The 41,987-nt window shown below is 56.2% G+C and carries 32 protein-coding genes (1 of these 32 only partly in view); 15 read left to right on the top strand and 17 right to left on the bottom strand.

Going from position 1 to position 41,987, the window contains the following annotated elements:
• Positions 1-888: 888 nt before the first annotated feature.
• The 8 genes from SFX18_07240 to SFX18_07205 form a co-directional block, all read right to left on the bottom strand.
• Entirely contained in the window at positions 889-2,355 is a 1,467-nt protein-coding gene (locus SFX18_07240; GenBank protein ID MDX1962929.1) for a DUF1501 domain-containing protein, read from the bottom strand.
• Between the two features lie 35 nt (positions 2,356-2,390).
• The gene (locus SFX18_07235) at positions 2,391-5,606 is read right to left on the bottom strand and encodes a PSD1 and planctomycete cytochrome C domain-containing protein (protein ID MDX1962928.1); all 3,216 of its coding nucleotides are present in this window, start codon (positions 5,604-5,606) and stop codon (positions 2,391-2,393) included.
• Positions 5,607-5,969: 363 nt separating this feature from the next.
• On the bottom strand, positions 5,970-7,247 hold the full coding sequence (locus SFX18_07230; protein MDX1962927.1) for a hypothetical protein: 1,278 nt from the start codon (positions 7,245-7,247) through the stop codon (positions 5,970-5,972).
• A 169-nt stretch (positions 7,248-7,416) separates the two neighbouring features.
• Complete coding sequence (locus SFX18_07225) at positions 7,417-8,910, bottom strand: DUF1501 domain-containing protein (protein ID MDX1962926.1); 1,494 nt, start codon at positions 8,908-8,910, stop codon at positions 7,417-7,419.
• A 267-nt stretch (positions 8,911-9,177) separates the two neighbouring features.
• Positions 9,178-10,635, bottom strand: coding sequence for a HEAT repeat domain-containing protein (locus SFX18_07220; protein MDX1962925.1), 1,458 nt, complete (start codon positions 10,633-10,635; stop codon positions 9,178-9,180).
• 97 nt (positions 10,636-10,732) lie between these two features.
• Positions 10,733-11,428 (bottom strand): HEAT repeat domain-containing protein, encoded by a 696-nt coding sequence (locus SFX18_07215; GenBank protein ID MDX1962924.1) that lies wholly within the window; start codon positions 11,426-11,428, stop codon positions 10,733-10,735.
• A 144-nt stretch (positions 11,429-11,572) separates the two neighbouring features.
• A complete protein-coding gene (locus SFX18_07210; protein ID MDX1962923.1) occupies positions 11,573-12,808 on the bottom strand; it encodes a Gfo/Idh/MocA family oxidoreductase in 1,236 nt (411 codons plus the stop codon).
• A gap of 1,884 nt (positions 12,809-14,692) precedes the next feature.
• Complete coding sequence (locus tag SFX18_07205; protein ID MDX1962922.1) at positions 14,693-15,688, bottom strand: GTPase; 996 nt, start codon at positions 15,686-15,688, stop codon at positions 14,693-14,695.
• A gap of 166 nt (positions 15,689-15,854) precedes the next feature.
• On the opposite strand from SFX18_07205, the gene SFX18_07200 reads away from it, so the two are divergent.
• From SFX18_07200 to SFX18_07175, 6 genes are all read left to right on the top strand, one after another.
• Positions 15,855-16,742, top strand: coding sequence for an ABC transporter ATP-binding protein (locus tag SFX18_07200; protein MDX1962921.1), 888 nt, complete (start codon positions 15,855-15,857; stop codon positions 16,740-16,742).
• 45 nt (positions 16,743-16,787) lie between these two features.
• Positions 16,788-17,780: an ABC transporter permease gene (locus SFX18_07195; protein MDX1962920.1), complete on the top strand. Its 993-nt coding sequence runs from the start codon at positions 16,788-16,790 to the stop codon at positions 17,778-17,780.
• Between the two features lie 242 nt (positions 17,781-18,022).
• Positions 18,023-18,388 (top strand): STAS domain-containing protein, encoded by a 366-nt coding sequence (locus SFX18_07190; protein ID MDX1962919.1) that lies wholly within the window; start codon positions 18,023-18,025, stop codon positions 18,386-18,388.
• 132 nt (positions 18,389-18,520) lie between these two features.
• Positions 18,521-18,964 (top strand): ATP-binding protein, encoded by a 444-nt coding sequence (locus tag SFX18_07185; protein MDX1962918.1) that lies wholly within the window; start codon positions 18,521-18,523, stop codon positions 18,962-18,964.
• 194 nt (positions 18,965-19,158) lie between these two features.
• Complete coding sequence (locus SFX18_07180) at positions 19,159-19,947, top strand: DUF4339 domain-containing protein (protein MDX1962917.1); 789 nt, start codon at positions 19,159-19,161, stop codon at positions 19,945-19,947.
• Between the two features lie 215 nt (positions 19,948-20,162).
• The gene (locus SFX18_07175; protein ID MDX1962916.1) at positions 20,163-20,375 is read left to right on the top strand and encodes a hypothetical protein; all 213 of its coding nucleotides are present in this window, start codon (positions 20,163-20,165) and stop codon (positions 20,373-20,375) included.
• A gap of 7 nt (positions 20,376-20,382) precedes the next feature.
• On the opposite strand, the gene SFX18_07170 is transcribed toward SFX18_07175, so the two are convergent.
• Positions 20,383-20,976 (bottom strand): gluconolactonase, encoded by a 594-nt coding sequence (locus SFX18_07170; protein ID MDX1962915.1) that lies wholly within the window; start codon positions 20,974-20,976, stop codon positions 20,383-20,385.
• A 204-nt stretch (positions 20,977-21,180) separates the two neighbouring features.
• Positions 21,181-23,103 carry a sigma 54-interacting transcriptional regulator gene (locus SFX18_07165; protein MDX1962914.1) on the bottom strand — a complete coding sequence of 641 codons (1,923 nt, stop codon included), beginning with the start codon at positions 23,101-23,103 and terminating at the stop codon, positions 21,181-21,183.
• A 166-nt stretch (positions 23,104-23,269) separates the two neighbouring features.
• Between SFX18_07165 and SFX18_07160 the strand changes: the two genes are divergently transcribed.
• Positions 23,270-24,097 (top strand): sirohydrochlorin chelatase, encoded by an 828-nt coding sequence (locus SFX18_07160; protein ID MDX1962913.1) that lies wholly within the window; start codon positions 23,270-23,272, stop codon positions 24,095-24,097.
• 117 nt (positions 24,098-24,214) lie between these two features.
• Here SFX18_07160 and SFX18_07155 read toward each other — a convergent pair whose 3' ends face one another.
• The 5 genes from SFX18_07155 to SFX18_07135 all read right to left on the bottom strand — a co-directional run bounded on the left by SFX18_07155 (position 24,215) and on the right by SFX18_07135 (position 31,083).
• Positions 24,215-24,754 (bottom strand): hypothetical protein, encoded by a 540-nt coding sequence (locus tag SFX18_07155; GenBank protein MDX1962912.1) that lies wholly within the window; start codon positions 24,752-24,754, stop codon positions 24,215-24,217.
• Positions 24,755-24,972: 218 nt separating this feature from the next.
• Positions 24,973-26,286, bottom strand: coding sequence for a citrate synthase (locus SFX18_07150; GenBank protein MDX1962911.1), 1,314 nt, complete (start codon positions 26,284-26,286; stop codon positions 24,973-24,975).
• 162 nt (positions 26,287-26,448) lie between these two features.
• The gene (locus SFX18_07145) at positions 26,449-26,913 is read right to left on the bottom strand and encodes a RidA family protein (protein MDX1962910.1); all 465 of its coding nucleotides are present in this window, start codon (positions 26,911-26,913) and stop codon (positions 26,449-26,451) included.
• A gap of 49 nt (positions 26,914-26,962) precedes the next feature.
• Positions 26,963-29,890, bottom strand: a complete 2,928-nt coding sequence (locus tag SFX18_07140; protein MDX1962909.1) for a hypothetical protein — start codon at positions 29,888-29,890, stop codon at positions 26,963-26,965.
• A 182-nt stretch (positions 29,891-30,072) separates the two neighbouring features.
• Positions 30,073-31,083 carry a CHAD domain-containing protein gene (locus SFX18_07135; GenBank protein MDX1962908.1) on the bottom strand — a complete coding sequence of 337 codons (1,011 nt, stop codon included), beginning with the start codon at positions 31,081-31,083 and terminating at the stop codon, positions 30,073-30,075.
• 398 nt (positions 31,084-31,481) lie between these two features.
• On the opposite strand from SFX18_07135, the gene SFX18_07130 reads away from it, so the two are divergent.
• The 3 genes from SFX18_07130 (at position 31,482) to SFX18_07120 (ending at position 33,929) form a co-directional block, all read left to right on the top strand.
• Complete coding sequence (locus tag SFX18_07130; GenBank protein MDX1962907.1) at positions 31,482-32,009, top strand: HIT domain-containing protein; 528 nt, start codon at positions 31,482-31,484, stop codon at positions 32,007-32,009.
• Positions 32,010-32,088: 79 nt separating this feature from the next.
• The gene (ald, locus tag SFX18_07125) at positions 32,089-33,219 is read left to right on the top strand and encodes an alanine dehydrogenase (GenBank protein MDX1962906.1); all 1,131 of its coding nucleotides are present in this window, start codon (positions 32,089-32,091) and stop codon (positions 33,217-33,219) included.
• A gap of 452 nt (positions 33,220-33,671) precedes the next feature.
• A complete protein-coding gene (locus SFX18_07120; GenBank protein MDX1962905.1) occupies positions 33,672-33,929 on the top strand; it encodes a hypothetical protein in 258 nt (85 codons plus the stop codon).
• A gap of 295 nt (positions 33,930-34,224) precedes the next feature.
• Here the strand turns inward: SFX18_07120 and nhaR are convergent, their stop codons facing one another.
• Positions 34,225-35,145: a transcriptional activator NhaR gene (nhaR, locus tag SFX18_07115; GenBank protein MDX1962904.1), complete on the bottom strand. Its 921-nt coding sequence runs from the start codon at positions 35,143-35,145 to the stop codon at positions 34,225-34,227.
• Positions 35,146-35,239: 94 nt separating this feature from the next.
• Between nhaR and SFX18_07110 the strand changes: the two genes are divergently transcribed.
• The 5 genes from SFX18_07110 to SFX18_07090 all read left to right on the top strand — a co-directional run bounded on the left by SFX18_07110 (position 35,240) and on the right by SFX18_07090 (position 41,405).
• On the top strand, positions 35,240-35,581 hold the full coding sequence (locus SFX18_07110) for a hypothetical protein (protein ID MDX1962903.1): 342 nt from the start codon (positions 35,240-35,242) through the stop codon (positions 35,579-35,581).
• Between the two features lie 36 nt (positions 35,582-35,617).
• Positions 35,618-37,741: an ATP-binding cassette domain-containing protein gene (locus tag SFX18_07105; protein MDX1962902.1), complete on the top strand. Its 2,124-nt coding sequence runs from the start codon at positions 35,618-35,620 to the stop codon at positions 37,739-37,741.
• Positions 37,742-37,757: 16 nt separating this feature from the next.
• The gene (locus tag SFX18_07100) at positions 37,758-39,254 is read left to right on the top strand and encodes an HlyD family efflux transporter periplasmic adaptor subunit (GenBank protein ID MDX1962901.1); all 1,497 of its coding nucleotides are present in this window, start codon (positions 37,758-37,760) and stop codon (positions 39,252-39,254) included.
• A gap of 129 nt (positions 39,255-39,383) precedes the next feature.
• Positions 39,384-41,240, top strand: a complete 1,857-nt coding sequence (locus SFX18_07095) for a TolC family protein (protein ID MDX1962900.1) — start codon at positions 39,384-39,386, stop codon at positions 41,238-41,240.
• A 24-nt stretch (positions 41,241-41,264) separates the two neighbouring features.
• Positions 41,265-41,405, top strand: coding sequence for a hypothetical protein (locus SFX18_07090; protein ID MDX1962899.1), 141 nt, complete (start codon positions 41,265-41,267; stop codon positions 41,403-41,405).
• On the opposite strand, the gene SFX18_07085 is transcribed toward SFX18_07090, so the two are convergent.
• On the bottom strand, positions 41,402-41,987 hold the 3' portion of the coding sequence (locus SFX18_07085) for a DUF1559 domain-containing protein (GenBank protein ID MDX1962898.1). It continues 371 nt past the right edge of the window; only the last 586 of its 957 coding nucleotides appear in the window; its start codon lies beyond the right edge, outside the window; it ends in the stop codon at positions 41,402-41,404. The two genes, SFX18_07090 and SFX18_07085, sit on opposite strands and share 4 nt — an antisense overlap.

Raw genomic sequence — 41,987 nt, 5'->3', positions numbered from 1 at the left:
CAATCCTGGACCACGTCCTGGGCTTCTTCGGCACAGCCAACCACATGCACCAGGGTGTTATACAACCGGTCCTGGTATTTGGTGACAAGCTGTCCAAACGAAGCCGAGTGGCCGGCCAGCGTTTCGTTAATCAGTTGCAGGTCTTCGTTCACAGGGATTCCATGAACTAGGGACGCCAGGGGCTGTGAAAAAGTTCCAGAAAGGGAAATTTGTAGCGGAATTCGCTAGAATTCTGCGTGTGGGGATGAATATGTAGCAGGATTCGCCAGAATTCCGATCTTGAAACGCTTACATCACCGAATTCACTATCGAGTAGTTCTTACGAATTTAGCATTTTCACCGATTTTCCGCAGTCTTATCCGTAAGTACGCAAACTTTTTTCATGATATAGGATGCCGTTGTGTTTCATAAGTCATTATGCTGTATATGCTTGCGCGGGGCTGTTGTGTCGTATCCGCACAATTGCAGCAAACGGGTTGTTTCCTTCCACTCCCCCCGCTTCCATTTCTTGATCTCGCCGCAGCAATTCCTCTTCCTACGTTGTCTTTAGCTCCGCGGATGTGAATTCCGCGCTTTCTTTACCCTAGCAATGCAATAACATGCCCGCTAACTTAGCCCGCTCATGAACTGCCAATTGTTGTGCTTGGTCAAACAGGGGGTGAACAGTGACATTCATAAAAACTCCGACTTAGGAATATTAACCTTGCTCCACTTGTATCAAATCTAACCCCCCCTGCACGGATATTTGCGGATCATAAAGAAATCCGATCAGTGAATATCTGTCAAATCCGCGTTATCTGTGTTCCAAAGTATTCATCTGCGTTCTAATGTAGTATCCGCGCTAATCCGTCCACCTCCGCGTTAATCAGCGTCCTATCGCATTCCCTGCTACGCCAAAATCTCCTTCACCACTCGCCCCGCGACGTCCGTCAGCCGAAAGTCACGCCCATTAAAGCGGTAAGTCAGTCGGGTGTGATCCAGGCCCAGCAGGTGCAAAATCGTGGCGTGCAGGTCGTTGATGCTGACGCGGTTGATGGCGGCCTTAAACCCAACATCGTCGGTCTCGCCGTAGTGGGTGCCCGGTTTTGTGCCCCCGCCGGCAAACCAGGCCGTAAACGCGTGCGGGTTGTGGTCGCGGCCTGGTTTGGCGTTCTTTTGGGCGACGGGGAGCCGGCCAAATTCGCCCGCGCAAATGACCAGCGTGCTGTCGAGCAGTCCCCGCTGCTTGAGGTCGGTCAAGAGCGCGGCGATCGGCTGGTCGGTCTCGCCCGCGAATTGGCGGTGGTTGCCGGCGATGTCCACATGGCCGTCCCAGCTACGCTCGTTCTCCATGCCGCCGCTATAAATTTGGACAAAGCGCACGCCATTTTCCACCAGCCGCCGGGCCAAGAGGCACTGTCGGGCAAAATGCTGGCATTCCTTTTTGTCCACGCCATACAGCTCGCGCGTCGCGGAGGATTCGCGCTCGATGTCAAAGACCTCGGGCGCGGTGGTTTGCATTCGGTAGGCCAGTTCAAAGCTTTCGATCCGCGCGGCCAGTTCGCTTTCGGCCGGGTGTTCCGCTTGATACTGTTGGTTGAGGTCCCGCAGCAAATCCAGTTGCGCCCGCTGCGCGGTGTCTGATTGTTGGGCGTCGCGCAGCAAATTGGCGATGGGCGCTCCCCGTGGATTCAAGGCCGTTCCCTGATACACGCTCGGCAAAAAGCCCGCCCCCCAGTTTTGGGCGTGCCCCTTGGGCAGGCCGCGCCCCAGCGTGTCATACATGACAATAAACGCCGGCAAGTTCGCGCTTTCCGACCCCAGTCCATACGTCACCCAGCTTCCCAGGCAGGGAAATCCCATTCGGCTCATGCCGGTATTGACCTGAAAGAGCGCGGGAGAGTGATTGTTGGTCTGGGTAAAACAGGAATGGATAAACGCCAGATCGTCCACATGTCGGGCCAGATGGGGAAAAATCTCGGAAGTCCAGGTGCCGCTTTGCCCTTGTTGGGTAAATTTGAACGGCGAGGGCATCAGCCCCCCCACCTGATCCGGAAAAAAACCGGTCTTATTATCAAAGCCCGGTAACGGCTGGCCGTCCCGTTTGGCTAGTTCGGGCTTGTAATCCCAGGTATCGACCTGCGATTGGCCTCCATTCATAAAGAGCCAGATCACGCTTTTGGCCTTGACCGGAAAATGCCCCGGTTTGGCCGCCAGGGGGTTTTGCGCGGTTGGCGGTTTGTCATTGATGACAGAACGTTCCTCGCCCCGCAATTGATTGGGAGCGATCAGTCCCTTTTGGCCCAGTAAGTCGCTCAGCGCCAAGAGTCCAAAGCCCCCTCCGGCGGATTGCAAAAATGTGCGGCGAGATTTCATGGATGCACGTTTTAGGAAAGTGATAACTATGGAAATTACTCAATCGTCACAAATTCGTTCAGGCTGAGCAGTACCTGACAAAAGTCGGTTGTAATTTTCTTATAATTTGTGTCGGTTGCGATTTGGTCCCCGCCGCCGGCAACTTTAACAAAAAAAGCGCGGCTGGCATTTAATTCGGTAGCACTAGGCACGCGCGCCACAATTCGGCTGTAGGCCGCGGTAATCCGCTCATCGACGTTCTCGGCGGTTGGTGGCGATTCGGTAAGAATTCCCTCTGCCACGGCGGCGGCGTATTCGCGAACAATTTCACTATTCATCAGCCAGAGCGCCTGGGGCGCGACGGTGGTCACGGGACGCTTGCCAATACCCTGGTTGGTGTCGGGCGCGTCAAAAAGCTGCAACAAGGGAATCAACTGGCTGCGCTTGAGCGTAAAGTAGATGCTGCGGCGGCGCATCTTTTGATCAAGCGTGCCGGGACCAAACTGCGTTTTATCAAGCAGGCCACTCACGGACAACAGTGAGTCGCGGATGATTTCCGCCTCGAGCCGGCGCGGCGTCCACCGCCAAAGCAGGGCGTTCTCGGGATCGGCGGCAAATGCTGGTTCGTTATATGTGTTCGCTTGCCGATAGGCTTGGCTGAGCAAAATTTGCCGCTGGATCGGCTTCAGCCGCCACCCCCCGGCAATGAGTTCGCTGGCCAGATAATCCAACAATTCGGGATGGCTGGGGGGGCTCCCCTGTTTGCCAAAGTCGCTGGGCGTGGCCACAATTCCCTGGCCAAAGTGATGCTGCCACAGCCGATTGATAATCACCCGCGCCAACAAGTGTCCCGCTCCCCGCTCGACATCGGTCAGCCAGTTGGCCAGCGCCGCGCGGCGATAGCTTAGCTTGGAATCGGCGGGAGGCGCGACGCGCCAGGTTTTCTCTAGTTCAGCCAATTCCTCGGGCGTATTCGCCCGGCACAGCACACGCAAAAATCCGGCATTGATTTCCTCAACTTTTTGGTTGGGGTCTCCCCGTCGCAGCAAGTGCGTTTTTTCCAAAAAGTCCCCTCCCTGCGTGTGAAAGCGAATCGCCGGGACCCCTTCGCTACAGATCATGCACTTTTCGGTTTTGGGTTTGGGAAGATTGCGCTCATGCTCAGCGATCCGCCGCGTAAACTCTTGCCACTGGGGGTCTTGGGAACAAAAGTGATCCCAGAGGGCAGCTCGCTCCTCGGCGGTTAGCAACTTTTCCACGGGCTGACCGGTGGATGCGGCTTGTCGTAGTTTTTCCTCGCCACTAACCACCAACGCCGCCGTGGGGACATCCGCTAGCGCTGGAATCCCCGGCCCACGGGCGATCGCCACGGCAAAACGGCCCAGCGCGTGGCGGTCGTTGTTTTGAAAGTCGAGCTCAACCTTTAAGACGCCATCCTGGGCAAATTCAGGCGAATCGAGAACAGTGAAACTGGCATAATGGTCCCGGCCAAATTGCGGATCGACGGCCCAGGCGGATTTGGGATCGGCGTCGATGGTGTGGCGGACATGCAGATTGTCCCCCTGGTTAAACGTGGCTTGAGGGTTAGCAAGCTTTAATAGTTGGGGAGTTGCTGCCCCGGCGCTGACGGCGGTGGGAACAGGCAGCCACTGGGCCGTGACATTGGTCAGGGCAAAGTTGCCATTATCCGCCCGGCCGGGGCCTTTGTTGACAAGTTTTTCATCGGCCAAGGCCGCCAAGCGAATCGCCGAAAGTTTACCCGCGGGGAGGGGCAATTCCACCGTGTATTTTACAAAACTAGGATTGCCGCCGTGTGCCGTAACAACTCCGCTCGCGGCAATGTCAAACCGCACACCGTCCGACGCGGTCACCGCGCGGGGATTGAGGGTTTGCCAAGCGGATGATATGGCGGGGCGCTGGGGATCGACCAACCACGTGGCAAATTTGCCTTGCAAGTGTTTTTCGCCATAAGCCGATTGTTCTTTCTTTAACTTTTCCAATACGGCGGCATGCTCGGCCAGTTGCGCGGCGTATTCCGCGGGATTTAGCACAATGTCCTGGTCCGACCGGACGGTCGTGGTAAATGTCGCGGCCAGTTGGTAATAATCGCGCACGGGGATGGGATCAAATTTGTGGTCATGGCAGCGGGCACACCCAATCGTCAGGCCCAGCATGCTGGTGCCCACCGTCGCCACCATGTCGTCCAGTTCGTCGTAGCGCTCCTTTTCGACCTGGTTGGCGGTGATTTGCGTGGCGTGGGTTCCCGCCCCCAAAAAGCCGGTTGCCTGCAGCGCCAGCGGATTGGTTGGTTCTAGCTCATCGCCGGCAATCTGCCAACGCACAAAATCCGTGTACGGCAAATCCAGGTTGAAAGCCTTAATCACAAAATCGCGATAAGGATACGCCGTGGGCCGGTCGTAATCTTGCTCGTAACCGTGGCTTTCGGCATAGCGGGCCAAATCCAGCCAGTGCCGCCCCCAGCGCTCCCCGTAATGCGGGCTGGCGAGCAGCCGATCAATCACTTTTTCATACGCGTCCGGCGAAGTATCCTGCTCAAACTCCGTGATCTCTGCCATTCTCGGCGGCAGGCCTATCACCGTCAGATACGCCCGACGTATGAGCGTGCGCCGGTCGGCGGGAAGGGCGGGAGAGATTCCTGCGGTTTGCAGCTTGTCCAGCCAAAAGCGGTCAATGGCGGTGGGGGCGCGCTGGGGATCAATCTTTGGCGGAGTTACTTGATTAAGTGGCTGATACGCCCAGTGCTGGGATTCCGCGGCCAAATCAATTACCCGCGGGGGGGTGGTGGTCGTGGGGGCCGCGGTCCGGGGATCGGGCGCGCCGCGGTGGACCCATTCGCGCAGTAGCTTAATCTCGGCCGCGGGAAGTTTACCCGTGGGGGGCATTTCCGGGCTGTCGGGTTGATGTTCGATCGCCGCGACTAAGAGGCTTTCTTCCGGTTTGCCAGGGATAATGGCCGCGCCGCTATCGCCCCCCTTTTGCCAGCCAGCGCGGCTATCCAGGTGCAGATTGCCATTTTCGTGTTTGGCGCTGGCGGCGTGGCATTCGAGACAGCGATTTTGGAGCAAGGGCCGTATCTCTTTTTCAAAGAATTCCCGGTCGGCGGCGGAAAGTTCTTTTTCGTCGCTTTTATTGGCGGTCGTCTCTGGCTCTTTGGCGGAGCAGATCTGACAGATGAAAATAATTGCTAGAAGAGCGGCTAAGCGATGAATAAAGCGCGCCCCAGACCACAATTGCGCAAGCATAGCGCGCATGCGCGGGTCAATCCAGGTCGGGCGACTTATTCCAGGTATAAAATTACACCGCATAGGGAATCATTACTCCGGCAGCAAATTAGTGAATGTTGATTGTACAAGCCATTTGGCCATGCGTGGTCATCCGAGCCTCTGTTGGCTAAAGGCACGCGATTATTTTGCGGGCCAAAGGCCCGACCGATCCCAGCCTAGGGCAAGCGCAGCGTCGCCCTAGGTTAAATGAGCAATACCAATAGCAGGGCCAACGGCCCGATTCATCCGCTTAAGCCACAGTAATTCACCATTAATCCCTGCGAATTGCAGCCGTCAAAGTCCGTTGCGTGGCGGATCATTACCACATGGCGGATCACGATCCGCCCTACGTCATATTTTAATGTAAATCTTTTGCCGGTGCAGCCAAAATAGTATCAGCCAAAAAATAAGTAAGACCGTCGCCCCCTGGAGCAATTGCTCGTACTCCGCCCCGGCAAACGTGAAAAAGCCTTTCCCTAAATGCGTATCCAGGTCGCGATGAATAAAATGGTCAAACAAATGGGCGATGCAGTACGCGGCGATGGAATTTTGTCCGATCACCCGCAGGGGAAACGCCCAGGCCCGCCAGCCAGCCCAGTCCAGCACCGCATAAAAAGCCGCTAGTAAAATGAAGCACCAGCCGCCGCTAAACAGCACCCAGGCGGGGGTCCAGATGCGCTTGACGATGGGGCAATAACCAAATTCCTGCGACAGCCAACCGGCCAAGAGTCCCGTCAACCCCAGAATGACCAGTGTCAGTACCTTGATACCGGCCGAGCCCCCACGGCGCAAGATGCCGCCGGCGATCAGGCCCAGGACCATCGTCGCCAACGTGGGAATAAAGCTAAGCGTGGCGTAGCCCCCGCCGTTGTGGGTAAAGGGTTGTTCGCGGGGAAACAGATTCATCCACCAGGTATCAAACGCCCAGGCCAAGTTGCTGTTTTTTTGCCAATGCTCCATAAATCCCGTATGCCCATGCTGGGCGAGCCATTCCGGGGAAACTCCGACCGCGGCGTAGTCAAAATTGGTCGGGACGGGATGCAGGGCAAAGGCCCCCCAATAGCCCACGACCAGCGCCACAAACGCCAACCACTGCCAAATGGGTGCCCGCCAACCAAGCAGATAGAGCCAAAAGTACCCCAGGCCAATCTGGGACAGGGTATCCTCAAACGTCCAGTACGTTTGGTCGCGGCCTATGGAACGGAGCCAGACCCCCAACAAGATCAGGATGACCGAGCGCAAGAGAGCGTGCAGTGTCATGGAGCGAAAGCTATCCCCCCGCGCCGCGCGGCTGGCCAAGCTATAGGGCAAGGCCACCCCCACCAAAAACGAAAACGATGGCTGGATCAAATCATGCAGGGAACAGCCGATCCATTCGACATGACTTTGGTGCCAGCACAAAAAGCTCCAAAACGCGCTTTCAGGAAAAGCCTGGGCGACCCCGCACAGATGCAGGACCTCGGCCATCATGAGAAACATGACCAACCCGCGATAAGCGTCCAAGGAGGCCAGGCGGGAAAGATCGGCGGTGGGTGTGCCGGGTGGAATCGAGCTAGCGGGTGCAGGTGCGCTAGCGGGAGCTGCGCGCTGCGGCGCGGGGGAAGGGCGTTGAGCGGGTGATGGAGGCATGGGGGGGGAATGAAGAATTACGAATTAAGAATTACGAATTAAGAATACTCAATACCACCCGCCCCCCTGCTCTGCGAATCCTGCTACCCACGACCCCCGCCACCCTCTCGTCTCTCGTCTCTCGTCTCTCGTCTCTCGCCTCCCACCTCCCACCTCCCGCGTCCCGCATTCACGCCAACAACTCCTTCACCACATGGCCATGCACGTCCGTCAGGCGAAAATCCCGCCCGCTAAAGCGAAACGTCAACCGCGTGTGATCCAGGCCCAGCAGATGCAGCATTGTCGCGTGCAGGTCGTGCATGACCAGCTTGTTTTCAATGGCCTTATAACCATATTCGTCGGTTTGGCCATAGCTCACCCCCCCTTTGATTCCGCCGCCAGCCAGCCACATGGTAAAGCCATAGGGATTATGATCGCGGCCGTCGCTTCCCTGGGCGAAGGGGGTTCGGCCAAATTCTCCCATCCAGACCACCAGCGTGCTGTCGAGCAGGCCGCGGGATTTGAGGTCGGTCAGCAGGCCATAAATCGGCTGGTCCACGGCGCGGGAGTTGTTTTCGTGGTTTCCCTTTAGCCCGCCATGCGCGTCCCAGCGGTCGTTGCCCGTGTTGGGGCAGGTCAGTTCGATAAACCGCACGCCCCGCTCGACCAGCCGCCGCGCCATGAGGCATTCGCGGGCAAAGGTCTTGGTCTGTTCATAAGGGGCGTTCAGCCCGTACAGTTCCGCCGTGGCCGCCGATTCTTCTTCCCAGTTAACGGCGGCGGGGACGGCGTCTTGCATGTGGTAGGCCAGTTCGGCATTGGCAATGGCCGATTCCAAGGGATCGTTCGCGCCGCTCTTTTCCGCCAGCCGCCGGTCAAATTGCTTTACCAAGGCGAGCTTGTTTTGTTGCAAGATCGCCTGTGTTTCGCGGGGAGAGATATTGGCCACCGGCTGCCGCGCGGGAAGAAAAATCGACCCCTGGTAACTGGCGGGTAAAAATCCGCTGCCAAAACAGTCCAATCCCCCCGGTGGTATCAAACCACCGTTAATCACCACAAAGCCCGGCAGGTTCTGGGTCTCGCTGCCTAGTCCATAACCGACCCATGCGCCGACACTGGGCCGCCCCTGTAGCCCCGACCCGGTGTGCATAAAGTAGTTGGCCGACGTATGTTCCGAAAAAGATGACGTGAGCGAGTGCACAAACGCCAGATCGTCAGCCCGTTTGGCCAAATGGGGAAATAAATCGCTAAACCAGTGTCCAGACTCCCCATGCTGGGCGAATTTCCAAGGGCTTCCCAGTGTTTGACCATTATTGTCAAACTGGGTCGGCTCCTTTTTCATTTTAAAGTCCTGGCCGTTTTCCTTAGTCAACAGGGGCTTGGGGTTAAACGTGTCCATGGCCGAGGGGCCGCCATCCATGTACAGCAAAATGACGCTTTTAGCCCGCGCGGCATAGTGGGGGGGCTTGGCCGTCCAAGGACTGGCGGAAGAGCTATTACCAGTGGCGGCGGGGGGTAAATTCGCCAGGGAGGCGTTATCCCCCGCGGTTTCAGTTGCCAGTCCCTGTTCCGCCCAGAGTGTTGCAAGCGCCAGCGCGCCAAAGCCCCCCGCGCAGGTTTGCAATAACTCGCGACGGGAAGTGCGGTGAGGAACAAAGCGGCCGCAGTGGTGGGATTTGGCCATGATGTCAACTTATGAATTATCAGAATCGAATTGTGTGCTATCAAACATTAAAAGCTGAGCGCTGCGTTGGGGATGTTACAGTTGAAAACTTCTATAAATTTGCAACGTGTTTGATCCTTGTGGACCAAAGGCCCAACCTATCCCAGCCGTGCATTTTTAAATTGTGGCAAGCGCAGCGTCGCCCTAAGTAAAAGTGCAACAGAATTTTCAGGGCCAAGGGCCCAATTCATCCGCTTGACATTGGGTTGCGGGCTAAATCCTATTATTCTATTCAGTCGCGGCCGCTTTGGGCCGGACCCAGGTCTGATCATTTTTGTACCGCTTCGCCCGGTCGATCACCACTTCATCTCGGCTGACCGCCATGACCTGATCCAGCGCCTGGTGAAATTCCGGGTCGTTTGGTTCCCGCAGACCTCGATGATGGGCCAGTTCCACGATACTTTCCGCCGCCATTTGTGCATACGGCGCTTCGGTCAAAAATGGCCGCAAAAAGCGCAAACTGTCGATCGTCCGGACCACCCGCGCGCGCTTCAGCACGGCGTTTTTCTCGGCCTCGGTACTGGATAATTCCCACGCCTGTTTAAGCATGTCCAACCGCTCGCCGTCGGTTCGTTTGTCGGGTAATACAGCCACCCGCACCAGCGCCGCCAAAGTCGTGGGCCGATCGGCGGGGCGCAGGGGACTGATGGTTAGCTCCAAAAGCCGCGGGGCGATGGTGGCGTCGGGCCAATTACAAATTCCCCGCAGGCCAGCCTGATGTTCCGCCAAGGTTTCGCTAGCCAAGGAATCTTCCAGCCGCCGCAGAATTTTTTCCCCGCCCACGCGTCCCGCCGTGGATAACAATTGGAGCTGATCGCCGGGGGGAAGCATTTTTAAATGATTAAGAAAGATCTCCGCCCGGCGTTCGGCGTTTGGCTCGCGGTTGCAGATGGTCATCACGGCCCGCTCGGCGGCGTCCCGCTCCGCGCCTGGTTGCGCGGCCAGGACCGCGGTAAATAATTCTGGCAAGTGTTCGGGACCGGCAAACTGTGCCAGGGCCAGCAGGGCCGCCTTGCGCACTGCTGCGTCCGGAGCGCGCCCCGCCTGAAGCAAGGCGGGGATGGTGGCCTCCACCCGCCGCGCGGCGAGGACCTCTGTCAATTTTACGGCGGTTTGACCGGATGTTTGGCCCAGTTGACCAGCCAAGTTTGCGGGAACATCGTCTCCCCGCAAACGGATCAACGCTGCGACCGCGGCGGCAACGATGGGCTTTTTGTCGCTGGCGAGCCGCTCAATCAGTAAACTGGCGTCTCCAGGCAGGCCCAGTTGGCCCAAGCCCGCCAGGATGGCGACCTGCACATTTTCGGCGGGCTTTTGCTCTAACAAAGCTATTAATGGCTCTCGGGCGGCCATGTCTCCCCGGTCGGCCAGCGCGCTAACCAGAGCGGCCTGGTTCTCCGGCGAGAGCTTTGGCAATTGGGCGGCAAATTGCCGGGTCGCGGCTTCGCCGGGGGCCTCCTTGCGAATTTGCTCCAACCCAACCGCGCGCAAATCGGGATCGCTTTCGGCAATCAAGCCGGTAATCAACTGAATGAGTTCGTCATTTGCCGCCGCAGCGGATGGAGGGGCAGCGGCCGCGGACTGTGCGACAGCCCCCTCAGGCGCGGTTCCCGCCAAAATTCCCCACAATGCGGCCCATGCCAACCAACGAACGCGGCTCCCTGGTGTCACGCAACACACTTTCATAAGTAGAAATTCCAGGTTGGTAAAAAACGGAACCGGGGCGCGCGGGCACCCCGGTCATATGCTATCGCACTAAACACCATTTCCCATCGGGGGAAAATTACTTGCCTGCACAAGCCAACATGCCGCGGGTCGCGGCCAGTTTTACATGCTTGGGCACACTGTCATTGGCCATCGATTTGTAAATGGCCAGGGCCTCAACCTTTTTGCCAGCGGCCAACAGCGCCTCTCCACAGGCCAATTTCGCGTCTTGTATCGCCGCCTGGGTTTGCGGCTCTTTGGTGGCAGACGCTGAGAGGGCCTTGACCGCCTCGGCATTGCGAATGTCCCCCAGCGCGTGGGCGGCGGCATGCGATACCTGGGCGTCGGCATGGGACAAATGTTTGGACAGTTGCGGAATGCTGGCGGCGTCTTGTCGCACGCCCAAACTGCCAATCACCCCCACCAACAGTACTCCGTCGAGCTTTTCGGCGGCGGTGCGTAATGCGGAACTGGCCTCGGGATCGGGCATGCGCTCTAGCACGCTGCGGGCCATGTGGGACAGTTCTTTTTTATCCAGCATGGCGGCCAATGTGGGGATTGACGCGGGCGTGCCGATGATCAGCAACTTGCGGCAGATGTAATCCTTGGCCGCCAGGGAACAGTCGCTGTCCAGGGCCTCGGCCAGGCGCTTTTCCAGGCTGGCACGGTCTTGGTCCTGAAGCGTGGCCACGGCATCCTCAATCGGATTCAGCGGGCCGCGATCCGTCCCCCAGGTGTAGGTTTTTAACGCTTCAAAGGCTTGATCTAAACTCATGGGAAATTCCTAGTAACTAAATGCGATGGTGTTGGAAGAAAACTCTATTGCGTGCAAGGGTGTGGCGGATATGCCTGCTTGCCACGCGGAGGTTGATGATTCGTATGACGGAGCTGATTTGCTCTATCAGTCAGCGTGGGTCAATTACACTTGCCACGGTTCGCGGCGGGGCCGGTCGAGCAAACGGTTGGCCGCGGCGTCGCCGGGGAACTGCTGCGTTGCTTGATCCCACTTGAGCGAGCGGCGCAACTCGTAGGCAATCGCGGCCAAGTGGCTGAGCGCGACGCTATTCACCGCCAATTCGATATCGCGAAACGGCTTTTCGCGGGTTTTGACGCATTCGATAAAGTCGCCGTAAATCCCCCCCTGCCCTTTGTAACCGGGGACGGGTTTGGGATCGCGCTTTTCGCCCGGCGTGCCGGTCACATGCAAGTTCGGCGTGTCGGGCTTATTGTGGGTCAGCGTAATGCCATTGGGATACAGAAACGTCAGATGCTGGCGTCCGTTATCGTTGTGGTATTGCACCTCGACCGGTTGCAGCTCGCGCACGTCGATGGCAAAGGTCGCCCCGCCAAAGTGATGCGCGCCCCAGTCGGTCAGACCGCCGCCGGAGTAATCCACATACGATCGCCAACTGCCACCGCCGGTCCCAAAGTTGCCATCGCAACGGGCCTTATTATAAGGTGCCCACGGCGCGGGGCCGAGCCACAGATCCCAATCAATATTGTCGGGGGTTTGTTCCTCGGGCAGGTTGCAAATTTGCGACAGGGGGCCGACTTCGACATTGATCGACTTGATGGGGCCAAGCTCGCCGCTCCAGCAAGGATCGACAATCTTGCGATAATCCTCCAGCACGCGCTGGCTGCCACCGGAGACCACCCGCCCATAGCGCCGGGCGGCGGAGACCATGAGCGGTCCTTCGCGCAGGGTGCGGGTTTCGGGCTTTTGGCAGTAGACATCCTTGCCGTTGCGGCAAGCTTCGATCACCATGATCGCGTGCCAGTGATCGGGGGTGGCGACATGCACGGCGTCGATATCGCCGCGAGAGAGGATCTCGCGAAAGTCGTTATACGCCTGGCAGTCCTTGTTATTGTAATGTTGGTCGGTTTTGTCCTTCGCGCGGTTGAGGAATTCCTTGCGCACATCGCACACGGCGACATACTGGACATCTCCCCGCCCGAGAAACGCCCCCTGATCACCCGAGCCCATATTTCCCAGGCCGATGCCGGCCATGACGATCCGGTCGCTGGCGGGGGCGGTTTTTTCATCCCCCAGGGCCTTGGAGGTAATGACATACGGAGCGGCGACGGCGGCGGTGGTCGTGACCGCGGAGGCGGTTTTGAGAAAATCGCGCCGAGAAGTGGATGAAGTGCGGTGCATGGAGATTTCCTGCGGTGGGAGGGAGAGGTGGCTTTGGTCAAAAATCGCGAGAGGGCGCGCAACACAGGCGTGCCGCCAAAACCCGCCACTCCGTCCCCTTATGTTAGCGGTTGGCGAAAATAGACGCAAACATCTTTATGAAAATAAATGTTTGACTCATTCTGGCGGCGGGCGGGCATTCGTTCCTTGGCTACCCGGTGAATGGCCGGGGCTACCCGCTCTTATCCGTAACGGGATAGTATTGACCATTTAAATGTGGAGGAAATAGCCAAAAACCAGATCGGCGACGAAACATTACCGCTACCCGCCGCTCTTGCCTTTCATTCCGCCGCTGCCATCGGCGGCTTAGTGGCGCGCTATTTGTTGTTTCTCCACAGCGGGTTTGACAATAACCCAGTTCAACAACGGAGTCGCCTCCCACAACTTTTCGTAATTCGTAATTAATTCCCCCCCTCGCGCGCTTGACTTTGTGCCACGACATTTGCTATTATGGACTAATGTACATATGTACATACGCCACTCGGAATCTGTTTTTTTACCGCGGCAACCGCTCCCCCCGCGCTTGCGTCCGCCTGACCAACGATGCCATCCTACCAACGAATGTAGCAGGCACCGTCCCGGTGCCGTCAAAGCCAGGACCGCCGCGATTCAGCTACACCGCGAAAGTACGTTTATCACGGAGTTACAAAGTAGACACCGAGGGGCAATGAGAAGAGAGTTTACCCTCCCAACCAATGTAGCAGGCACCGTCCCGGTGCCGTCAAAGCCAGGACCGGTGGAGTCCAACTAGACCGGAAAATACGTTTATCACGGAGTTACAATGTAAACACCAAGGGGCACGGAGAAGAAAGTTTACCCTACGAACTAATGTAGCAGGCACCGTCCCGGTGCCGTCAAAGCTAGGCCCGGTGGAGTCCAACTAGACCCGTGTAGGAGCGCAGCGACTACCCTTGGTTGCAAAACAACCCTACCTCTCGTTTAGCCGCGCAGCGGCGCAAGGATGTTAGCCGGGGGTGCAAACCCCCGGATTGCAGCATGGGTAGGATGCAGAGCCGCGCAGCGGCGACGGAATGACACGGCACCGGGGACGGTGCCTGCTACGTTTTGACACGGCACCAGGGACGGTGCCTGCTACGTTTTGACACGGCACCGGGGACGGTGCCTGCTACATTCAATACGGCGACGGATGTACTTTCTCCTAGCCACAAATAAACGCCAACCAGACACGACTTCGCCGCGACGCGGTATTCATTGCCGTGTGCCACTCCTGGCTGGCCCAGCGGTATGTGTCACTCGGGGTCGGGAGTCGGCGAACGGTGTGCGGTGGTTTGGCGGACCGGGTTTATTCGTTTGTGACTCCCGTCCCCCTGGGGCCACGTTGAGGGGGACAGGAGTCCTGGGCGAGTCAGGCATTTGAGCGAAATGAGCTTGCATCGCCCACGACTCCCGACCCCGGGGCGTTAGGACTGCGACGCCGCTGCGAATGGGGTTGAATTGAATGAATCGGGCCGTTGGCCCTTCCTTGCTACATTTTCCAATGACCTAGGGCGACGCTGCGCTTGCCACATTTCTATTAAGCACGGCTGGGATAGGTCGGGCCTTTGGCCCGCACGCAATCAAGTGTCTTTGACCCGCGAAGAATCAAATACCGCCTGTCACTGCTGAACAAGCCAGGCGACGCTGCGCTTGCCACATTTCTATTAAGCACGGCTGGGTTAGGTCAGACATTTGGTCCGCACGCAATCAAGTGTCTTTGACCCGCAAAGAATCAAACACCTCATATCACTACTGGACTAGCCAGCACTGCCACACGACCAAAGATCAAAACGCCTGCTTGCACTGCTGGATCAACCAGCAGTGGCACGCGACTCCCGACCACGGGCGTTACTTGGCGTGCAACTCCACGATATCTTTATCCGCCAGCACATAATCGGCCTTGATGGTGCTGGCGGGATTGATATTGGCCCCCCAAATGCGCGCATGGCTCAGATTTTCGGCCAAGTCTTTATGCACCAATTCCGCCACATCGGCCAGGGTGGAACCTTTTTTGACGGTATAAGGTCGGTCAAAATCCGCCTCTTTTTTGGTGGGTGATTTGCTATAGACGCGGATTACGTCCAGGGCGTGATAAAACGCGTGGCGTAATTCCTCTAGCCCGGTCCGTTCCGTGGCCGAGACTTGATATTCCACCAAGTCCAGGGGACACAGTTCGTGCAATAATTCCAATCGGTCCGCGGCCCCGGCGGCGTCGATTTTGTTGGCCACCACCACCGTTTGGGTATAGGCGATCCCCACATCTTCTTCGTCGAGGCACGTTTTTCGACCCAATCGCGTTTTGCCATCCACAAATCGCTGTACCACCGCCTGGCATTCCTCGATGCCGTCGTCATTACCCAAATCCACGACCAGCGCGGCCAAATCCGCCCCGCGTAATAGATTGACAAATCCCGAATCCAGCACATCGGCGGTGATTGGGGGCGTATCGATCAACTGGACCGTGACATCTTCCCAGGTCATCATGCCCGGTTGCGGCTGGCGCGTGGTAAAGGGATAAGGGGCAATCTCGGGCTGGGCACGGGTCAGCGCCGCCAATAACGAGCTTTTACCGCTATTTGGCCCGCCAAACAGCACCACGGTTCCCGCTCCTTGGCGGGGTATGACGTTTCCGGGAACTTTTTTAGGGATTTTTTTGGCCGCACCCAGCTCTTTGCGTAGCTGGCTCATTTTGGTCTTTAAATCCATCTGCATTTTTTCCGAGGCTTTATGTTTGGGAAGTTCCCGAAACATCACCTCCAACCACTGCAGTTCCTCTTGAGGGTCGCTGGCCCGGCGGTATTGTTCCTCGGCCTTGAGATATTGGGGGGTTAAATTGGCGGCCATAGCTGGCAAGTACCCGTAAAAATCGGGGAAAAAGGTTGCAAATATTTCACACGGTTAAGTTTTACCCGCTTTTTCAGTCCCTGGTAACGGGGTGAACGAACCGGCCGCTAGCAAGGTTAAAAATGCCAACCTTTGCCTGGAGGCCCATTTTACCTATGATACATCTATGCCCGCGATTGTCGAAACCACCGATCTGACCAAGCGCTATCGCGATGTGACGGCGTTGGCGGCATGCCAATTAGCGATTCCGCCGGGAGAGGTTTTTGGGTTATTAGGACCGAATGGCGCGGGCAAAACCACGCTTTTGCGATTACTGATGGGTTATTTACAACCCACCAGCGGTTATGCGTCGATCGGCGGGTGGAATTGCACGACCGAAAGCGTCCGCGTTCGCCAATTGACCGCGTATCTTCCAGGAGAAACCCGCCTCAGTCGCCAACTGCTGGGCCGGGAGGTTTTGGATTTTTTTTGCCGGTTGCGGACGGGGGGAGATCTGAATCTGGCGTTAGCGATTGCCCGCAGATTGGACCTGGATATCAATCGGCGGGTAGCCTTTATGTCGACGGGGATGCGGCAAAAAACCGCGCTAGCCGCGGTATTTGCGTTTAATACCGAACTGATTATTTTGGACGAGCCCACGGCAAATCTCGACCCCACCGCGCGGGGAGTCGTTTTACAACTGGTCAAAGAAGCCCGGGCCCGCGGAAAAACCGTGGTTTTTTCGTCGCATGTGCTTAGCGAGGTGGAAGAGGCGTGCGACCGGGTCGCCGTGCTTCGCAAAGGGGAATTAGTGTATGAGGAATCGCTGGCACAGTTACGCGACCAACATCGCATTACCCTGACAACAGCCGGTAATTTGCCCCGCTTGCCCCTGGAAGAACGGGGCAAAATCAACGTCTCGCAACTGTCGGACGGAGCGTTTCAACTGGATGTTCCGGGTGATTTGGCCCCGCTATTGGGTTGGCTGGCCGCGGTGCCGGTCAAGTCCATGCGGATTGAGCCGATGCGCCTGCAGGCTGTGTATGAGCGTTTTCACGCAAATACCGCGGGCTAAGAATCCACCGGCATTTTTACGTTACACAGAAAGTCCATGATCGGCATGACACCAGCGATATCCCCCGGCCCGGGCAAACCGTTGCCAACCGCCAACTCCGACGAACAGCCCGGCCCCGCGCACAACATGGGGTCCGTGGCCGCGCCGCTGGCTGATAACTTTTATCAAGCTCCCCAAACAGCCAAATCGCCAGCCGTTTCCGGCGCATGGTATCATCCTGTGCTATGGCAATTGGCCTGGCGAGAGCAACGGCTGCTGCTGGCAGCGCTTGTGATTCTACTGTTGGTCTTTGGCTGTATCTACACCTGGATCATGAACAAGATCAACTTGGATGGATTCAGCCAGTTGCTGTTTGGCGCGTTTGCCAAGTTTGAATCCCTCTCGGGCGTCTCTTTTGAGGATGTGGCCACGCCCCAGGGAAAAATCGCCCTGGCGTTCGTCGATCCGGTGGTGATCCTGGTCATGACCGTCTGGGGGATTAGCCGCGGGTCGGACGTGGTTGCGGGAGAACTGGACCGCGGCACCATGGAAATGCTGCTGGCCCAACCAGTCACGCGGCTGAGCCTCTTTTTGTCCAAGGCGGGAATGGCCCTCATCGGCATCCTGGCTTTGGCCTTGTCAACGTGGGTGGGAATTGCCGCGGGAATTAATCTGGTGGGGGATCAATTTGCCGAAACAGGCAGTTGGCAGTTTTGGCCGGGAGTGCTGAATGTCATCAGCCTGGGAGTCATGTTTGCGGGGGTTTCCACGCTGGTGTCTTCGCTGGATCGATATCGCTGGCGGACGGTGGGCATCATGGGAGGGTTTTATGCGACATGGCTGCTGCTAAAAATCATTTACAAAATGGGGGGTGACGGAACCAAATGGATCGGCTATCTCACCCCGCTGATGGCCTATGAACCGCAGCATCTGATCAAATATGCCGCGAACTTTCGGGACCAGCTGGTGTACAACGGCTCGTTAATGGCTCTCGGGGGAATCTGTTTTGTGGCGGCGGCGGTAATCTTTTGCCGCCGGGACTTGCCCGCTCCGCTGTAGTATTCCCGCCTAGCTTTACGCGGCTTGGGGCCTGAATCCCGGTATTTCCCCTAATTTCAGGTTGCCAAAATTACCCTCCGCGCGGGATATTGTAGTTTTACAACCAACAGCGGGGTTTAACCGTCCGTCGGTAGTCTTCCGGGCGGCCGACTAAACTTGACACCCGCTATTCAACGTTTAAGATGGGAATTTGCGTGCCGATTGACGGTTTACGCTTTATTCTTTTCAGGAGTTTGTGATCGATGGCAGCGTACCGGCATATCACCGTGCATCCGCATGAAGAAGTCACCGTGGTCCGTTTTTTGGACCGCAAAATTTTGGACGAATTAAATATCCAAGAATTAGGCCAGGAATTATTTCATCTGGTGGAACAAGAAAAAAAGACCAAGTTGGTTTTGAACTTTTTCAATGTGGAGTTTCTATCCTCCGCCGCCCTGGGCAAATTGATCACGCTGGAACGGAAAATCAAGGCAAATTCCGGCAAGATCAAGCTGAGCAACATTCGCACTGAAATCCTGGAAGTCTTTGCCATTACCAAGCTTAACAAGCTGTTCGACATCAAGGATGACGAAGCCGAGGCCGTCACCGCCATGAAGGCGGGCAAGTAGCCGCCGCCCAACGACTCTCGCCTATTCATTATGTTTGCTTGATTTGGGTGGCTGGTTCAGCCGCTTAAAACGAATACCTGCCGATATTTTTTTTGACTTGGTCCCCACACGCTTCACGCAGAGATTGGCATCATGGCGGCGGATTCCACCCATACTTGGACGACCGACCTGGTCATTCCCAGCCAACGGGGAGCCGGCAAGCAATTTTTAACTGATTTACTCGACCATTTGCACGCTTACCACTGGCCCGAGCCGGACATCTTTGGCATTCATTTGTCAGTGGAAGAAGCCGTGGTCAACGCGATTAAACATGGCAATCGACTGGACCCCGACAAAACCGTGGAAATCCATTGCCAGCTTAACGCCCATCGGCTGTGGATAAAAATTATCGATCAGGGCTGCGGGTTTGATCCCGCCGCCGTTCCGGACTGCACGGCTGATGAAAACCTGGAAGTCCCCAGCGGCCGGGGAATTTTATTAATGAAAAGTTTCATGAACCGTGTGGAATACAGCCCGACGGGCAATAGCGTGATCATGGAAAAAACCCGCGCCATGGCCAACCACGTATCTTCATAAGCTGGCCCAGGTGGCTTTGACCCCCGACAGTCGGTCCACCTAGCTCTGGTCCAGCGACTGGCGTAAAATTAGTAAATTCGGCAAAACCCGACCCGGAAATACTGACTTTTGAAAGGTCTCCGGGCTAAAACTGCCCCCTCTCTGTCCGCCGCCAATTAGTCTAGCTAATACCTGCTTTTTTATACGGTAAAATCATGGGTATTCGCTTTCGCTGTCCCCAAGGCCACAAAATCCACGTCAAAAGTTGGATGGCGGGCAAGCGCGGACTTTGCCCCACCTGCCAGGAAAAAATCGAAATCCCCGCCCAAAGCACGGCGGAGTTTTTAGCCGCGGATTCTGATCCGGCCCTGGTGGCCCAAAATCCGGCTGCCACCACTCCCGCACAACCCCAAGTTTCCCTGGCTCCCCACCCTAGCCAGGAAATACCGCAAACGGCCGTTCCTGCCATGCCCGCCATTGTGCATGACCCCCTGGCGGAAAATCCGCAGGCCCAATGGTATGTGCGGCACGCCACAGGCCAGCAGTTTGGGCCGGCCCTAGGGACGTTATTGGTAAAATGGCTGCAAGAGGGGCGTATTCCGCCCGATGCCTTATTATGGCGCGAAGGCTGGAACGAATGGCAGGCGGCTCCGCGGGTCTTTCCGCAATTAGCGACGCGATTCCCCCCCGCCGCGATCAGCCAGCCCGCCGCGCCCGCTCCGTACGCCGTCGGAACCCCAGCCGCGCCCGTCATCACAGGGCAGCCGCAGGCCCATCCGTTGGATTTTGATGCCGGCGGTAGGACGGGGGGAGGCTCTCCGGTGGTATACCGCCGCCGTGATAATTCCCAGACGGTGCTGATCGTTTCGCTCTTATTGCTGCTGTTGATTGCAATTTTGGGGGGGATCTTTGCCTATGTGATCTCCAATCCCCCGACCGACGAAAATAGCCTGTGGCGGCCAAAAGGCTCCGTGGCCCCGCGCACTGACACGCGGGCCATTTAGCAAAGGAAGAAGCCCCGCTACGATGAAGTTGCCTGTTAGGCATGTCCACGGAAATTACAGCCGTAACAACCGTTATAGTTTGACCCTGGCAGGCAAATAAACTGGCCTGGAGGGTTTGGCAAATTTGCCCGGTGGACCCGGCGCGGATAAGGTTTTATTAACAGCGCGGCCGATTCTTAACGCTTGTTGATCGTTACTCTAACAGGAAGACACCCATGCGCGGGCTGATTGGCGGAATGATTTTGGGGTTGGGATTATTCTTGGCGAATCTACAGGGGGATAACGCCAAAGCCGAGCAAACAAGCGTGATTACGCCCGGCGGCCAGGCGGTGGTTGTGCATGACCGACTGGCCCCCGTTATCTTGCACCGGATATCCCCGCCGTTCCGGGGCGTGCATCAATATGCCCGGGGACGCCGCGCCCGCTAAGATATCCTTAATTGCCTACAACCTTGAGGGTTTCGAGCATTTTGGCAAAGCCCGGTTCGCCGGCGGCGACGGTTTTTGCGGGACCGTAAAATTTGATAAAGTAATTGCCCAATTTGGGAGCGATAATGATCGCGCCCAACATGCGGTAGTCCTCGCGCGGCACGGTTTTACCACCGGCAAATGGTCCTGCGGGGGAATCCATATAAGTGCCGGAAATGTCGACCACGTGCACTTCCATCTCGGCAATGGTTTTTTTCTCTACCTTGGCTTTTTCCTTGGTTGCGGAACCATCGGGCTGTTGAAATTGATTAATCCAGCGGTCGATATTGGCCTGGACTTCGCCTCCGGCTCCCATGATGGTGATCCGCCCATCAATCGTCTCCCCTTCGGCGGCGGGTTGGGCAAATTCATGCTCGATGATGTTGCTTTTGGGTTTTTTGCGGACCCAGTCAGCCGGCGCGACCAGGGCCAACTGCCCATCCGCCAGAGCGATGGTTTCCCCTTTTTTTTCGGGGGCGGGCTGATCCTCGGCGGTCAGTGGCGCACAGGTAAAAATGCACAAGATGGCAAATAAAATCTGGAAATGAAGTGGACGCGGCATTGTTGGGCCTCGATAAAAATTAAGTGTAACATTCCTGGCAGTTGGCAGTCGCAATACAGCCAATGGGCTCAGCCGTATTTTAGACCTGTAGTCTGTGAAAAGCCAGTCTAGGAAAGCTAGAACGACAGCGTCAGGACAAATACATGGTAAAAAAACAGATTCTGCTGTGGATAGGCCTGGATGAAACCCGGGGAAAGGTCGCCGCTACATCTCCGCTGGCAGTTTGCCCCGGTCGATGCCGTATTCATCCAGTTTGCGATACAGTGTGGCCCGGCTAACGCCCAACAACTTGGCCGCTTCGTGGACGCTTCCCGCAGAGCGTTTCACCGCTTCGCTGATCAGTTTTTTTTCCCAGTAATCCAGTCGCAGGGTTTCCAGTTCCACCTCCGCGCCGCTATCCCGCAACCCCAGATCGTCCACCTCAATAAAGGGGCCTCCCGCCAGAACAACCGCGCTATCGATGACGTTGCGTAGCTGGCGGACATTGCCCGGCCAATGGTAATGCAAGAGTTTATTGCGAGCTGCTTGGGAGAGGGTCAATCCGGGCCGTCCGTGCTGCTGTTTAAAGTGTTGCAAAAAATGATCCAGCAGCAGTTCGAGATCCGAACCACGCTCGCGCAGGGGGGGGATGATCACCTCAAACACGCTGAGGCGATAAAACAAATCCTCGCGAAATTTTTTCTCGCGGACATAAGTTTGTAAGTCGCGATTGGTCGCCGCGATCACGCGCACATCGACGGTGACTTGTTTATTTCCGCCGACGGGCAAAAACGGGTGCCCTTCGAGGATTCGCAAGAGCTTGGCCTGTCCCTCGAGCGTCAGTTCGCCGACCTCGTCCAAAAAGAGCGTGCCGGAGTCCGCTTGTTGAAAATATCCCGGATGGTCACGGTCCGCCCCGGTAAAGGCCCCCGCCTTGTGCCCAAATAGCTGGCTTTCCATTAGCTCGGCGGGAATCGCCGCGCAATTGACCGACAACATGGGCCGGTCCGCGCGGGGACTGACGCGGTGTATCGCCCGCGCGACAAGCTCCTTCCCCGCGCCGCTTTCGCCGCGGATCAGCACGCAGCCGCTGGCGCGGCTGAGTCGGGCGATGCGTTCCTTCATTTCCCGTATGCGGGGACTATTGCCTATCAGTTCGTCCACGCCGGCGTTTTTGGCAATGATCCGGCGATAGTCGTTGGCCAGCGTGGATTGCTGCCGCGCCCGCACCAACGCGACCGCCGCGATATTTGAAAGGGAAATGCAAAAATCAAAATCATGCTGCTGAAATCGCCCCCGGTCCATGTAGGCCTGGATCGCCCCCACCACCGTGCGAAAGCTGACCAATGGCACGCACAGGGCGTCGGCAAAGTGCGCCAAGTGCCGCGCGCTTTTTGGGGCTTGCTGCTTATTGATCCAGACCGCGTGCCCTTGCTTGCTAATCAATTCCGAGAGCGACTCCGACAGTTTGAGCTGGGTGGGATTTCCCTCGGGCAGCATCAATTTGGGCTTGAGCCGCCCCTCGTCATCCAACCACAAAAACGCCACATAGCTGGCGCGGGTTTGGTCGCGCAAGAGATCCAGGCTGACGCGAATCACCTCGTCCGGCTGGTCGCAGCCCAGCAGTTTAATGCTAAGCTGATAAAGTAGCAGCAGTTGTTGCGCCTGATGAATGTCGCGCAAACCCGCTAGCGCCATTTGCACGGTTTCGCTGGGGAGGGCGCTATTTTCGGTCGCCAGACCCGCCAGCGGCAGGTCCTTTACGATGGTGTGTTGGTATTCCGGCTCTTGGGAATCCAAAACCGTCAGCGGCTCAGGCGCGATCTCAAACAGCAGTTCCACATTGCCAATGCGCAGGGTCTGCCCGGGATTGAGCGCGGCGGTGTCAATTTTTTGACCGTTAAGATACGTCCCGTTGCGGCTTTGCTGGTCAAATACCTTCCATTGTCCATCCACTTTTTTGATCAGCGCGTGGACGCGGGAACTAAGCGGGTCGTTGAGCATGACATGGCAGTCCATCCCCCGGCCCACGCTGTTTTCCAGCGCCGGATCCAGCAAATGCCGCGATCCCGATTGGGCCCCGTTCGCAAACGTCAAGTAGGCGAATTCTCCCGCGACAAAGGTTTGCAGAATATCATCGGTGGCCACGACAGTCGGCTCCCACTACGGCCATAATTTTCTAAGTTAGTTCCATCCCGCTCCCCACGCGCCTGCGCTATTGTAGAATAAACCGCGGGCGGCTCCTAGCATGCTTTTGTTTTTCCCCGCCAGTTTAGGGCCCGCGCGCCCGCTAAGTATTCCCTCTTCCGCCCCCATGACCATAACCGCCGCATCCCCACCCGCGCCTCATCAACAGGGCATCTTACTGATCGGCCATGGGACCCGCGACCCGGCGGGCTTGGCCGAATTTGAGCAATTGGCGCGTTTAGTCCAGCAAACCCGTCCGGATATTCCCTGCGCACATTGCTGGTTGGAGCTGGCCAAACCGGACATTCCCGCCGGAATTCAGCTGTTAGTGGAACGGGGAGTCCGGCAAATCTTGGCCGCTCCCTTGTTGTTGTTTGCCGCAGGCCATGCCAAAGCAGACATTCCCACGGCCCTAACGGCCGCGTTGCGGGAGTTTCCCGACGTCACAGCGCGGCAAATTCCCCCCCTGGGCCTGCATCCGAGTATATTGGCACTTTCCGCCACACGGTTAGTTGATGCGGTTCAGATTGGCAGCATCACCACGGAATTATCGGCAAAGGAGAACTCCTGGCGGCAATCTAGCCAGGTTGGAGAGCGTTTTTTGCTCATGATCGGCCGAGGTGCTAAAGACCCCGCCGCCACGGCGACCATGCGCGAATTTGCCGCGCGGCGGGCCAGCGAGAGCGGTGTGGGTCGCCTCCTGACGTGCTTTTTGGCCGTGCAGCGGCCCCAACTGTGGGCGGGTCTGGAAATGGCCGCACAATCCCTCGCACGCGTTATTCTGGTGCAACCGCATTTATTGTTCCAGGGGCTACTCATGACGGAAATTGCCGCATCGGTGGCGGAGTATGCTCGCAATTATCCACAAAAACATTGGTATTTGGCGGATCACCTGGGTCCGGCCAAAGAATTGGCGGCTGTTATTGTGGAATTGTGCGACCAAGTGGAGTTTTAAAGGGTGTTAAATCACTCCGAAATGATTATTCTATGCAAGTTTAGTTTTCCACTCAGCCATGGAGCAAGATGGGGGTATTACGTTAGGTTGGCATGACAACGAAATTGGACACTTGCCTTACCGCCAAAATTGCCACCACTTTTTATCTCCTCGCTTGAGCAGATAGCTTGCGCGCTCCACAACTTGGTGGGCCGATTTGCATTTAGCCAAGTTCCCTTTTACCATCAGGCCCTTGCCATAGATCAGGACATAGCTGTCCGGGATGTTGTTCACACCCAAACCCCAGCCATCAAACTCGCGTAAAGTTTCCGTGATGGCAATGAGCCAGTCGGCATTGAACGGATTGTCACCGTATAATTCGATGTAACAATACTGCTCATTATTGTATTGATCTTCGAGGAGATAATACATTGGGTTTTTGTCGCCATGCTCCCAAAAATTTTTGTCCTGCATTGCCATCAAATACACATCCTTTACATCCCATGCTATTTTTACAACTCCCAACGAGCCAGTCGGCCCAAACCTGCGGCATGTCTGAACGAGAGCGTTTCTGACAGTGTGATAAGTTTGCCAAGGAAGTTTGCCACCTGGATAATCGTTAGGAATACGATCTTGTGTAAACGGTTTAACTTTAAGTTTTTCTAAGCCTACTGCCACGAAAGACCTCCACTTTCACATGAGCTTTTGGAATACAAAGGAATTATACCGTTTTCAACTAATCACGACTAACGATATCAACTGAAAATGCCGTATATAACGGTTTCTGCATGCCAGTTATGCAGTATTTGATTGGGATTGAAATTAGTCCTGTTAAGCTTCATCTTTCACATCGCGGCTGACCTGTTTTTTCCACGTGAATCGCGTGGTACATTACCCTATGTTCGCTCCGCCAACGGGACAAAATCGCGTTGCACGGGGCCGATATAAATTTGTCGGGGCCGGCAGATTTTTTTGCTGGGGGAATTTTGCATCTCAATCCAATGCGCGATCCAACCTGGCAACCGTCCCATCGCAAACAGCACGGTAAACATTTGCACCGGAATTCCCATCGCCCGATAGATTACCCCGGAGTAAAAATCGACATTCGGGTAAAGCTTGCGCTCGATAAAGTACGGATCGGAGAGAGCCACCCCTTCCAGTTCCTGGGCGATATCAAAAATGGGATCGTGGATGTGCAACTTTTTGAGCAATCGGTCACACATCCGTTTGATAATGGTCGCGCGGGGGTCGTAATTTTTATAGACGCGATGCCCAAAACCCATCAGCCGAAAGCCAGTCTCTTTTTTCTTGGCCAGGTCAACATATTTTTTGACGTTGCCATGATCGGCGCGGATCATTTCCAGCATTTCCACGCAGGCCTGGTTAGCCCCGCCATGCAGCGGACCCCATAACGCGCAAATGCCGGCCGAGATCGACGCGAACAAGTTGGCGTCGCTGGAACCAACCATCCGCACGGTGGAGGTGCTGCAGTTTTGCTCGTGGTCGGCGTGCACGATTAAGAGCAGATTCAGAGCCTCGATAAAATCGGGGTCGACCTGATAAGGCTCGCTGGGAACGGCAAACATCATCTGCAAAAAGTTTTCGCAGTAGGACTTGTCATTTTGCGGATAGATAAAAGGCTGGCCGATCGACTTTTTATAACTATAGGCCGCGATGGTCGGCAGTTTGGCCATTAACCGATGAACCGAGACTTCCACCTGTTCGGGAATATGCGGGTCGAGCGAATCCTGATAAAACGTCGCCAGCGCTCCCACCACCGATCCCAAAATCGCCATGGGATGCGCGTCGCGGGGAAAGCCGTTATAAAACGACCGCATGTCCTCGTGCAGCATGGTATGCCGCTGCAATGCTTTTTTAAATTTAGTCAATTGCTCCGAGGTGGGAAGTTCCCCGTAGATCAACAAATAACTCACTTCCACAAAGTCGCATTTTTCGGCGAGGACCTCGATGGGGTAACCGCGGTACCGCAGCACCCCCGATTCCCCATCCAGATACGTGATCGCGCTGGTCGTCGCGCCGGTGTTGACGTACCCCTCGTCCAGGGTCACATAACCGGTTTGGGCCCGCAATTTGGAAATGTCGACGGCGGGTTCGTCTTCGGTCCCGACCAACGTGGGGAGTTCGATGACTTTGCCCCCCAGGGAGAGTTGGGCAACGGTGCGCGGTTTGACTTCGGTCGCTACGGTCATGGAATTTTCCGGAAGATATAAAACATCGAACAAAGTCGAGGGACGCCGCAGGGTACGGCTTTCCTAATGGCAGTTTAGCCGTTTCCCGCGCTTGCGACAATTTGCGCCCGGACGAAAATATTGCAACCGGGGCAAATTTATCTCGAATCGACAAAATAATCGCTAATCGGCGGCTTCGACAATCAATTCAATCTCCACCGCGCAATTGAGCGGCAAGGCCGCCACCCCAAACGCGCTGCGGGCTCCCACGCCCCCGTCTGGACCCCACAAATCCCGCAGTAATTCGCTACAACCGTTAATCACGGCTGGATGTTGCGTAAATTCCGGCGTGCAATTGACCAACCCCAGGGTTTTGACAATCCGGCGCACGCGATTCAAATCGCCCAGGTGGACTTGCAAACTGGTGAGGAGGGCTAAACCGGTCAATTTTGCCGCGGCGACCCCTTGCTCCACCGTCAAATCAGCGCCCAACCGCCCTGTCACTAGCGTCCCGTCCCCCTGAACAGGCAAATGTCCGCTGGTGTACAGCAGATTTCCCACCTGGACGACGGATTGATAGACCCCCTTGGCGGGCGTGGCGGGGGGGAGGGAAAGGCCCATTGCGGCTAATTTTTCTAAAATTGACATGTCATCCGGGAAACTTGGGTGGGGTAAACGAAGGGAGAGGGACGGGGTGCTACTTGGTCAGCACATCCAGGACACTGGTAAAGTCATCCGTCCAGCGGACGGGTATTTTTTCTTTATCCAGGGGACTGACATGGGAGCCGGCCTGTAACAACGTATCAATTAAATCGTTGTTTTTGCTTAACACCACCCAATTGGAAGCAATTTGAAATCCACCGCTGCTAGTAACATCCACTTTGACCGCCGACATTCCCGCTTCCTCGGCCAACGCCTTGCAGACTGGCTCTAAATCCAAATATCGATTGGAAATATGAATGGCCAAGGCCCCGTCGGGATGTAAATGCTGGAGATAGATCGCCAGGGCCTCGCTAGTGAGCAAGTGGGTGGGTATGGAATCCCCGCTAAAGGCATCCACCAACAACACGTCAAACTGCCGCAGTTTGCCTTCCTTGGCCTCCCGCTTGAGGGATAATCGGGCATCCCCCATCACCATTTCGATATTCGCCCCGGTCCGCCGGGCATTTTTTACAAATGTAAAATAAGGATCATCGCGAAAAGCGGATGTTTCATCGCCGGGATTTAGCAGGGCGATGGGGATCTCCGACAGATCCACCACCAACTGGTTGATTTCATAAAAGGTGAAATGCTTTTTTAATACTTCGAGCGGAGTCGCGGGGGGAGAGGTCTTATCATTGGCGGCATCTGGCCCGGACGCCGGTTGCGGCGAGGGGTTATCCTGCAGGGCGTATGCGGCCAAGGTTCCCGTCCCCAACCCCACGGCACCCACCCGCAGCGGCGGGGGAGGCGCGCCCCGCTCACCCACCGGGGTCTCATTATACTGGGTCACTTCCTGGCTTTTTTTGCGGTCATAATAAATGATAGACAACCCCGCGCCGCTATTGGGCGTGTAATATGTGGTTGCCTCTTTGGCGTTGAGTCCATTGTAATACTGTATTCCGTGGGTAATACGCCCATGCAGCAATTCGCGATTGTTCCAGTAGGGCCAATTGGGGTGAATGGATTCTTCAATTTTGAGGGTGCCATAAAAATTGCGTCCCGTCCAGGGAATGCGCTTATTCGACTCGCGTTTTTGTTCATCTGTGACATCCGGAACTTGATCGGTGGAGGGGGTTCCATCCGCCCGGGGGATTTGATCGGCCACGGCGGGAAGAGCGGGTGGATTAACCACATGGGGATGCTCTTTTTCGTATTTTTGCAGGGCAAATTCGTTTAAAATGTCAAAAAATTTGATGTAGGTCAGGCTATCTGAAAAGCCCAAACTGACAAAGATTAATCCCGCGACTGCCACTGCGGCAAAACGCGCGGGACGCCAAGCATCCCCCCGGGCAAATAATAGCGCCACGCAGGCCGCGGCATAAAAGGTCAAGATCGTCAACCAGAATAACCCTGTTTGATCCGTCAACACATGCCGGGCTTGTTGGGGATAAGCCGCGAGGTAGGCGGCTTCGGTCTTTTCATCCATCGGCAAAAGCGAATTTTGATACACAACCACCATGGCCAACAGGCAGATTGGTAAAATCATCCCGCATAATCGCCAGAAGTAGGCCGCGTAGGTTTCTTGATAGTCCAAAATGAGCGCGGCGGATAGCAATAAGGAAATAAAGATCCCTAACTGCCATTCGACGCTTTGGGTAAAAATCACCGGCGCCACCAGACTAACCATCACCCCCCCTAGGGCGCCGCCGATCGCGATCAGCATAAAATAGCCCGTCAAATGCCGGGGGGATGGTTTGAGTCGCGCTAATTCGCCGTGACACAACATAAACATCCCAAAAATTCCAGCCAAATGAAAAAACACCTGCCCTTGATAGTTGATGTTAATCGCCGAGGGAGGGTACTGGCCGATGAATTCCTTAAACGTTTGTTTGGGCGAGTCTTTCAGCGGCTTCCAATCGTTCGTTTTTTCATCTCGTTGTTCTAAATAACCAGCCTTAATCAAAAGATTTTGGGTCAGGGGCAGCGTCCCCCGGGTTAGAAAACCGCTCCCCACCATCTCATTGGTATCCAGGTCATTGGCCAGCATGGAAGTGCAAATAACCAGGCTAAAGAATGCCAGCAGGGCAAACGGCACTCGCTGATACCAGCGATCCGCGTCAAAGCAAATAATAAACGAAAGCAAATAAAGACTCAGGGGCAAAATCCACAAGAGTGGAATGGAAGCCACGTCCTGGCACAAATGATTCGTTAAGGAGATCAGTAAAAATGTTGCCAAGCCCGGCAACGCCACCCATAAGCAAACTTGGCGGGGTGTCGGATCGGACGGGGGAGCGGTGTCCGTGGAGAGTGGCTCTGGCGTGGAAAGCTCGGCGAGGGGGAGTTGGGCCAGGTCGGCGGAAGCCCGCTTTTCCGCGGCTTGCCAGGCGCTGACCGTGACAAAAGCGCACCCCACGGCAAACGCCACAAAGCCCCACGCCCAACTCGTGGTCAAAACACCCAGATCCAGATACCGCTCCATCACAAACGGAAACATCAACAACGACGCCAAGGAGCCGATATTGGAAAGCGAGTATAGCCGGTAGGTCCGGTGTCCGGGAAAGCACCGCGCGTACCAGCTTTGCAACAAAGGTCCCGTGGCCGAAAGCGCGAAATACGGCACCCCCACGTGCCGCAGCAACAGCCATAAAATCCGCTCAATCGGGGCATTGCCATCCGGCGGCTCCCAAGCTTCGCTGGGCCGAATGGGCAGCATGCAAACGCCAAACAATAACAGTCCCAGGTGAATCAGGGCTTGCTTGCGCGGCGCGCACCATTGCTGAAGATAATGCGCATAAGCATAGCCAAAACAAAGCATTACCTGAAAAAAGACCAAACAGGTCGCCCAGACGCCGGTCGAGCCGCCAAACCAGGGGAGAATCACTTTGGAGATGAGCGGCTGGACCAAAAAGAGCAAGAATGCGCTGACAAACGTGGTGAACGCAAACGCCAGCAGCAGTCCCACGTTTTGGTTTTTGGCCGTCATGCTCGACAGTTCCACTGCGACAACGAAGAATCCGATAACAAAGAAAGTCACCCGGCAGCGGGCAGCATCCGTTTTCCCCGCCTCCGCATTCCTCCCAGCATAACGCGCGGAGCGATTTTTTGGCTAGCGATCCTTGGCCCAAAAATATCCCCCGCATCGTTTGAAACGGGGTACCCCGCGGGTCAGGCCGTGGGGCTAAGGGATGCGCTTTCCGCGGCGGGGGGAAGAGGTAATGTTCGAGCCGCGGCGTTTGGCCCAATTTGCAATATTCCTTCCGCGGTGGAAAACAAGATCGGCTGCTCTAGTTCCCACCAGGCCAAAAAGTCGGTGTGGGCCTGCTGTAACGCCCCCTGGCGCTGCAATATTTCTCCTTCTAGCCAGCGTTGTAGTCCTTTTTCCTCTATGTTTGCTTGAATATCCCGCAATTTGCCGATTGCCACCGCATGATCGTTGATCAGGCCCAGGCGTTCTTGTAATTCGGCCACGCGGGGGTAAAGAACCTCGCGAAATCCCGGAGCAAACGCCCCCGCCAACAATTCCATGGCATACCGCAAGGTCTTGGTCTGCAGGCGCAGATTGTGCAGCTCATCAATTTGGGTCAAATCCATCCGGGCCGCAGCCCGATACTCGCCCCATAATTCCTGCAACGCTTGCTCGGCAAATACTTGAAAGGGAGGCCGGGTGTGATCCGCCTCATTTTTTTTGGCCAAGCGGAGAATTTGACGCAGGCACCGTTGCGATCGTTCGGGAAAACGTTTGCGTTTGAGTTTGGCGGCGAGTCGATAAAGGGGCAAACGTCCATTATCGCAATGCTTTTGCAAGCGCTTTAAGAGCAGCTTTACGGGTGCCGCGGTCGCTTTTTCCAGTTGGGGGACTATGTGGCGATAATGCTCGGCCAGTACATCGGCATCCCGCGCCACACCCACGCTACGGCGGATTTTTTTTACCTGTTTTTCGATCCAGGCATACTCGGAGGTATTAGCCAGGGAACGAAACATGCTTAGGGCTGTTTGCGCACGGCGACTGGCGACCCGTAATTGATGCACGGCTTCTGGTTGGCCGGCATCGCTATGGGCGGCGACGCGGAGCAAGCGCCAGAGCCAGCGCAAACGGTCCCGCAAGCAATCCCGCGCGGCCAAAAGCACCGGCATTTGAGGATCGGCCACGGCAAACCATTTCGATTGTCGCGACATGGAAACCGGTGAAAAAGTAGTCCGGGGATTACTAAGATTACGTAAGTTCTGCGCTAAGCGCCGTGGTCTTGTCGTTTATCTGATTTTTACGCTATTTGACAGGCCAGTCCAGTACCTGCCAGCAATTTGCCATAAATTTTCAGCTAGCGACTTTATTGTGGCTGGTCGGCGTATCCAAATAGGCCAGGCATCGAAAATCAAATGAATTTATTTTTCTTGAATTGCGGCTTGGCCATTTTCTTGTCAACCTCCCCTCGCATTGCTAAAGGAAATGTCGCGCATGGCTGATTTTTTTAATGACGACAGATTTTAGCGGCTAGCCAAAATTCCCTGAAATTCTTAACAATAGGGGAATCTGTCGCTCCGAACACCGTCCATTTGTAGATATTAACTAGCCAATGCCAACAGAACACCTATGGGCCCCCTGGCGATTGGGCTATTTACTGGACAAGCCCGAACCGCCCGACCTTAGTCACTTACACTGGCTGGACAAGGCGGATCAGGGCTGCTTTTTATGCCGCGCGGCGGTAGACCCCGATCTGCATGACACGCTTACCGTATGGCGTTCGGCGGAATTGGTCGTGGTGCTCAATCGTTACCCCTATAATAACGGCCACCTGCTTATTGCTCCCCGGCGGCATGTGGCGGGTTTACCGGACCTGACTCCCGCCGAACAACAGGCGACCTTGCCGCTCTTGACCCGTTTAACCCAGGTTTTAGAACAGCAACTCCGTTGCGGGGGGACAAATATCGGGCTCAACCTGGGTGCCGTGGCAGGGGCGGGGGTGCCGGGACACCTGCACTGGCATATTGTTCCCCGCTGGGCCGGTGATCAAAACTTTATGCCCGTTACAGCCGGTGTGCAGGTGTTGCCCCAGTCGCTGGATGCGTTGTGGGAATTGCTTACGCAGGCGTTGGCGGAGTGACTAATCCCCGCTGTGCAGGTCAATTCACTCGTAGCCGAATTCGCCAGAATTCTCAAATACCTCATTCACAGAACTCCCCATGCAAATTGGCGTACCAAAGGAAATTAAACGGGATGAATATCGCGTCGCCATGCTGCCCGTCGGGGTCGAGGAACTGACCCGCGCGGGGCATACGGTGCTGGTCCAGTGCGGCGCGGGGGTGGGATCGGGCTTGGCAGATGCCGAGTACGAAGTCGCCGGGGCGAAATTGCTGGATACCGCGGCGGAACTCTTTGCCCAGGCGGAACTCATCGTCAAAGTGAAGGAACCGCAACCGGACGAGCTGGCCCTGTTACGCCCCGGTCAGGCGTTGTTTACCTATTTTCATTTTGCCGCGGATCATGAACTTACCACCAAGTTTTTGGCCACAGGGGCCACGGCCATTGCCTATGAAACCCTCAGCGATGACCAAGGCCGCCTCCCCCTGCTGACCCCGATGAGCGAAGTCGCGGGACGCATGAGTGTGCAGGAAGGAGCCAAATATCTGGAAAAACCCCAAATGGGACGCGGAATACTCCTGGGCGGGGTTCCCGGTGTGGCCCCGGCCAACATATTGATCCTGGGGGCGGGCGTGGTGGGGGCCAACGCCGCCAAGATCGCCGCGGGCTTTGGAGCCAATATCGCCCTCCTGGATGTCAACATGGACCGGCTGCGGTACCTGGATGATGTCACGCCCCCCAACGTCGATTGCCTGTATAGCGACCGGCATACCATTCGCGAGCATCTGCAACGGGCGGATTTGGTCATCGGGGCGGTGCTGATCCCCGGAGCCAAGGCCCCCCGTTTGATCCGTCGCGAAGATCTAAAACTGATGAAACATGGCGCGGTGATCGTGGATGTGGCGATCGACCAGGGAGGCTGCATCGAAACCAGTCGCCCCACCACCCATAGCGAGCCGACCTACATCGTGGATGAAATCCTGCATTACTGCGTGACCAACATGCCCGGCGCGGTGGGCCGGACCAGCACTTATGCCCTGTGCAATGTCACACTCCCCTGGGTGCTGCGCCTGGCCAACCTGGGCGTGGTGGCGGCGGCGACGGCGTTTCCCCCGCTCGCCCGCGCTGTGAACATTTTTGCCGGCGAGGTAACGAACCGGGCGGTGGCGGAGACGTTTGGCCTGGCATATGTGGCACGGTTTGAAAAAGGTGTGAAAAATGCCGTGGATTAAGGTTAGACGGTAGGCTACCTTCGTGTGCCACTGTTGGCTTGTCCAGCAGTGGCACACGGCAATGAAGACCGCGAAGCGGTTTCGGATCGTAGCCGTGGGCGCAAGCCCACGGTTCGGGTAAGCAAATCATCATCTCGCCGCGTCACGGCAAAGTCGTGTCTGGTGGGCGTTTATTTGTGGCTAGGAAAAGGTACATCCGTCGCCGTATTGAATGTAGCAGGCACCGTCCCCGGTGCCGTGTCAAAATGTAGCAGGCACCGTCCCCGGTGCCGTGTCATTCCGTCGCCGCTGCTCGGCTCTGCATCCTATCCATTCTGCGATCCAGGGGTTTGCACACCCGGCTAGCATCCTTGCGCCGCTGGGCGGCTCAAAGAGAGGGGATTGTATTACGCACCCCGGAGAGAGGTCGGGGACCCGCCGATTTTTGTCATCACCTCCTACTGAGGATTTTTATGCCGACGCCGCAACCCGACACCCGCAGCGAGCACCGCAAGGCGCTGGACGAGCAGTTGTCCGCGGAACCCATGCTGCTGATCCCTGACGTCACGCCCGGCGACGTTCTGCTTCCGCTGGAGTCATACTTGCCACCCCGCCGTCCGGTAGCTGTTGTCGGAGTTGTCGAGAATGGGCTTGTCCGTTTGCTAGACACACAGGTTAAGTTCCCCGAGCAGACACGGGTGATTGTCGTGGCTGCGGCTCCTACACAGTAGGTTGGGACCAGCCACGAATTAACAGCTTTGTAAGCCAAAGGCTCTTGATTGCTCGTGGGCCAAAGGCATTTTATTCATTGCGGGCCAAAGGTCCGACCTATCCCAGCCTAGGGCAAGCGCGGCGTCGCCCTAGGTTAACAGCTTGGCCCGAGGGGGTCGCGAGTCACGAACGAATAGACCCGGTCCGCCAAACCGCCGCACACCATTCGCAGACTCCCGACCCCGAATCGGAATTCTGGCGAATCCCGCTACGTAGCCGCCGCACACCGTTCGCAGACTCCCGACCCCGGATGGCTCATTTGGCAAAGAGCTGGTTGCGTGCCGCGGCCGAAATGGCGACCACCGCGGGATGCTTGAGCCTGCGCTCCACCGAAATGGCATAATAATTTTCCCGCAGTTCCGGAATTCGTCCCACCACAGTGACTTTGTATTGGCGGCAAATTTCCGCCTCGATGGCGGAAGGTCCAAAGAACAACCCTCGCCCGGCTTGGCCAAAAGTCTTTAATAACGCGCTATCCTCAAATTCCCCCACAATCTCCAGTCGCAGTTGCATGCTATCCAGCCACTGGTCGATCGACCGGCGAAAGGCCGTGTTAGACGTGGGGAGTAAATGCGGAGCTCCGGCCAGCGACTGAGGGAAATTTCGCCGGTAGCGCCGGGCCCACCGCGCCACGCCAAAAATCGTGGTGCCGCAGGTTCCCAATAAGTGGTTGTACACCCGCACGCTTTGCGCCGGCCCTGCGGGAGAGTCCGATAAAACCAAATCCAGCCGGTGCGCGGCCAAGTCCTCCAACAGTCCAGGAAGCTTCCCCTCGTAACAGACCAGATTTAATTGCTCGGCCAATTCCAGGCAAGGACGGAGTAATTGATGCACGACTAGCTTGGGCAGGATGTCCGGGATGCCCACGGTAAACGGCAACGGTTGATCGACGGGACGGCCCCGCAGGGTGTCGAGGAGTTCGTGGCCGAGTGAAAAGATGTCATTGGCATAGCGGTAAACCACCTGGCCATCATCAGTCAATTGAATTCCGCGCCCCACGCGCCGCCAAAGTTTGAGGCCTAAGGCGCGTTCCAGTTTTTGGATTTGGCTGCTGAGGGTGGGCTGGGAAAGGTGCAATTTGGCGGCGGCGGGGGTCAGCCCCCCCTCGCGGGCGACGGTCCAAAAGTACAGCAAATGATGATAATTCAGCCAATCCACGGGGGGGCCTCCATTCATAGATATTATCTATAGGTTAGCACAAGAATATCTTTGCGTCTATTTTACAAATAATGCCGTATACTTGGGCGTACACCCCATTGCGGGATTTTATATGCAGATCGCCATTTCCGCCTCCACCGCCAAACTCAACGCCGGGACCCGTCAAGCCATCGAACGACGGATTCGGCTCGCGTTGTCCCGTTTTCAGTCCCGCCTGGTCCAGATTGCCGTGGAATTGGCGGAATCCCCGCGGGAGGGGGGAGAGCAACTGTGCCGCGTTACGGTGCAATTTTCTCCAACTGGTAAAATGACAGTGACCGCCATCGACCGACAACGACAGGCCTGCCTGGACCGCGCGATTGAACGCACGCGGCAGGCCCTGGACCGCAAATTTGATCCCTGTGTCTGGCCGCCGCCGGCGTCATCCCCCCAAAACGTCAGCCGCCGCCGCTAAACCATTCTTTTTGCCGTTTTCCCTGCCACTCCAACTATGAGCACGCCGCTTCCTTCCGCCAATCCCGCGGATCTGCGCCTGCAACACCTCAGCCAGGTCCTGTGGATCTTTGACCATTGGTCCTTGGAGACCGGGCATACGGTGGATCGCGCGCGGTTGCGGCGCACTTTGGAGGAAAACGCCGCCCAACAGCCAGAGACACTCCCCGATGATTGGTCAAAATGGTTATTAACGGCCGAGCATACGCTGGACCAGCGCTGCCGGGTCATTGATTGCACCCACCAGCAGCTTTTGGAGCTATGCCAGGCTGGATTGCAGGCGATCATGCTGTTACCCGACCAAACTTGGCTGGGTTTGACCAGTTTGGACCATCATGGCGTGACCCTGTTTGAGGCCGCGGCGTCGGAAGTTCGTACGCTCGAGCCGGAAAAGTTAGAGCAGTACCTGGAAAGTAAAAATGTCCCCCCGGTCGCGCGGGTGTTCGCCATTGAGACCTTGGATCACGCTGGCTGGGCCGAGCATCACGAACATAGCGCCCCGCACCGCCAGTTTTGGGAACTATTAAAGCCCGAATGGTATGACATATGGATGGTGCTGATTTTTGCGGTGGTGATTGGCCTATTGTCACTGGCTACGCCCTTGGCCGTGGAGTCGTTGGTCAGCACGGTCGCCTTTGGGCGGTTTTTCCAGCCAGTGATCATCCTGGCGATCATGTTATTTATTATTTTGGCTTTTCAGGCGGCCTTGCGGACGTTGCAGACGTTTGTCGTGGAAATTATTCAGCGGCGGCTTTTTGCGCGGATCGTGGCGGATTTGGCCTATCGTTTGCCTCGCGTGCGCAGCGAAGCCCTGGACCGGCAGTCGGGGCGGGAACTGGTCAATCGCTACTTTGAAATTGTCACCGTGCAAAAAGTCACCGCGCAATTGCTGCTGGACGGCATTTCACTGGTATTAAATACGTTTATTGGCATGGCGGTGCTAGCGTTTTATCATCCCTGGCTATTGGGATTTGATATTATCCTGGTCACGATGTTGGTGATCGTGTTATTTGTGATGGGACGGGGGGCGATCCAATCCTCGATCGCCGAGTCCCGCACCAAATACAATATGGCCAGTTGGCTGGAGGATCTGTCCGATTCACCCATTGCGCTGCGTTATAATGGCGCGGCGCGCTTTGCGATGGAACGCGTCGATCAGATCTCTTCGGAATATTTAATCGCCCGCCAACGGCATTTTCGCATCCTCATACGCCAGATTATGTTTGCCCTGGGAATGCAGGCCCTGGCCACCACGGTGCTGTTGGGCCTGGGGGGGTGGCTCGTCATTTCGCAGCAAATGACCCTGGGCCAACTGGTCGCGGCCAACCTGATTGTGGCGACCATTGTGGACTCATTTGCCAAATTGGGTAAACATTTGGAAAGCTTTTATGATGTCATGGCCTCGATGGATAAGCTAAATCACCTATTTGAGCTTCCCATTGAACCCCAGGGAAGCCAAATGCTGGCCAAGCTCCCGGATAATCCCGATTTGCGGATGCAGCAGGTCAGTTATAGTTTTCCCCATCGTCCTCCAGTGTTAAAAAACCTGGATTTGACGATTTCCGCGGGAGAACGCATCGTCCTGGTCGGACCTAGCGGCGGCGGCAAGAGCGTTATGTTAGACTTATTATATGGACTGCGCACGCCCCAAAGTGGCCATGTCGCGATTGGCGGATTGGATTACCGCGGGCTGCCCACCGATTTATTGCGCTCGGTGGTGGTGTTGGTTCGCGATATTGAGGTTTTTGAAAGGACCATCGCCGAAAACATCCATCTCGGTCGGGCCGATATTTCCGCGTCCGAATTACAGCGGGCCTTGGAACAGGTGGGCCTGCTGGACGATGTGCTGGATTTACCGCAGGGACTGGATACGGTGGTGGCGACCAATGGCCAACCCCTCACGGGGAATCAATTACGTAAACTGATGCTGGCCCGCGCGCTGGTTCAGCAACCATCGGTGCTTTTGGTGGATGGCACGTTGGATACCTTGCCAGATGACGAAGCCGAGGCGATTTTATTGCGGCTGTGCGCCAGCGAACGGGGAAGAACCCTGGTGCTGGTGACCGGTCGGGCATCGCTGGCGCGGCTCTGCCAGCGGCAACTTCAATTTCCCTTAACATAATTCGAGAATTGTTGATATGTCCCCGACCACGCTCCATCCCGCTGATCATGCGCCCGCCCAGGGGCACACGGACCGTCAGCCGCTGTTGTCTCCCGTGGCTTATAGCGAGGACGCGGTTCCCTCCCTGCGCTTGGTGCGCTCCTCTAAAAAAGCCCGTTGGATCGCCAAACTCTTATTTATGACGCTGGTGGCGGCGGTGTTGTTTTTGGCATTTGCCCCCTGGCAGCAGTCCGTGACCGGCAGCGGCAATGTGATCGCGTTTGCGCCCGGGGAAAGATCGCAAACCATCGAGGCCCCCATCAAGGGGCGAATTGTCCGCTGGGGGGATGGCATCGAAGAAAACGCCCGTGTCACCAAAGGCCAGATGATCGTCGAAATTAGCGACTTGGACGAGGATTACAGCCAACGCCTGGCTGATCAGTTGGCCAACACCGAAAACCAGGCCAAGGCCGCCAAGGACCAATTGCAGGCAAATGAACGGATGCTGCTCGCCTCCAAGGCCATCATCTCGGCGTTGGAAGGACAATTGCGCGCCTATCAAAACGTCAAGGATGAAACAGTCGCCTCGCAAGAGGCCTACGTGCAAATGGCCGCGGATAAGCTCCAGGCCGAAAAGCACCAGTTGGATGAATACAACGCCGCCATCCCGCAGCTTCAGGCGGAATTTGACCGGACCAAACGCCTGCAGCAGGCGGGTAATATTTCCCTACAAAAATTGCAGGAAATCGAGCGAAAATTGATCGAATACCAGGCTAAAGTCAAGCGGGCCGAATCCTACGTCGATTCGGCCGAATCCGAACTGGCGGCCAAAGAGCGGGACCGCCATGCAAAAATCCAAAAAGCCCAGGGTGATATCGAATACGCCCAGGCCAGCCTGACCAAGGCCCGGGGGGATATTTCCAAGGCGGAAAGCGATGTCGCCAAGGCGCAGCAGGAATTAAGTAAAGCGGAAAAGGAAGTCCTGGAGGCCCGGATTAAAGTTTCCCGCCAGCGGGACCAGGTCATTTTGGCTCCCTTTGATGGCTTTATCCTGCAGATCACTCCCAATCAAGGGAGCCAGTTTCTCAAGGAAGGAGACATGATTTGCACGATTGTTCCCGAAACCAAAGATCGGGCGGTTCAGTTGTGGCTGGATGGCAACGATGCTCCCCTGGTCGAACCCGGTCGGCATGTCCGCCTGCAGTTCGAGGGATGGCCCGCGATTCAGTTTTCCGGCTGGCCCTCGGTTGCCGTGGGCACATTTGGAGGAAAGGTTATCTCGGTCGATGCCACCGATAACGGATACGGCAAATTCCGTGTCCTCATTAAGCCCGATCCCACCGATCCCCCCTGGCCCGATGTTCGCTTTCTCCGCCAAGGTGTGCGCGCTAACGGCTGGGTGCTCTTAGACCGGGTCCCGCTGTGGTTTGAGTTCTGGCGGCGACTGAACAGCTTTCCCCCGGTGGTTGATTTGGAAAAAGACGAAGCCAAAACCGAAAAAAAATCCAAACCCCCCAAGCTGCCAAAAAGCTAGCACGCCCAGGTTTGTGGCTTTTTCCTGCAATCCTCATGCAGCTAGCCAGTAAGGCGGGTCGATGAATCCCATAGCGTGACATGGCTAAGGGATAAACTGTGTCATCTGCGGGATCTAGGTTGGGTTTTCATGCCAAAAACATGGATGTTTTTGTTCGTGGCGGTTGGGTTGGCGCTAGGGTGCCAATCCACGCGCTCTCCCGCGCCCCCATCCCCCTTGCGGAAAACCGCTGACGGCAATTCTCTTTCTGCTTCCCGGGTGCAAAATACAACTCGGGCGGCAAACGCGTCTATCACCCAGCCGGTCGCCCCCAGCTTTTGGCGGGAAAATTCCCCATCCGCCGCACAACGGGTTTTAAACATCCCTGACAAAACTAATCCGCCTCCTTCCCACGCGGATCAGGACATTCAGTTGGCAAAGCATACACAGGCGGAGGTACCGCGGCAGCCGGATGACGGAGCGGGTGCGCCGTTACCACCCCCTCCAGCTCCACCCGAGTCAACCGTCCCTGGAACCGCAACGCAAGCATCACCGCCTGCGGCTAATGCATCTGAACAGCCGGATGCCCCGTTGCCACCACTTCCGACAGAGAAGGGAAATGGCGTCGAGGAAATCCCGCGAGGAGCGGCGGCGGGTAAGGCTCCCACGGCCCCCAAGGTGCTTTTGCCGCAAGTGATCAATTCGGTCTATCGCAGTTATCCGCTGCTAGAGTCCGCGATTTATTCGCGTGATTTGGCGGCGGGAAATTATCTGGCCGCCAGCGGCGCGTTTGATACCAAAATCAAAGCCTCCAGCGAGAATATGCCCCTCGGTTTTTACGAAAACTACCGCCATTCGGTGGGCTTTGTTCAGCCACTGTTTCCCGGCTCGGATTTGTTTGGCGGATACCGCATAGGGCGGGGAGAATTTCAACCCTGGTATCTGGAACGCGAAACCAATAAAGGGGGCGAATTTAAACTAGGGATGTATGTTCCGTTTGCCAAAAATCGGATCATCGACGAACGGCGGGCGGAATTATCCCGCGCGATGCTAGAACGCCGCTATGCCGAGCCGGACATCCAAGCGCAGTTAATCGACTTTGTCCAAGAAGCCAGTTACGCCTATTGGGAATGGGTGGCGGCGGGCCAGGCCCGCAAGATCGCGCAGGGGATTTTGGACCTCGCCCTGGACCGGACGGATCGAATCCGTAAGCAAGTCGAAGCACAGTTGATTGATCCGCCGGAACTGACGGATAATTTGCGGTTGGTGGCGGAACGGCAGGTAAAATTAGCCGAAACCGAACGTAAGCTGTGGGAAAAGAGCGTGAAACTGTCGCTTTATTTACGGGATGCCAACGGCGAGCCGGTTGTCCCGACACTGGAGCAAATTCCCGATTTCCCCTCCATTCGGCCGCTTGATCCCCGGGGGTTGGTCACGGATATTCAGGCGGCGTATTACAATCGGCCCGACCTGGCGTTGTATGACATACTGCGGCAAGAGCTCGAAATTGATCTAAACTTGGCCAAAAATGAGACCCTACCCGAGGTCGATGCGCAGGTCTACGGGTCGCAGGATGTGGGTGAGCCAACTAGTTCTAAGCGGGATAAATCCCCCTTTGAGTTAGAAGCGGGAGTGTATGTGGATGTGCCGTTGCAGCGGCGCAAGGGATGGGGCAAAATTCAAGCGGTACAGGCCAAGATCAGCCAGTTGCGGGCCAAGCGGGAACTGGCCGAGGATAAAATTAGCGCTCAGGTCCAGTCCGCGTACGCCGCCATGGTCGCCACCTATGTGCAGGTTCAACGGGCTAGCGAGGCGGTCCGTTATGCCGAGGAACTCGCCGAGCGCGAGCGGCTGAATTTTTCCGAGGGGTTAAGCGATATGCTCAAAGTAACCCTGCGCGAGCAATACGCCATTGAGGCCGCGATGAAAGAGATCGAGGCCCGGGCCCAATTTCACGAAGCCGAGGCCGATTATCGCGCGGCCCTGGGGTTGGACCGGCTGCCATAGCAAGTTTTTAGGCCTTGAGCGATCATGACAATCGTCACTACGCAGGAGTACTTGCCAAGCTTTCGCCTGGATTACCACGTAGCTGAACTTGCTAAAGTTCCGATTTTGATAACTCCAAAAGACTTCGGAATTCTGGCGAATTCCGCCACGGATTTTAAAGCCTAATCCCCTGAATTGACCGAAAACCGCGCGACAAAAATCCTGTCGTTGATTTCCTCGCTGACGAATTCGGTCGATGCATCGCAGTTTAAAAAGACCGCCCCGCCGTTGTGCATGCCATAAATTTCATTCCCATTGTGGTAGTTAAACATGGGATAATTATGCACATGAAAATAGTTGTCATGGTTGAACCACTCGGTTCCTTCCCCAGTCCGCTCCTTGGCCACAATGGCGTTCGTGCGTTGACCGTACTTGTAGCGAACGGGTCGGCCGGCATCTTCAAACAGCAAAAATGTCTTGGACAATCCGTCAGTGAGCTTTTTAAACGGGGTCTTGAGATTTTGCCGCAACGCCCCTTGGATATAACCCGACAGGCCATTTCCTTGAATTTGCATTCGTGATTCCGAGTCGGTGATTCGACGGCTTTTAATCCCTTTGCTTTCCAAATAATCGATTAGCTTGGGCGTGCTGGGATTATCCGAGGCCAGGGCGTAATTATTGGAATTGCTGATGACCGTGCAGGGAGCGTAATCCGTGGCCCACTGGCGTTCGGAATCACCGACAGAAGGGCAAATCAAAAGGGGAATC

It is taken from the genome of Pirellulales bacterium (assembly GCA_033762255.1).
Classification (GTDB): Bacteria; Planctomycetota; Planctomycetia; order Pirellulales; family JALHPA01; genus JANRLT01.
Note: the sequence above shows the minus strand (reverse complement) of the source record. Positions and strands in the feature narration are given on the sequence as shown.

Excerpts from the sequence above, each read along its gene's own strand:
- SFX18_07240 (MDX1962929.1), bottom strand. The coding sequence starts at position 2,355 with ATGAAATCTCGCCGCACATTTTTGCAATCCGCCGGAGGGGGCTTTGGA.
- SFX18_07235 (MDX1962928.1), bottom strand. The coding sequence starts at position 5,606 with ATGCGCGCTATGCTTGCGCAATTGTGGTCTGGGGCGCGCTTTATTCAT.
- SFX18_07230 (MDX1962927.1), bottom strand. The coding sequence starts at position 7,247 with ATGCCTCCATCACCCGCTCAACGCCCTTCCCCCGCGCCGCAGCGCGCA.
- SFX18_07225 (MDX1962926.1), bottom strand. The coding sequence starts at position 8,910 with ATGGCCAAATCCCACCACTGCGGCCGCTTTGTTCCTCACCGCACTTCC.
- SFX18_07220 (MDX1962925.1), bottom strand. The coding sequence starts at position 10,635 with ATGAAAGTGTGTTGCGTGACACCAGGGAGCCGCGTTCGTTGGTTGGCA.
- SFX18_07215 (MDX1962924.1), bottom strand. The coding sequence starts at position 11,428 with ATGAGTTTAGATCAAGCCTTTGAAGCGTTAAAAACCTACACCTGGGGG.
- SFX18_07210 (MDX1962923.1), bottom strand. The coding sequence starts at position 12,808 with ATGCACCGCACTTCATCCACTTCTCGGCGCGATTTTCTCAAAACCGCC.
- SFX18_07205 (MDX1962922.1), bottom strand. The coding sequence starts at position 15,688 with ATGGCCGCCAATTTAACCCCCCAATATCTCAAGGCCGAGGAACAATAC.
- SFX18_07200 (MDX1962921.1), top strand. The coding sequence starts at position 15,855 with ATGCCCGCGATTGTCGAAACCACCGATCTGACCAAGCGCTATCGCGAT.
- SFX18_07195 (MDX1962920.1), top strand. The coding sequence starts at position 16,788 with ATGACACCAGCGATATCCCCCGGCCCGGGCAAACCGTTGCCAACCGCC.
- SFX18_07190 (MDX1962919.1), top strand. The coding sequence starts at position 18,023 with ATGGCAGCGTACCGGCATATCACCGTGCATCCGCATGAAGAAGTCACC.
- SFX18_07185 (MDX1962918.1), top strand. The coding sequence starts at position 18,521 with ATGGCGGCGGATTCCACCCATACTTGGACGACCGACCTGGTCATTCCC.
- SFX18_07180 (MDX1962917.1), top strand. The coding sequence starts at position 19,159 with ATGGGTATTCGCTTTCGCTGTCCCCAAGGCCACAAAATCCACGTCAAA.
- SFX18_07175 (MDX1962916.1), top strand. The coding sequence starts at position 20,163 with ATGCGCGGGCTGATTGGCGGAATGATTTTGGGGTTGGGATTATTCTTG.
- SFX18_07170 (MDX1962915.1), bottom strand. The coding sequence starts at position 20,976 with ATGCCGCGTCCACTTCATTTCCAGATTTTATTTGCCATCTTGTGCATT.
- SFX18_07160 (MDX1962913.1), top strand. The coding sequence starts at position 23,270 with ATGACCATAACCGCCGCATCCCCACCCGCGCCTCATCAACAGGGCATC.
- SFX18_07150 (MDX1962911.1), bottom strand. The coding sequence starts at position 26,286 with ATGACCGTAGCGACCGAAGTCAAACCGCGCACCGTTGCCCAACTCTCC.
- SFX18_07145 (MDX1962910.1), bottom strand. The coding sequence starts at position 26,913 with ATGTCAATTTTAGAAAAATTAGCCGCAATGGGCCTTTCCCTCCCCCCC.
- SFX18_07140 (MDX1962909.1), bottom strand. The coding sequence starts at position 29,890 with ATGACGGCCAAAAACCAAAACGTGGGACTGCTGCTGGCGTTTGCGTTC.
- SFX18_07135 (MDX1962908.1), bottom strand. The coding sequence starts at position 31,083 with ATGTCGCGACAATCGAAATGGTTTGCCGTGGCCGATCCTCAAATGCCG.
- SFX18_07130 (MDX1962907.1), top strand. The coding sequence starts at position 31,482 with ATGCCAACAGAACACCTATGGGCCCCCTGGCGATTGGGCTATTTACTG.
- ald (MDX1962906.1), top strand. The coding sequence starts at position 32,089 with ATGCAAATTGGCGTACCAAAGGAAATTAAACGGGATGAATATCGCGTC.
- SFX18_07120 (MDX1962905.1), top strand. The coding sequence starts at position 33,672 with ATGCCGACGCCGCAACCCGACACCCGCAGCGAGCACCGCAAGGCGCTG.
- nhaR (MDX1962904.1), bottom strand. The coding sequence starts at position 35,145 with ATGAATGGAGGCCCCCCCGTGGATTGGCTGAATTATCATCATTTGCTG.
- SFX18_07110 (MDX1962903.1), top strand. The coding sequence starts at position 35,240 with ATGCAGATCGCCATTTCCGCCTCCACCGCCAAACTCAACGCCGGGACC.
- SFX18_07105 (MDX1962902.1), top strand. The coding sequence starts at position 35,618 with ATGAGCACGCCGCTTCCTTCCGCCAATCCCGCGGATCTGCGCCTGCAA.
- SFX18_07100 (MDX1962901.1), top strand. The coding sequence starts at position 37,758 with ATGTCCCCGACCACGCTCCATCCCGCTGATCATGCGCCCGCCCAGGGG.
- SFX18_07095 (MDX1962900.1), top strand. The coding sequence starts at position 39,384 with ATGCCAAAAACATGGATGTTTTTGTTCGTGGCGGTTGGGTTGGCGCTA.
- SFX18_07090 (MDX1962899.1), top strand. The coding sequence starts at position 41,265 with ATGACAATCGTCACTACGCAGGAGTACTTGCCAAGCTTTCGCCTGGAT.